General features: G+C 56.2%; 53 protein-coding genes and 5 tRNA genes (1 of these 58 running past the window's edge). 43 read left to right on the top strand and 15 right to left on the bottom strand.

Annotated features, from left to right (window positions below):
* From sdhC to sucD, 8 genes are all read left to right on the top strand, one after another.
* Window positions 1–361: the 3' portion of a succinate dehydrogenase cytochrome b556 subunit gene (sdhC, locus tag AM329_RS10460; RefSeq protein WP_026080740.1), read on the top strand. It extends 44 nt beyond the left edge of the window; the window shows 361 of its 405 coding nt (coding positions 45–405); its start codon lies off the left edge, out of view; its stop codon occupies window positions 359–361.
* Window positions 355–702 (top strand): succinate dehydrogenase membrane anchor subunit, encoded by a 348-nt coding sequence (sdhD, locus tag AM329_RS10455; protein WP_003858621.1) that lies wholly within the window; start codon window positions 355–357, stop codon window positions 700–702. Before sdhC ends, sdhD begins: the two co-directional genes overlap by 7 nt.
* Window positions 702–2468 carry a succinate dehydrogenase flavoprotein subunit gene (gene sdhA / locus AM329_RS10450; protein ID WP_003858619.1) on the top strand — a complete coding sequence of 589 codons (1767 nt, stop codon included), beginning with the start codon at window positions 702–704 and terminating at the stop codon, window positions 2466–2468. Before sdhD ends, sdhA begins: the two co-directional genes overlap by 1 nt.
* A gap of 15 nt (window positions 2469–2483) precedes the next feature.
* Window positions 2484–3200 (top strand): succinate dehydrogenase iron-sulfur subunit SdhB, encoded by a 717-nt coding sequence (gene sdhB / locus AM329_RS10445; protein ID WP_003858617.1) that lies wholly within the window; start codon window positions 2484–2486, stop codon window positions 3198–3200.
* A 223-nt stretch (window positions 3201–3423) separates the two neighbouring features.
* A complete protein-coding gene (gene sucA / locus AM329_RS10440; RefSeq protein WP_003858615.1) occupies window positions 3424–6231 on the top strand; it encodes a 2-oxoglutarate dehydrogenase E1 component in 2808 nt (935 codons plus the stop codon).
* A 14-nt stretch (window positions 6232–6245) separates the two neighbouring features.
* Window positions 6246–7472, top strand: a complete 1227-nt coding sequence (gene odhB, locus AM329_RS10435) for a 2-oxoglutarate dehydrogenase complex dihydrolipoyllysine-residue succinyltransferase (protein ID WP_003858613.1) — start codon at window positions 6246–6248, stop codon at window positions 7470–7472.
* Window positions 7473–7557: 85 nt separating this feature from the next.
* Window positions 7558–8724, top strand: a complete 1167-nt coding sequence (sucC, locus tag AM329_RS10430) for an ADP-forming succinate--CoA ligase subunit beta (RefSeq protein ID WP_039264666.1) — start codon at window positions 7558–7560, stop codon at window positions 8722–8724.
* Window positions 8724–9593: a succinate--CoA ligase subunit alpha gene (gene sucD, locus AM329_RS10425; RefSeq protein WP_003858609.1), complete on the top strand. Its 870-nt coding sequence runs from the start codon at window positions 8724–8726 to the stop codon at window positions 9591–9593. The genes sucC and sucD overlap by 1 nt, the downstream gene beginning before the upstream one ends.
* A gap of 86 nt (window positions 9594–9679) precedes the next feature.
* Here the strand turns inward: sucD and AM329_RS10420 are convergent, their stop codons facing one another.
* Complete coding sequence (locus AM329_RS10420; protein ID WP_032608879.1) at window positions 9680–10396, bottom strand: GntR family transcriptional regulator; 717 nt, start codon at window positions 10394–10396, stop codon at window positions 9680–9682.
* Window positions 10397–10567: 171 nt separating this feature from the next.
* Between AM329_RS10420 and mngA the strand changes: the two genes are divergently transcribed.
* The 20 genes from mngA (at window position 10568) to pnuC (ending at window position 27322) form a co-directional block, all read left to right on the top strand.
* Window positions 10568–12484, top strand: coding sequence for a PTS 2-O-a-mannosyl-D-glycerate transporter subunit IIABC (gene mngA, locus AM329_RS10415; protein ID WP_032608880.1), 1917 nt, complete (start codon window positions 10568–10570; stop codon window positions 12482–12484).
* A 23-nt stretch (window positions 12485–12507) separates the two neighbouring features.
* Window positions 12508–15144: a mannosylglycerate hydrolase gene (mngB, locus tag AM329_RS10410; protein ID WP_032608881.1), complete on the top strand. Its 2637-nt coding sequence runs from the start codon at window positions 12508–12510 to the stop codon at window positions 15142–15144.
* 679 nt (window positions 15145–15823) lie between these two features.
* On the top strand, window positions 15824–17392 hold the full coding sequence (cydA, locus tag AM329_RS10405) for a cytochrome ubiquinol oxidase subunit I (protein ID WP_003858601.1): 1569 nt from the start codon (window positions 15824–15826) through the stop codon (window positions 17390–17392).
* 15 nt (window positions 17393–17407) lie between these two features.
* Window positions 17408–18547: a cytochrome d ubiquinol oxidase subunit II gene (cydB, locus tag AM329_RS10400; protein ID WP_003858599.1), complete on the top strand. Its 1140-nt coding sequence runs from the start codon at window positions 17408–17410 to the stop codon at window positions 18545–18547.
* A 14-nt stretch (window positions 18548–18561) separates the two neighbouring features.
* On the top strand, window positions 18562–18675 hold the full coding sequence (gene cydX, locus AM329_RS10395; RefSeq protein WP_003858598.1) for a cytochrome bd-I oxidase subunit CydX: 114 nt from the start codon (window positions 18562–18564) through the stop codon (window positions 18673–18675).
* On the top strand, window positions 18675–18965 hold the full coding sequence (gene ybgE / locus AM329_RS10390) for a cyd operon protein YbgE (protein WP_003858596.1): 291 nt from the start codon (window positions 18675–18677) through the stop codon (window positions 18963–18965). Before cydX ends, ybgE begins: the two co-directional genes overlap by 1 nt.
* A gap of 148 nt (window positions 18966–19113) precedes the next feature.
* Entirely contained in the window at window positions 19114–19518 is a 405-nt protein-coding gene (gene ybgC / locus AM329_RS10385) for a tol-pal system-associated acyl-CoA thioesterase (RefSeq protein WP_003858593.1), read from the top strand.
* Complete coding sequence (gene tolQ / locus AM329_RS10380; RefSeq protein WP_003858590.1) at window positions 19515–20207, top strand: Tol-Pal system protein TolQ; 693 nt, start codon at window positions 19515–19517, stop codon at window positions 20205–20207. The genes ybgC and tolQ overlap by 4 nt, the downstream gene beginning before the upstream one ends.
* A 3-nt stretch (window positions 20208–20210) precedes the next feature.
* Window positions 20211–20639, top strand: coding sequence for a colicin uptake protein TolR (tolR, locus tag AM329_RS10375; RefSeq protein ID WP_003858589.1), 429 nt, complete (start codon window positions 20211–20213; stop codon window positions 20637–20639).
* A gap of 28 nt (window positions 20640–20667) precedes the next feature.
* Window positions 20668–21915: a cell envelope integrity protein TolA gene (tolA, locus tag AM329_RS10370; RefSeq protein WP_023315652.1), complete on the top strand. Its 1248-nt coding sequence runs from the start codon at window positions 20668–20670 to the stop codon at window positions 21913–21915.
* Between the two features lie 100 nt (window positions 21916–22015).
* Complete coding sequence (tolB, locus tag AM329_RS10365; protein WP_017384962.1) at window positions 22016–23308, top strand: Tol-Pal system beta propeller repeat protein TolB; 1293 nt, start codon at window positions 22016–22018, stop codon at window positions 23306–23308.
* A 34-nt stretch (window positions 23309–23342) separates the two neighbouring features.
* A complete protein-coding gene (pal, locus tag AM329_RS10360) occupies window positions 23343–23864 on the top strand; it encodes a peptidoglycan-associated lipoprotein Pal (RefSeq protein ID WP_003858578.1) in 522 nt (173 codons plus the stop codon).
* 9 nt (window positions 23865–23873) lie between these two features.
* On the top strand, window positions 23874–24662 hold the full coding sequence (gene cpoB / locus AM329_RS10355) for a cell division protein CpoB (protein ID WP_003858574.1): 789 nt from the start codon (window positions 23874–23876) through the stop codon (window positions 24660–24662).
* A gap of 161 nt (window positions 24663–24823) precedes the next feature.
* A tRNA-Lys gene (locus AM329_RS10350) sits at window positions 24824–24899 on the top strand.
* 27 nt (window positions 24900–24926) lie between these two features.
* A tRNA-Val gene (locus AM329_RS10345) sits at window positions 24927–25002 on the top strand.
* 3 nt (window positions 25003–25005) lie between these two features.
* Window positions 25006–25081, top strand: a tRNA-Lys gene (locus AM329_RS10340).
* Window positions 25082–25122: 41 nt separating this feature from the next.
* A tRNA-Lys gene (locus AM329_RS10335) sits at window positions 25123–25198 on the top strand.
* Between the two features lie 31 nt (window positions 25199–25229).
* A tRNA-Lys gene (locus AM329_RS10330) sits at window positions 25230–25305 on the top strand.
* A 231-nt stretch (window positions 25306–25536) separates the two neighbouring features.
* Complete coding sequence (gene nadA, locus AM329_RS10325) at window positions 25537–26580, top strand: quinolinate synthase NadA (RefSeq protein WP_003858573.1); 1044 nt, start codon at window positions 25537–25539, stop codon at window positions 26578–26580.
* 22 nt (window positions 26581–26602) lie between these two features.
* Window positions 26603–27322 carry a nicotinamide riboside transporter PnuC gene (gene pnuC, locus AM329_RS10320; RefSeq protein ID WP_023315654.1) on the top strand — a complete coding sequence of 240 codons (720 nt, stop codon included), beginning with the start codon at window positions 26603–26605 and terminating at the stop codon, window positions 27320–27322.
* On the opposite strand, the gene zitB is transcribed toward pnuC, so the two are convergent.
* Together zitB and AM329_RS10310 are read right to left on the bottom strand one after the other, a co-directional pair.
* Window positions 27319–28257 (bottom strand): CDF family zinc transporter ZitB, encoded by a 939-nt coding sequence (gene zitB, locus AM329_RS10315; RefSeq protein ID WP_032608882.1) that lies wholly within the window; start codon window positions 28255–28257, stop codon window positions 27319–27321. The genes pnuC and zitB overlap by 4 nt on opposite strands.
* A gap of 99 nt (window positions 28258–28356) precedes the next feature.
* Window positions 28357–28716, bottom strand: coding sequence for a protein YbgS (locus AM329_RS10310; protein WP_003858566.1), 360 nt, complete (start codon window positions 28714–28716; stop codon window positions 28357–28359).
* Window positions 28717–29020: 304 nt separating this feature from the next.
* On the opposite strand from AM329_RS10310, the gene aroG reads away from it, so the two are divergent.
* Entirely contained in the window at window positions 29021–30073 is a 1053-nt protein-coding gene (gene aroG, locus AM329_RS10305) for a 3-deoxy-7-phosphoheptulonate synthase AroG (protein WP_003858564.1), read from the top strand.
* Window positions 30074–30134: 61 nt separating this feature from the next.
* Here aroG and gpmA read toward each other — a convergent pair whose 3' ends face one another.
* The 7 genes from gpmA to modE form a co-directional block, all read right to left on the bottom strand.
* Window positions 30135–30887, bottom strand: coding sequence for a 2,3-diphosphoglycerate-dependent phosphoglycerate mutase (gpmA, locus tag AM329_RS10300; RefSeq protein WP_003858562.1), 753 nt, complete (start codon window positions 30885–30887; stop codon window positions 30135–30137).
* A gap of 265 nt (window positions 30888–31152) precedes the next feature.
* On the bottom strand, window positions 31153–32196 hold the full coding sequence (gene galM, locus AM329_RS10295; protein ID WP_022650626.1) for a galactose-1-epimerase: 1044 nt from the start codon (window positions 32194–32196) through the stop codon (window positions 31153–31155).
* Window positions 32190–33338, bottom strand: coding sequence for a galactokinase (gene galK / locus AM329_RS10290; protein ID WP_032608883.1), 1149 nt, complete (start codon window positions 33336–33338; stop codon window positions 32190–32192). The genes galM and galK overlap by 7 nt, the downstream gene beginning before the upstream one ends.
* Before the next feature lie 2 nt (window positions 33339–33340).
* Entirely contained in the window at window positions 33341–34387 is a 1047-nt protein-coding gene (galT, locus tag AM329_RS10285) for a galactose-1-phosphate uridylyltransferase (RefSeq protein ID WP_022650627.1), read from the bottom strand.
* 9 nt (window positions 34388–34396) lie between these two features.
* On the bottom strand, window positions 34397–35413 hold the full coding sequence (gene galE, locus AM329_RS10280) for a UDP-glucose 4-epimerase GalE (RefSeq protein ID WP_003858554.1): 1017 nt from the start codon (window positions 35411–35413) through the stop codon (window positions 34397–34399).
* Window positions 35414–35614: 201 nt separating this feature from the next.
* Complete coding sequence (gene modF, locus AM329_RS10275; protein WP_032608884.1) at window positions 35615–37087, bottom strand: molybdate ABC transporter ATP-binding protein ModF; 1473 nt, start codon at window positions 37085–37087, stop codon at window positions 35615–35617.
* Between the two features lie 67 nt (window positions 37088–37154).
* Window positions 37155–37943, bottom strand: coding sequence for a molybdenum-dependent transcriptional regulator (gene modE, locus AM329_RS10270; RefSeq protein ID WP_032608886.1), 789 nt, complete (start codon window positions 37941–37943; stop codon window positions 37155–37157).
* A 127-nt stretch (window positions 37944–38070) separates the two neighbouring features.
* On the opposite strand from modE, the gene AM329_RS10265 reads away from it, so the two are divergent.
* From AM329_RS10265 to modC, 4 genes are all read left to right on the top strand, one after another.
* Window positions 38071–38223: an AcrZ family multidrug efflux pump-associated protein gene (locus AM329_RS10265; protein WP_003858549.1), complete on the top strand. Its 153-nt coding sequence runs from the start codon at window positions 38071–38073 to the stop codon at window positions 38221–38223.
* Between the two features lie 178 nt (window positions 38224–38401).
* Window positions 38402–39178, top strand: coding sequence for a molybdate ABC transporter substrate-binding protein (gene modA / locus AM329_RS10260; RefSeq protein ID WP_032608887.1), 777 nt, complete (start codon window positions 38402–38404; stop codon window positions 39176–39178).
* Window positions 39175–39867 (top strand): molybdate ABC transporter permease subunit, encoded by a 693-nt coding sequence (modB, locus tag AM329_RS10255; protein ID WP_003858545.1) that lies wholly within the window; start codon window positions 39175–39177, stop codon window positions 39865–39867. Before modA ends, modB begins: the two co-directional genes overlap by 4 nt.
* Window positions 39867–40925, top strand: coding sequence for a molybdenum ABC transporter ATP-binding protein ModC (modC, locus tag AM329_RS10250; RefSeq protein ID WP_023303318.1), 1059 nt, complete (start codon window positions 39867–39869; stop codon window positions 40923–40925). Before modB ends, modC begins: the two co-directional genes overlap by 1 nt.
* Here modC and AM329_RS10245 read toward each other — a convergent pair whose 3' ends face one another.
* Entirely contained in the window at window positions 40926–41744 is an 819-nt protein-coding gene (locus tag AM329_RS10245; protein ID WP_003858539.1) for a pyridoxal phosphatase, read from the bottom strand.
* A 119-nt stretch (window positions 41745–41863) separates the two neighbouring features.
* On the opposite strand from AM329_RS10245, the gene pgl reads away from it, so the two are divergent.
* Window positions 41864–42859: a 6-phosphogluconolactonase gene (gene pgl, locus AM329_RS10240; RefSeq protein ID WP_003858538.1), complete on the top strand. Its 996-nt coding sequence runs from the start codon at window positions 41864–41866 to the stop codon at window positions 42857–42859.
* 102 nt (window positions 42860–42961) lie between these two features.
* On the opposite strand, the gene AM329_RS10235 is transcribed toward pgl, so the two are convergent.
* Window positions 42962–44245, bottom strand: coding sequence for a putative acyl-CoA thioester hydrolase (locus tag AM329_RS10235; protein ID WP_032608888.1), 1284 nt, complete (start codon window positions 44243–44245; stop codon window positions 42962–42964).
* Between the two features lie 223 nt (window positions 44246–44468).
* Here AM329_RS10235 and hutI point away from each other — a divergent pair, with 223 nt between their 5' ends.
* The 5 genes from hutI to hutH all read left to right on the top strand — a co-directional run bounded on the left by hutI (window position 44469) and on the right by hutH (window position 50714).
* Window positions 44469–45692, top strand: coding sequence for an imidazolonepropionase (gene hutI, locus AM329_RS10230; protein WP_032608889.1), 1224 nt, complete (start codon window positions 44469–44471; stop codon window positions 45690–45692).
* Window positions 45689–46627: a formimidoylglutamase gene (hutG, locus tag AM329_RS10225; protein WP_003858535.1), complete on the top strand. Its 939-nt coding sequence runs from the start codon at window positions 45689–45691 to the stop codon at window positions 46625–46627. The genes hutI and hutG overlap by 4 nt, the downstream gene beginning before the upstream one ends.
* 19 nt (window positions 46628–46646) lie before the next feature.
* Window positions 46647–47381, top strand: a complete 735-nt coding sequence (locus tag AM329_RS10220) for a histidine utilization repressor (protein ID WP_003858534.1) — start codon at window positions 46647–46649, stop codon at window positions 47379–47381.
* 127 nt (window positions 47382–47508) lie between these two features.
* Window positions 47509–49197 (top strand): urocanate hydratase, encoded by a 1689-nt coding sequence (hutU, locus tag AM329_RS10215; RefSeq protein WP_003858533.1) that lies wholly within the window; start codon window positions 47509–47511, stop codon window positions 49195–49197.
* A complete protein-coding gene (gene hutH, locus AM329_RS10210; RefSeq protein WP_032608890.1) occupies window positions 49194–50714 on the top strand; it encodes a histidine ammonia-lyase in 1521 nt (506 codons plus the stop codon). Before hutU ends, hutH begins: the two co-directional genes overlap by 4 nt.
* A gap of 66 nt (window positions 50715–50780) precedes the next feature.
* On the opposite strand, the gene AM329_RS10205 is transcribed toward hutH, so the two are convergent.
* Both AM329_RS10205 and bioA read right to left on the bottom strand, forming a co-directional pair.
* Window positions 50781–51257, bottom strand: a complete 477-nt coding sequence (locus AM329_RS10205) for a kinase inhibitor (RefSeq protein WP_003858531.1) — start codon at window positions 51255–51257, stop codon at window positions 50781–50783.
* 47 nt (window positions 51258–51304) lie between these two features.
* Entirely contained in the window at window positions 51305–52612 is a 1308-nt protein-coding gene (gene bioA, locus AM329_RS10200) for an adenosylmethionine--8-amino-7-oxononanoate transaminase (protein ID WP_022650638.1), read from the bottom strand.
* Window positions 52613–52680: 68 nt separating this feature from the next.
* Between bioA and bioB the strand changes: the two genes are divergently transcribed.
* The 4 genes from bioB to bioD are packed head-to-tail and all read left to right on the top strand — an operon-like array spanning window position 52681 to window position 56308.
* Complete coding sequence (bioB, locus tag AM329_RS10195; RefSeq protein WP_003858529.1) at window positions 52681–53721, top strand: biotin synthase BioB; 1041 nt, start codon at window positions 52681–52683, stop codon at window positions 53719–53721.
* Window positions 53718–54875 carry an 8-amino-7-oxononanoate synthase gene (bioF, locus tag AM329_RS10190; protein ID WP_032608892.1) on the top strand — a complete coding sequence of 386 codons (1158 nt, stop codon included), beginning with the start codon at window positions 53718–53720 and terminating at the stop codon, window positions 54873–54875. The genes bioB and bioF overlap by 4 nt, the downstream gene beginning before the upstream one ends.
* Window positions 54859–55614, top strand: a complete 756-nt coding sequence (gene bioC, locus AM329_RS10185) for a malonyl-ACP O-methyltransferase BioC (RefSeq protein WP_032608895.1) — start codon at window positions 54859–54861, stop codon at window positions 55612–55614. The genes bioF and bioC overlap by 17 nt, the downstream gene beginning before the upstream one ends.
* The gene (gene bioD / locus AM329_RS10180) at window positions 55607–56308 is read left to right on the top strand and encodes a dethiobiotin synthase (RefSeq protein ID WP_003858523.1); all 702 of its coding nucleotides are present in this window, start codon (window positions 55607–55609) and stop codon (window positions 56306–56308) included. The genes bioC and bioD overlap by 8 nt, the downstream gene beginning before the upstream one ends.
* On the opposite strand, the gene AM329_RS10175 is transcribed toward bioD, so the two are convergent.
* A complete protein-coding gene (locus AM329_RS10175) occupies window positions 56271–56993 on the bottom strand; it encodes an ABC transporter ATP-binding protein (protein WP_003858522.1) in 723 nt (240 codons plus the stop codon). The two genes, bioD and AM329_RS10175, sit on opposite strands and share 38 nt — an antisense overlap.
* Window positions 56994–57671 lie beyond the last annotated feature (678 nt).

The following is a 57671-nucleotide window of genomic DNA, read 5'->3' as shown; positions in this document are numbered from 1 at the left end:
TGTCAATCTGGATCTCAAAACGATCCGATTCCCTGTAACAGCAATAGCGTCCATTCTGCACCGTGTTTCTGGTGTGATTACGTTTGTGGCGGTCGGTATCTTGCTGTGGTTACTGGGAACCAGCCTCTCATCCCCTGAAGGTTTCCTCCAGGCCTCAGCCATCATGAACAGCTTCTTCGTGAAATTTATCATGTGGGGCATTCTGACCGCGCTGGCCTATCACGTGGTTGGTGGCGTTCGCCATATGCTGATGGACTTTGGCTACCTGGAAGAGACGTTCGAGGCCGGTAAACGTACCGCTAACATTTCATTTGTGATCACTGTCGTGCTTTCACTTCTCGCAGGAGTTCTCGTATGGTAAGCAACGCCTCCGCATTAGGACGCAACGGCGTACATGACTTCATCCTGGTCCGTGCTACCGCCATCGTTCTCACCCTTTACATCATCTATATGATCGGTTTCTTCGCGACCAGCGGGACGCTGACGTGGGAAATCTGGAGTGGTTTCTTCGGATCGGCCTTCACCAAAGTGTTCACCCTGCTGGCCCTGTTCTCCATCCTTATTCATGCCTGGATTGGCATGTGGCAGGTGTTGACCGATTACGTTAAACCGCTGGCGATTCGCCTTCCGCTGCAACTGATTATTGTTGTTGCTCTGCTGGTTTACGTCATTTATGGATTTGTTGTGGTGTGGGGTGTGTAATGAAACTGCCAGTCAGAGAATTTGATGCTGTTGTGATTGGTGCGGGTGGCGCAGGTATGCGCGCCGCACTGCAAATTTCCCAGAGCGGCCAGACCTGTGCGCTGCTCTCTAAAGTATTCCCGACCCGTTCCCACACAGTGTCTGCGCAGGGCGGTATCACCGTTGCGCTGGGTAATTCCCATGAAGATAACTGGGAATGGCACATGTACGATACGGTAAAAGGTTCCGATTACATCGGTGACCAGGATGCCATCGAATATATGTGTAAAACCGGCCCGGAAGCGATTCTGGAGCTGGACCACATGGGTCTGCCGTTCTCCCGTCTGGAAAATGGCACCATCTATCAGCGTCCGTTTGGCGGCCAGTCGAAAAACTTCGGCGGCGAGCAGGCGGCACGTACCGCAGCGGCGGCTGACCGTACCGGCCACGCGCTGCTGCACACGTTATATCAGCAGAACCTGAAAAACCACACCACCATCTTCTCCGAGTGGTATGCGCTGGATCTGGTGAAAAACGCCGATGGCGCCGTGGTGGGTTGTACCGCCCTGTGCATCGAAACTGGTGAAGTGGTCTACTTCAAAGCCCGCGCTACGGTGCTGGCGACCGGCGGTGCAGGCCGTATTTACCAGTCCACCACCAACGCCCACATCAACACCGGTGATGGTGTCGGTATGGCTATCCGCGCGGGCGTGCCGGTCCAGGACATGGAGATGTGGCAGTTCCACCCAACCGGTATCGCTGGGGCGGGCGTACTGGTGACAGAAGGCTGCCGTGGTGAAGGTGGCTACCTGCTGAACAAACATGGCGAGCGCTTCATGGAGCGTTATGCGCCAAACGCGAAAGACCTGGCGGGCCGTGACGTGGTGGCGCGTTCCATCATGATCGAAATTCGTGAAGGCCGCGGCTGTGACGGCCCTTGGGGTCCACACGCGAAGCTGAAACTCGACCATCTGGGTAAAGAAGTGCTGGAATCCCGTCTGCCGGGCATTCTGGAGCTGTCCCGCACCTTCGCGCACGTCGACCCGGTGAAAGAGCCAATTCCGGTTATCCCAACCTGTCACTACATGATGGGCGGTATTCCGACCAAAGTGACCGGTCAGGCGCTGACCGTGAACGAGCAGGGCGAAGACGTGGTCATCCCAGGCCTGTTCGCGGTAGGCGAAATAGCCTGCGTATCCGTGCACGGCGCAAACCGTCTGGGCGGCAACTCCCTGCTGGACCTGGTGGTATTTGGTCGTGCGGTGGGGCTGCATCTCCAGGAATCTATTGCCGAGCAGGGCGCGCTGCGTGATGCGACCGACGACGAAATCGATGCCTCTCTTGAGCGCCTCAACCGCTGGAACGGCAACCGTAACGGCGAAGATCCGGTGGAAATTCGTAAAGCGCTGCAAGAGTGTATGCAGCACAACTTCTCGGTATTCCGGGAAGGTGACGCGATGGCCAAAGGGCTTGAGCAGCTGAAAGCGATTCGCGAGCGTCTGAAGAATGCCCGTCTGGACGATACCTCCAGCGAGTTCAACACCCAGCGCGTTGAGTGCCTTGAGCTGGATAACCTGATGGAAACCGCGTTCGCCACTGCGATGTCGGCAAACTTCCGTACCGAAAGCCGTGGCGCCCATAGCCGCTTCGACTTCCCGGATCGTGATGACGAAAACTGGCTGTGCCATTCCCTGTATCTGCCAGAGTCGGAAACCATGACGCGTCGTAGCGTTAATATGGAACCGAAACTGCGTCCGGCGTTCCCGCCGAAGATTCGTACTTACTAATGCGGAGACAGGATAATGAAACTCGAATTCTCAGTTTATCGTTATAACCCGGATGTAGACGATGCTCCGCGTATGCAGGATTACACCCTCGAAGCGGAAGAAGGTCGCGACATGATGCTGCTGGATGCCTTAATCCAGCTGAAAGAGAAAGATCCTACGCTGTCGTTCCGTCGCTCCTGCCGTGAAGGGGTGTGTGGTTCTGACGGTGTGAACATGAACGGCAAAAATGGCCTGGCCTGCATCACGCCAATTTCAGCGCTAAACCGCCCTGGCCAGAAAATTGTTATCCGTCCTCTGCCTGGCCTGCCGGTCGTGCGTGATTTGGTGGTGGACATGGGGCAATTCTATGCACAATATGAGAAGATTAAGCCTTACTTATTGAATAATGGGCAAAATCCACCCGCTCGCGAGCACTTACAGTCTCCTGAGCAGCGTGAAAAACTCGATGGGTTGTACGAGTGTATTCTCTGTGCATGCTGTTCAACGTCATGCCCGTCGTTCTGGTGGAATCCGGATAAATTTATCGGCCCTGCGGGTCTGCTGGCTGCCTATCGCTTCCTGATCGACAGCCGCGATACCGAAACCGAGAATCGTCTGGAAGGGCTAAGTGACGCTTTCAGCGTATTCCGCTGCCATAGCATCATGAACTGCGTCAGTGTGTGTCCTAAGGGGCTGAACCCAACGCGCGCCATCGGCCATATTAAGTCGATGTTGTTGCAGCGCAGTGCGTAAGTAGTGAGAGGGGAGCGCTGTTCCCCTCACCCTAACCCTCTCCCAAAGGGAGAGGGGACAGATTGCAGAAACCTTTAAAAACTGCCCTGAAGTTTAGACAGTTTCTAAAGGTTCCTTCGCGGGCCAAATGAAAAGAGCTCGCAGGTGAACCCCGGCACGTACACGTGGTGTGCGTGGTAGTTTCTACGGCGAAAGTAAGCATAAAAATGCTTAAGGGATCACGATGCAGAACGGCGCAATGAAAGCCTGGCTGGACTCTTCTTACCTCTCTGGTTCAAACCAGAGCTGGATAGAACAGCTCTATGAAGACTTCTTAACCGATCCTGACTCAGTGGACGCAAACTGGCGTTCCATGTTCCAGCAGTTGCCTGGTACAGGGGTCAAACCGGATCAATTCCATTCAAAAACACGTGATTATTTCCGTCGTCTGGCGAAGGATGCCTCACGTTACTCTTCTGCGATTTCCGACCCTGACACCAATGCGAAGCAGGTAAAAGTCCTGCAACTTATCAACGCTTATCGCTTCCGTGGTCACCAGCATGCGAATCTCGATCCGCTGGGACTGTGGCAGCAGGAACGTGTAGCGGATCTCGATCCGGCTTATCACGATCTGACCGAGGCCGATTTCCAGGAAAGCTTTAACGTAGGTTCTTTTGCCATCGGCAAAGACACGATGAAGCTGGGCGATCTGATTGACGCGCTCAAGCAAACCTACTGCGGCTCCATCGGCGCGGAATATATGCACATTACCTCCACCGAAGAGAAACGCTGGATCCAGCAGCGTATCGAATCCGTGGCAGGCCACGCGAATTTCTCAGCAGAAGAGAAAAAACGTTTCCTCAGCGAACTGACCGCAGCGGAAGGCCTTGAGCGCTATCTGGGCGCGAAATTCCCTGGCGCAAAACGCTTCTCACTGGAGGGCGGCGATGCGTTAGTCCCGATGCTGAAAGAGCTGATTCGTCATGCCGGTAAGAGCGGTACGCGCGAAGTGGTGCTGGGCATGGCGCACCGTGGACGCCTTAACGTGCTGGTTAACGTGCTGGGTAAAAAGCCGCAGGATCTGTTCGACGAATTTGCGGGTAAACATAAAGAGCACCTCGGCACCGGTGACGTGAAGTACCACATGGGCTTCTCGTCAGATATCGAAACCGAGGGCGGTCAGGTTCACCTGGCGCTGGCATTTAACCCGTCGCACCTGGAAATCGTTAGCCCGGTGGTTATCGGTTCCGTGCGTGCGCGTCTGGATCGTCTGGACGAGCCGAGCAGCAATAAAGTGCTGCCAATCACCATTCACGGTGATGCGGCGGTCACAGGGCAGGGCGTGGTTCAGGAAACCCTGAACATGTCGAAAGCGCGTGGTTATGAAGTGGGCGGTACCGTTCGCATCGTAATCAACAACCAGGTGGGCTTCACCACCTCTAACCCGCTGGATGCGCGTTCCACCCCGTACTGCACCGACATCGGTAAAATGGTTCAGGCGCCAATTTTCCACGTTAACGCGGATGACCCTGAAGCCGTTGCTTTCGTTACCCGTCTGGCGCTGGACTTCCGTAACACCTTCAAGCGCGACGTGTTCATTGACCTCTTCTGCTACCGCCGTCACGGCCACAACGAAGCGGATGAGCCAAGTGCAACCCAGCCGCTGATGTACCAGAAAATCAAAAAACATCCGACGCCGCGTAAAATCTATGCTGACAAGCTGGAAAGCGAAAAAGTGGCGACGCTGGAAGATGCGACCGAAATGGTCAATCTTTATCGCGACGCGCTGGACGCGGGTGAATGCGTGGTCAAAGAGCTGCGTCCAATGAACATGCACTCCTTTACCTGGTCGCCGTACCTCAACCACGAGTGGGACGAGAGCTACCCGAACAAGGTTGAGATGAAGCGTTTGCAGGAGCTGGCTAAACGCATCAGCACCGTGCCGGAAGCGATCGAGATGCAGTCCCGCGTGGCCAAGATCTATGGCGATCGCCAGGCAATGGCGGCGGGTGAGAAGCTGTTCGACTGGGGCGGCGCGGAAACGCTGGCCTATGCGACGCTGGTTGACGAAGGTATTCCGGTTCGTCTGTCCGGTGAAGATGCGGGTCGTGGCACCTTCTTCCACCGTCACGCGGTTGTACACAACCAGTCTAACGGTTCAACGTATACTCCGCTTCAGCACGTGCATAACGGTCAGGGCCAGTTCAAGGTCTGGGACTCCGTGCTGTCAGAAGAAGCGGTTCTGGCCTTCGAATACGGCTATGCCACCGCAGAACCCCGCACCCTGACTATCTGGGAAGCGCAGTTCGGTGACTTCGCCAACGGTGCGCAGGTGGTTATCGACCAGTTCATCTCCTCCGGTGAGCAGAAGTGGGGCCGTATGTGCGGTCTGGTGATGCTGCTGCCGCACGGCTATGAAGGACAAGGGCCGGAGCACTCCTCCGCGCGTCTGGAGCGTTATCTGCAACTCTGCGCCGAGCAGAACATGCAGGTTTGCGTGCCGTCGACCCCAGCTCAGGTTTACCACATGCTGCGTCGTCAGGCGCTGCGCGGTATGCGCCGTCCGCTGGTAGTCATGTCGCCAAAATCCCTGCTGCGCCATCCACTGGCGGTCTCCAGCCTGGAAGAGCTGGCAAACGGCACCTTCCTGCCGGCCATCGGTGAAATTGACGAGCTGGATCCGCAGGCCGTTAAGCGTGTCGTAATGTGTTCTGGTAAGGTTTATTACGACCTGCTGGAACAGCGCCGTAAGAACGATCAGAAAGATGTCGCCATCGTGCGTATCGAACAGCTTTATCCGTTCCCGCATCAGGCGATGCAGGAAGTGCTGAAACAGTACGCTCACGTTCATGATTTTGTCTGGTGCCAGGAAGAGCCGCTCAACCAGGGCGCATGGTATTGCAGCCAGCATCATTTCCGTGAAGTGATTCCATTTGGGTCTGCCCTGCGTTATGCAGGTCGCCCGGCCTCCGCCTCTCCGGCGGTAGGGTATATGTCCGTTCACCAGAAGCAGCAACAAGATCTGGTCAATGACGCGCTGAACGTCGATTAATTAAAGGATACATAATGAGTAGCGTAGATATTCTTGTTCCCGACCTGCCTGAGTCCGTAGCAGATGCAACCGTCGCCACCTGGCACAAAAAACCAGGCGACGCGGTAACCCGTGACGAAGTGCTGGTAGAAATCGAAACTGACAAAGTGGTACTGGAAGTACCGGCTTCAGCGGATGGCATTCTGGATGCAGTCCTGGAAGATGAAGGTACGACCGTCACTTCTCGCCAGATCCTGGGTCGCCTGCGTGAAGGTAACAGCGCGGGCAAAGAGTCCAGCGCCAAATCTGAAGAAAAAGCGTCAACCCCGGCCCAGCGCCAGCAGGCGTCTCTGTCCGATCAGACCAACGACGCGCTCAGCCCGGCGATCCGTCGCCTGCTGGCTGAGCACAGCCTCGATCCGGCAGCCATCAAAGGCACCGGCGTGGGTGGCCGTCTGACGCGCGAAGACATCGACAAGCATCTGGCAAAAGCGCCTTCTGAGGCGAAAGCGGAAGCGAAAGCCCCTGCGGCAGCACCAGCGGCACAGCCCGCTCTGGGCGCACGTAGCGAAAAACGCGTGCCAATGACCCGCCTGCGTAAGCGCGTGGCCGAGCGTCTGCTGGAAGCGAAAAATTCCACCGCGATGCTGACTACCTTCAACGAAGTCAACATGAAACCAATCATGGACCTGCGCAAGCAGTACGGTGACGCGTTTGAAAAACGTCACGGTATCCGTCTGGGCTTCATGTCCTTCTACGTGAAAGCGGTAGTTGAAGCGCTGAAACGCTACCCGGAAGTGAACGCGTCTATCGATGGCGATGACGTGGTTTACCACAACTACTTCGATGTCAGCATGGCGGTTTCTACTCCACGCGGCCTGGTGACCCCGGTTCTGCGTGACGTAGATACCCTGGGTATGGCTGACATTGAGAAGAAAATCAAAGAGCTGGCCGTGAAAGGCCGCGACGGCAAGCTGACCGTTGAGGACCTGACCGGCGGTAACTTCACCATTACCAACGGCGGTGTGTTCGGCTCGCTGATGTCTACCCCGATCATCAACCCGCCGCAGAGCGCGATCCTGGGTATGCACGCCATTAAAGATCGTCCAATGGCGGTAGACGGTAAAGTGGAGATCCTGCCGATGATGTACCTGGCGCTCTCTTACGATCACCGCCTGATCGACGGCCGCGAGTCCGTAGGCTTCCTGGTTGCCATTAAAGAGCTGCTGGAAGATCCAACGCGTCTGCTGCTGGACGTCTAGTTTTTGCAGTCTTGCCCGGCGGCGCGTTGCTTGCCGGGCTTACAAAAGCACTACCTAACGATTACCTGAAGGATGGATAGAACACATGAACTTACATGAATATCAGGCCAAACAGCTGTTTGCCCGGTATGGCTTACCGGCTCCGGTGGGTTATGCCTGTACTACCCCGCGTGAAGCAGAAGAAGCCGCGTCTAAAATCGGTGCCGGCCCGTGGGTAGTTAAATGTCAGGTTCACGCTGGTGGCCGTGGTAAAGCGGGCGGTGTGAAGGTTGTTAAGAGCAAAGAAGAGATCCGTGCGTTTGCTGAACATTGGCTCGGCAAGCGTCTGGTAACCTACCAGACAGATGCGAACGGCCAGCCGGTTAACCAGATCCTGGTTGAAGCGGCGACCGACATCGCGAAAGAACTGTACCTCGGCGCAGTCGTAGACCGTAGCTCCCGTCGCGTGGTGTTCATGGCGTCTACCAAAGGCGGTGTGGAAATCGAAAAAGTGGCGGAAGAGACCCCGCACCTGATCCACAAAGTGGCTATCGATCCGCTGGCGGGCCCAATGCCTTACCAGGGTCGTGAGCTGGCGTTCAAACTAGGTCTGGAAGGCAAGCTGGTTCAGCAGTTCACCAAGATCTTCATGGGTCTGGCGACCATCTTCCTGGAGCGCGATCTGGCGCTGATCGAGATCAACCCGCTGGTGATCACCACCCAGGGCGACCTGATCTGCCTCGACGGCAAGCTGGGCGCTGACGGCAACGCGCTGTTCCGCCAGTCCGATCTGCGCGAAATGCGCGACCAGTCTCAGGAAGATCCGCGTGAAGCGCAGGCTGCACAGTGGGAACTGAACTACGTGGCGCTGGATGGTAACATCGGCTGCATGGTTAACGGTGCGGGTCTGGCAATGGGCACCATGGACATCGTTAAGCTGCACGGCGGTGAGCCAGCGAACTTCCTCGACGTGGGCGGTGGCGCAACCAAAGAGCGCGTAACCGAAGCGTTCAAAATCATTCTCTCTGACAGCAACGTGAAAGCGGTTCTGGTGAACATCTTCGGCGGTATCGTACGTTGCGACCTGATCGCCGACGGTATCATCGGCGCGGTAGAAGAAGTGGGCGTTAACGTTCCGGTTGTTGTACGTCTGGAAGGGAACAACGCTGAACTCGGCGCGAAAAAACTGGCTGACAGCGGCCTGAATATTATTGCAGCGAAAAGTCTGACGGATGCAGCTCAGCAGGTTGTTGCCGCAGTGGAGGGGAAATAATGTCCGTTTTAATTAATAAAGATACCAAGGTTATCTGCCAGGGCTTCACCGGTAGCCAGGGGACTTTCCACTCCGAACAGGCAATTGCCTACGGTACGCAGATGGTAGGCGGCGTAACGCCAGGTAAAGGCGGCACCACGCATCTGGGCCTGCCGGTGTTCAACACCGTGCGTGAAGCGGTAGAAGCGACGGGCGCGACCGCGACCGTGATCTACGTTCCGGCGCCGTTCTGCAAAGACTCTATTCTGGAAGCGATCGACGCAGGCATTAAGCTGATCATCACCATCACCGAAGGTATCCCGACGCTGGATATGCTGACCGTGAAGGTGAAGCTGGACGAAGCAGGCGTGCGCATGATCGGCCCGAACTGCCCAGGCGTTATCACCCCGGGCGAATGCAAAATCGGCATCATGCCGGGCCACATTCATCGCCCAGGCAAAGTGGGCATTGTGTCCCGTTCCGGTACCCTGACCTATGAAGCGGTTAAGCAGACCACCGACTACGGTTTCGGCCAGTCCACCTGCGTGGGCATCGGCGGTGACCCGATCCCGGGCTCTAACTTCATCGACATCCTGAAGCTGTTCCAGGAAGATCCACAGACCGAAGCGATCGTGATGATCGGTGAGATCGGTGGTAGCGCGGAAGAAGAAGCGGCTGCTTACATCAAAGATCATGTGACCAAGCCGGTGGTGGGTTACATCGCGGGTGTGACCGCGCCGAAAGGCAAACGTATGGGTCACGCGGGCGCGATTATCGCAGGCGGTAAAGGTACGGCTGATGAGAAATTCGCAGCACTGGAAGCCGCAGGCGTGAAAACCGTTCGCAGCCTGGCGGATATCGGTGAAGCACTGAAATCCATCATTAAGTAAGTCCTCTCTGCTCCCCGTATGGGGCGCGTTGAAGTATAAAAAAATGTCCGTTTCGACATGGTTGGCCGCTGTAAAGCGGCCTTTTTTTATTGTCTGCGTTTAGCCACCATAGTGAATTTATAGTCGTCGGAGTTAAACACGTTGCGACTGTATTCAAATATCCGGCCGTCTTTCAGAAAGCCACGGGAGACTTTTTCCAGAATCGGTTTTGCCGGATCGAGCGCCAGGGCGGCAATCGCCTCGTCCGATGGCATGACTGGCACCAGCTCCTGCTCGCTGCGATCGATAACCATCTTTTTGATCTGCTCAATGTAATGGTATTTCGACTGTTCCATCACTTCCCAGGTGAGGTCGGGGAACATCGCCAGCGGCATCCATGTCTCTTCCAGATTCACCGGCTTTTCCCTGATGAAGCGTACGCGCTTGACGTGCCAGACCTTATCATTTGGATTGAGCGCCAGTTTTGCCGCGAGCCGCTCATCGGCTTTCACCACTTCGAAGACGCTGACGTCGCTGTGCGTATCGACGTTGCGATCCGCCAGCTTTTCGTAAAAGCCGGTGAGCTGGTAAATATCGTAATTCACCCGCTCCTCTTTTACATACGAGCCGCTGCCCTGAATGCTTTCAATGATCTGCTCGTCGGCGAGCAGCTTCAACGCCTGCCGCACGGTGACACGGCTGACGCTAAACGCCTCCTGAAGGCTGGATTCTGTCGGCAGCGCGTCGCCAGGTTTTAACTCACCGGCATTAATTTTCTCGCGGAACGCATCGGCGATCTGCCGGTACATCGGTTTATTGCCCATTGTGTCGCGCCTTTTTAATACGTTTTCAGGGAATTATGCCTTCAGCGGCGGATTTGTAAATAATACAAATAAGATACAAATTTCGGTGTTAGTGAAAATGATCACATAAATGTCTTATTGGCTCTGCCACAATTCTCCCCAGACAAAAACTTTGGATAGGTGAGGATCTTTATGAACCTGACGACTCTGACCGACCCCCGTGCTGTCTGCGAGCAGGCGCAGTTTACCAGCCTTGATGAGGCAATCCGCCAGCTTGCGACGCGGCTGGTAGCGTTGGGCAAAATAGCCGACGCCGATACGTTTCTGGCAGACGTTTTCCATCGGGAATCGCTTGGCCCGACGGCGCTGGGCGAGGGGCTGGCCGTACCTCATGGTAAATCAGCGGCGGTAAAGGAAGCGGCTTTTGCCGTGGCCACACTGTGCGAGCCGCTGGCCTGGGAAGGCGTGGACGGACCGGAGGAGGTCGAGCTGATTTTTCTGCTCGCCATTCCCCCCGCACAAGCGGGGTCAACGCATATTCAGGTCCTGACGGAACTGACGTCTCGCCTGGCGGATGACGATCTCAGGGCGCGCGTGATGACGGCGACCAGCGCGGAAGCGGTGCTTGCAGCGCTGGAAACGGCGCCTGAGGCGCAAGAAACCGCCGTTGCGGAGAATGCCCCGACGATCGTCTGCGTTACCGCCTGTCCGGCCGGGATCGCCCATACCTACATGGCAGCGGAATATCTCGAAAAAGCGGGACGAAAGCTCGGCGTCAATGTGGTGGTCGAAAAGCAGGGGGCAAACGGTATTGAGGGGCGCATCACCGCGCAGCAGTTGCAGGAGGCAAAAGCGTGTATCTTCGCGGCGGAAGTGGCGATTAAAGAGCGCGAGCGTTTTCAGGGGATCCCCGCCATTTCCGTGCCCGTCGCGGAACCCTTGCGCCATGCGGAAGCGCTCATTGAGCGTGCGCTGGCGCTACAGCCTGTATCCGATGCGCGTCCTGCGCACGTCGACACGGACGCGAAAAAGTGCGTTAAAACCGAACTCAAGCAGGCGCTGCTCAGCGGTATCTCCTTTGCGGTGCCGCTGATTGTCGCTGGCGGCACGGTGCTGGCCGTGTCGGTACTGCTGGCGCAAATCCTGGGCTTGCAGCATCTGTTCGATCAGGAAAATTCGTGGCTGTGGATGTACCGCAAACTGGGCGGCGGGATGCTCGGTATTCTGATGGTGCCTGTTCTGGCGGCCTACACCGCTTACTCGCTGGCGGATAAACCTGCGCTAACGCCAGGCTTTGCGGCGGGTCTTGCCGCCAATATGATCGGCTCCGGCTTTCTGGGGGCCATCGTCGGCGGGCTGATTGCGGGCTACCTGATGCGCTGGGTGAAAAACCACATCCGGCTGAGTAGCCGCTACAACGGCTTTCTGACCTTTTATCTTTATCCGGTGATTGGCGTGCTGGGCGCAGGCAGCCTGATGCTGTTTGTGATCGGCGAACCGGTGGCCTGGATCAATAACGCCCTCACCGCCTGGCTTAACGGTCTGTCCGGCGCGAACGCGCTGCTGCTGGGGGCGATCCTGGGCTTTATGTGCTCGTTCGATCTGGGCGGTCCGGTCAACAAAGCCTCTTACGCGTTCTGTCTGGGGGCGATGGCCAATGGCGTATACGGGCCTTATGCGATTTTTGCCTCCGTCAAAATGGTATCGGCCTTTACCGTGACGGCATCAACGATGCTGGCTCCGAACCTGTTCAAACAGTTCGAAATTGAAACCGGCAAGTCCACCTGGCTGCTGGGGCTGGCGGGCATCACCGAAGGAGCAATTCCGATGGCTATCGAGGATCCGTTGCGGGTCATCGGCTCATTTGTTCTGGGGTCAATGGCGACCGGAGCGATTGTCGGGGCGATGGGGATTGGGCTATCCACCCCGGGCGCGGGCATTTTCTCTCTCTTCTTACTGCATGATGCCGGGCTGGGTGGCGTGATGGCCGCTGCCGGCTGGTTTGGCGCCGCGCTGATTGGCGCCGCAATCTCTACGCTCATTTTACTCCTCTGGCGACGCCAGGCCGTGAAGAGCGGCACCTACGTGACTGAAGACATAACATCCTAAACACGCACTGACAGGAAACGAAGATGAAAGCTGTATCTCGCGTTCATATCACGCCACATATGCATTGGGACCGGGAGTGGTACTTCACCACCGAAGCGTCACGTATTCTTCTGGTCAATAATATGGAAGAGATCCTTACCCGTCTTGAGCAGGACGCAGAGTATAAATACTACGTTCTCGACGGCCAGACGGCGGTGCTGGAAGATTATTTTGCCGTGAAACCGGAAAACAGGCCACGCGTGAAGGCGCTGGTGGCGGCCGGGAAGCTGATTATCGGGCCGTGGTATACCCAGACGGACACCACCCTTGTCTCCGGCGAGTCGATTGTCCGAAATCTGATGTACGGCATTCGCGACTGTCTGGCCTTTGGCGAGCCGATGAAAATTGGCTATCTGCCGGACTCCTTCGGCATGTCTTCCCAGCTGCCACACATTTACAACGGTTTTGGCATCACGCGCACCATGTTCTGGCGCGGGTGTTCCGAGCGGCATGGTACCGATAAAACCGAATTTCTCTGGCAAAGTCAGGACGGCAGTGAAGTGACGGCACAGGTGCTACCGCTGGGCTACGCGATTGGTAAGTACTTACCGGAGGATGAGGCCGGGCTGCGCAAACGGCTCGACACGTACTTCGAGGTGCTGGAAAAAGCCTCCGTGACGAAAGAAATTTTGCTGCCTAACGGCCATGATCAGATGCCGCTCCAGCAGAACATCTTTGCGGTGATGGATAAGCTGCGCGAAATCTATCCGCAGCGTCAGTTTGTGATGAGCCGCTTCGAGGAGGTGTTTGACCACATTGACGAGCACCGCGATGAACTGGCGACGCTGAAAGGGGAGTTTATTGACGGTAAATATATGCGGGTGCACCGGACAATAGGCTCCACGCGAATGGACATCAAAATCGCCCACGCCCGGATAGAGCATAAAATCGTCAATGTCCTTGAGCCGCTGGCCACGGTTGCCTGGACGCTGGGCTTTGAGTATCACCACGGCTTGCTGGAAAAAATGTGGAAAGAGATCCTCAAGAATCACGCCCATGACAGTATCGGCTGCTGCTGTAGTGACAAAGTGCATCGTGAGGTGATGTCACGCTTCGAGCTGGCGGAAGACATGGCCGATAACCTGACATGCTTCTATATGCGCAAGATTGTCGACAACATGCCGCAGTGCGAGGAAGACAAACTGGTGATGTTTAACCTCACGCCCTGGCCGCGTGAGGAAGTGATTAACACTACGATACGCCTGCGCGCCAGCCAGTTCCGCCTGCTGGACGATAGGGGGAATGAAATCCCTTACTGCCTGCGCAGCGCGCGTGAAATCGACCCCGGCTTAATAGACCGGCAGATTGTGCATTACGGCAACTACGATCCCTTTATGGAGTTTGATATCCAGCTCAACCAGATCCTGCCATCAATGGGTTACCGCACGCTCTATATCGAGCCGCACGTGGCTGGCAAGCTGCTGGCGCCAGAAACAACGTCGGAGGCATTACTGGAAAATGCTTTCTGGGAAATAACGTTAAACGACGACGGCACCCTGCGTCTGCTCGATAAAGCGTCCGGGCTTATCTATGACCGTGCGCTGGAAATAGAAGAGAGCTCGGATGATGGCGATGAGTACGACTACTCGCCTTCACGGGAAGAGTGGAGACTCACTTCCGCGCAGGGCGAGCATGAGGTTGACGTGATCCACGAGGTCTGGCAGAGCAGGGCGGTGATCCGCCATCGCATGGCGGTGCCGGCGGATCTCGCTGAACGTTCTGCGCGTCAGCAGACGGGAACGCTTGAGGCAGAGCTCACGGTCACGCTCAGCCATAACAGCCGACGTATCGACATTGAGGCGCGTCTCGGAAATCACGCGGATGACCACCGTGTTCGGGTGTTGATCCCGACGCCCTTCACCGCAGACACGGTGTTAGCTGATACCCAGTTCGGTTCGCTGACGCGACCTGTACAGGATGAAGCGATGGCGAACTGGCAGGAGGAGGGCTGGAAGGAAGCGCCGCTGCCGGTGTGGAATCTGCTTAACTACGCGGTGCTCCAGGAACGGCGTAACGGGATGGCGCTGTTTACCGAAGGGTTACGCGAATTTGAAGTGACTGGCGAGCGTCAAAAAACGTTTGCCCTGACGTTGCTTCGCGGCGTGGGGGTACTTGGGAAGGAAGATTTACTGCTGCGCCCCGGCAGACCGTCCGGGATCAAAATGCCGGTGCCTGATTCGCAGATGCGGGGCCAGTTAACCTGTCGCTTTAGCCTGTTCAGTTTTAATGGTACGCCCGTCAGTGCTGGTGTTGCGCAGCAGGCGAAGTCGTGGTTAACGCCAGTGCACTGTTATAACAAAATTCCGTGGGATGCGATTAAGCTTAACCGCGCCTCTTTCACCACCCCCTGTAGCTATAGTCTGCTAACGCTGGCGCCTAACGGATGCGTACTCAGTGCGCTGAAAAAAGCGGAGGATCGTGACGAGATGATTCTTCGTCTGTACAACCCTTCGGAGACCCGCTCCTGTGACGTGGCTTTGTCTGTGAACCGTGAGATCCAGGCCTGCTGCGAAACGAACATGAATGAGGTGTACAAGGCGCAAGGGGAAGAGGGCTCAGCCATTACGGGGTCTTTCCGGCCAGGCCAGTCACGTACCTTCAGCATAAAAATTGAAAGGTAAGCCTCAAAATAAAATAAAGGCCGCATTCCTGCGGCCTTTATTTCATCAAATAGTCACGAAAGGGTGTTAATTTTAAGATTATTAAAAGTGAATAAAATGTAATCGTTTCAGCAGGTAGCAAAGCGAAAGAAAAATACTGTGAAGCAGATAACATTATATGTTTATCTTCCGGCAAAATGCGTTTTTTCACGCGCGTTAATAAAAATCACAACTGTTTATATTATCTTCTGGCTTTTATAACCATCAACGCCTTTAAATGTACATATCATTAACAAGGTTTTTACTATCCGCACTACAAAGAAACATCATTAACAGCTCTGGCTGTTTTTGATTTAAATCAATGTTTAATCCTTGGAAAAAGGCTCTAAAAGGCGTTAAATTGTTCCCGATCAAAATGGCCGAAAAGTGGTAATTTTGCTATAAATTGATCGCCGTCGAAAAACGTAAATCTGTTCGAATAAAAACCTGTTTATTGTAAGGGTTTTGCAGCGTATTATATTTACGGGATCAATTTGGTTTTTTCTTAACGTATTTGTAACCTTTCATCATTGCTTTTTCCTCATGTAGAGAATAAGCAACGAAGAAGGGAAGCAGATAACTTTGTATTGGGGCATGCGTGTGGATCCTTATCTAACGGGGTTCACTCTCGGAGTCTTCATGCGATGAGCAAGGAGTCATAATGTTAGACGTAGTCGAACTGTCGCGCTTACAGTTTGCCTTGACCGCGATGTACCACTTCCTGTTTGTGCCGCTGACGCTCGGTATGGCGTTCCTGCTGGCCATCATGGAAACGGTTTACGTCCTCTCCGGCAAACAGATTTATAAAGATATGACCAAGTTCTGGGGCAAGTTGTTTGGTATCAACTTTGCGCTGGGCGTGGCAACCGGTCTGACCATGGAGTTCCAGTTCGGGACAAACTGGTCTTACTATTCCCACTATGTGGGGGATATTTTCGGTGCGCCGCTGGCCATTGAAGGTCTGATGGCCTTCTTCCTCGAATCCACCTTTGTAGGTCTGTTCTTCTTCGGTTGGGACCGTCTGGGTAAAGTCCAGCATATGGCGGTAACCTGGCTGGTGGCATTAGGCTCCAACTTGTCCGCACTGTGGATCCTGGTGGCGAACGGCTGGATGCAAAACCCAATCGCATCTGATTTCAACTTCGAAACCATGCGTATGGAGATGGTCAGCTTCGCTGAGCTGGTCCTGAACCCGGTTGCCCAGGTTAAATTCGTTCACACCGTGGCGTCTGGCTATGTGTGCGGCGCGATGTTCGTGCTGGGCATCAGCTCCTACTATATGCTGCGCGGCCGTGACTTCGCGTTCGCCAAGCGTTCTTTTGCTATTGCAGCAAGCTTCGGTATGGCCGCGATTCTGTCCGTTATTGTTCTGGGTGATGAATCCGGTTACGAAATGGGCGACGTGCAGAAAACCAAACTCGCCGCAATTGAAGCTGAATGGGAAACCCAGCCGGCACCGGCAGCGTTTACCCTGTTCGGCGTGCCTGACCAGGAAGCGCAGGAAAACCGCTTCGCCATTCAAATTCCTTACGCTCTGGGTATTATCGCCACGCGCTCCGTCGACAAACAGGTGACTGGCCTGAAAGATCTGATGGTGCAGCATGAAGAGCGTATCCGTAACGGGATGAAAGCTTACTCGCTGCTGGAACAGCTGCGCGCCGGCTCTACCGACCAGGCCGTTCGCGATCAATTTAACGACGTGAAGAAAGACCTCGGTTACGGTCTGCTGCTGAAACGCTATACCCCGAACGTCTCTGACGCGACGGAAGCGCAGATTCAGATGGCAACCAAAGACTCTATTCCACGCGTTGCGCCGCTGTACTTCGCGTTTCGCATCATGGTGGGTTGCGGCATTATCATGCTGCTGATCATCGCGGCCTCGTTCTGGTCAGTCATTCGTAACCGTATCGGTGAGAAAAAATGGCTGCTGCGCACCGCGCTTTACGGTATCCCACTGCCATGGATTGCTATCGAGTCCGGCTGGTTTGTTGCGGAATATGGCCGTCAGCCGTGGGCGATCGGTGAGGTGCTGCCAACAGCGGTAGCGAACTCCTCCCTGACCGCAGGCGACCTGATCTTCTCCATGCTGCTCATTTGCGGTCTGTACACCCTGTTCCTGGTGGCTGAACTGTTCCTGATGTTCAAGTTCGCGCGCCTTGGCCCAAGCAGCCTGAAAACCGGTCGCTATCACTACGAGCAGTCTGTTGCGACTACTCAGCCGGCACGCTAAGACAGGAGTCATCAAATGATCGATTATGAAGTATTGCGTTTTATCTGGTGGCTGCTGATCGGTGTTCTGCTGATTGGTTTCGCGGTCACCGATGGTTTCGACATGGGCGTGGGCATGCTCACCCGTTTCCTCGGTCGTAATGACACCGAGCGTCGAATCATGATCAACTCCATCGCCCCGCACTGGGACGGTAACCAGGTGTGGCTGATCACCGCAGGCGGCGCGCTGTTCGCTGCCTGGCCGATGGTCTACGCGGCTGCGTTCTCCGGCTTCTATGTGGCGATGATTCTGGTGCTGGCCTCTTTATTCTTCCGTCCGGTTGGTTTCGACTACCGTTCCAAGATTGAAGACACCCGCTGGCGTAACATGTGGGACTGGGGCATCTTCATCGGTAGCTTCGTTCCACCGCTGGTCATTGGTGTGGCGTTCGGTAACCTGTTGCAGGGCGTACCGTTCCACGTCGACGAATATATGCGTCTGTTCTACACCGGTAACTTCTTCCAGTTGCTGAATCCGTTTGGTCTGCTGGCGGGCGTGGTGAGCGTGGCGATGATCATCACCCAGGGCGCAACCTATCTCCAGATGCGTACCGTAGGTGAACTGCACCTGCGTTCCCGCGCTACCGCTCAGGTGGCGGCGCTGGTGACGCTGGTCTGCTTCGCGCTGGCTGGCGTGTGGGTGGTGTACGGTATTGATGGTTACGTGGTGACCTCCGCGATCAACCATACTGCACCGTCTAACCCGCTGACCAAAGAAGTGGCGCGTCAGGCCGGTGCATGGCTGGTGAACTTCAACAATACTCCTGCGTTGTGGGCTATCCCGGCTCTGGGTGTGCTGCTGCCGCTGCTGACCGTGCTGACGTCTCGTCTGGAGAAAGGCGCTCTGGCGTTCGTATTCTCTTCACTGACGCTGGCATGCATCATCCTGACGGCGGGGATTGCGATGTTCCCGTTCGTGATGCCATCCAGCACCATGATGAATGCCAGCCTGACCATGTGGGATGCAACGTCCAGTCAGTTGACGCTGAACTTAATGACCTATGTTGCTTGCGTGTTCGTACCGATTATCCTGCTCTACACCACCTGGTGTTACTGGAAAATGTTCGGTCGCATCACTAAAGAACATATCGAAAGCAACACCCACTCTATGTACTAAGTAAGGAGCTGAATATGTGGTATTTCGCATGGATTTTAGGGACGCTTCTTGCCTGTGCGTTTGGTGTCATCACTGCCCTGGCGCTTGAGCATGTAGAAGCGACCAAAGCAGGTGAAGAAAAGCACTAATGAATATTATCGCAACCTTATATGCGGTAATGGATAAGCGCCCCTTGAGGGCGCTTTCCCTCATTATGGCATTACTGCTGGCAGGCTGTATCTTCTGGGACCCGTCGCGCTTCGCGGCGAAAACCAGCGAGCTTGAAATCTGGCACGGTTTCCTGATTATGTGGGCTGTGTGCGCAGGCGTGATTCACGGTGTCGGCTTTCGTCCGAAAGCGCTACACTGGCAGGGCATCTTCTGCCCACTGATTGCCGATCTGGTTCTCCTCGCCGGTTTGATTTTCTTCTTCTTCTGAATAAGAAATGTCCGTTAACGTTATGGGCTTACCATGGCCCATAAAAATTTACTCTCCGTTTACTTTCCCCCATTCCAAACCATCATTCCCGCGCGTATAGTAGCGAAGTTTGAAAGCTCCAACTTTTCTTGTATTACCGGGATGTAAAGTGAATACAACGCTGTTTCGATGGCCGGTACGTGTCTATTACGAAGATACCGATGCCGGTGGTGTGGTCTACCACGCCAGCTACGTTGCTTTTTATGAACGGGCACGCACAGAGATGCTGCGCCATCATCACTTTAGTCAACAGGTGCTGTTGGCTGAGCGAGTTGCCTTCGTGGTACGCAAGATGACGCTTGAGTATTTTGCGCCTGCCAGACTCGACGATATGCTCGAAGTTCAAACAGAAATTACATCAATGCGCGGAACTTCACTGGTTTTCACGCAGCGGATAGTCAATGCAGAGAACACGGTACTGAACTCAGCTGAAGTCCTGATTGTCTGTGTTGATCCAACCATAATGAAGCCTCGTGCGCTTCCTAAGTCTATTGTCGCGGAGTTTAAGCAGTGACTGACATGAATATCCTTGATTTGTTCCTGAAGGCAAGCCTTCTGGTTAAACTTATCATGTTGATTTTGATTGGTTTTTCAATCGCATCCTGGGCCATCATCATCCAGAGAACGCGTATCCTTAATGCCGCTGGCCGCGAAGCCGAAGCGTTTGAAGATAAGTTCTGGTCGGGAATTGAGCTTTCTCGTCTGTACCAGGAAAGCCAGGGACGCCGTGATAACCTTTCAGGCTCCGAACAAATTTTCTACAGCGGTTTCAAAGAGTTCGCTCGCTTACATCGCGCTAACAGCCATGCGCCGGAAGCCGTGGTAGAAGGGGCGTCGCGTGCGATGCGCATCTCCATGAACCGCGAACTGGAAAATCTTGAAACGCATATTCCTTTCCTCGGAACCGTTGGCTCCATCAGCCCGTATATCGGCCTGTTTGGTACGGTGTGGGGGATCATGCACGCCTTTATCGCCCTGGGGGCGGTGAAGCAGGCAACGTTGCAGATGGTTGCACCGGGTATCGCAGAAGCACTGATCGCGACCGCAATCGGTCTGTTCGCCGCAATTCCGGCGGTAATGGCGTACAACCGTCTGAACCAGCGCGTGAACAAACTGGAACTGAACTACGACAACTTTATGGAAGAGTTCACCGCGATTCTGCATCGTCAGGCGTTTACCAGCACCGAGAGCAACAAGGGGTAAACCATGGCCAGATCGCGTGGACGAGGTCGTCGCGAGCTCAAGTCCGAAATCAATATCGTTCCGTTACTGGACGTGCTGCTGGTGCTGCTGCTGATCTTTATGGCGACAGCGCCCATCATCACCCAGAGCGTGGAAGTTGATCTGCCGGATGCGACAGAATCACAGGCGGTAAGCACCAATGACGATCCTCCGGTCATCATTGAGGTTTCCGGCGTAGGGCAGTACAGCGTGGTGGTAGAGAAAGATCGTATGGATCAGCTTCCGCCAGAGCAGGTTATTGCTGAAGCGCAACGACGTCTGGAGTCAAATCCGAAGACGGTCTTCTTAATCGGTGGTGCGAAAGACGTACCATATGATGAAATTATCAAAGCGCTGAACTTGCTACATAGCGCGGGCGTTAAGTCAGTTGGCTTAATGACTCAGCCTATTTGATCATCTGCGTAGTTTTTGGGAACCGATAGTGTCAAAGGCAACCGAACAGAACGACAAGCTTAAGCGAGCGATAATCGTCTCCGCAGTGCTGCACGTATTTCTTTTTGCAGCGCTGATCTGGAGTTCGTTCGATGAGCACCTTGATGCATCAGGCGGCGATGGGGGCTCGTCCATCGACGCCGTCATGGTGGATCCCGGTGCGGTAGTGCAGAACTATAATCGCCAGCAACAGCAGCAGGCGAGCGCAAAACGCGCGGAAGAACAGCGTGAAAAACAGGCGCAACAGCAGGCGGAAGAGCTGCGTGAAAAGCAGGCCGCCGAGCAGGAACGTCTGAAGCAGCTTGAGAAAGAGCGTTTGCAGGCGCAGGAAGCCGCTAAAGAGCAGGCGGAGCAGCAGAAACAGGCTGAAGCCGCAGCGAAGAAAGCTCAGGAACAGCAGAAGCAGGCGGAAGAGGCGGCAGCCAAAGCCGCGGCAGACGCGAAGGCGCAGGCAGATGCTCAGGCTAAGTTAGCCGCAGAAGCGGCGAAGAAAGCGGCGGCTGATGCGCAGAAGAAAGCAGAAGCCGAAGCTGCGAAGAAAGCCGCTGCTGATGCGAAGAAGAAAGCAGAAGCCGAAGCGGCGAAAAAAGCGGCCGCTGACGCACAGAAGAAAGCCGAAGCGGAAGCCGCCAAAAAAGCTGCGCAGGAAGCAGAGAAGAAAGCGGCTGCCGATGCTGCGAAAAAAGCGGCCGCCGCCGAGAAAGCTGCGGCAGAAAAAGCCGCCGCTGCGGAAAAAGCCGCTGCTGATAAAAAAGCGGCAGCTGAGAAAGCCGCTGCTGATAAGAAAGCTGCTGCTGAAAAAGCCGCAGCTAAGAAGGCCGCTGCTGCGGAAAAAGCCGCTGCCGCAGGGGTTGACGATCTGCTGGGCGACCTGAGCTCCGGTAAGAATGCACCGAAAACGGGCGGAGGGGCGAAAGGAAGTAACGCAGCACCGGCAGGAAGTGGTAACACTAAGAACAACGGTGCTTCTGGCGCTGAGATCAACGACTATAAGAATCAGATTGCCGCGGCTATTGCCAGCAGACTTAACGATAAATCGCTCTATACCGGGAAAACGTGCCGACTGCATATTAAACTGGCTACGGATGGTATGGTGCTGAGCGTTGAGTCAGAAGGGGGAGATGAAGCGTTATGCCAGGCTGCACTTGTGGCAGTGAATCAGGCAAAACTGCCAAAACCTCCATCACAGGCTGTCTATGAAGTGTTCAAAGACGCTTCGCTGAACTTTAAGCCATAAGCAGAGCTGCTGTTATCGGGTTCTGATAGTTTTGTGTATTTGAGTTTGTTAACCTTCTGCTAAATTATCCAGGACTTATTGTTCGGATAAGGGAGATATGATGAAGCAGGCATTACGATTAGCTTTTGGTTTTTTAGTACTGTTGACGTCAGCAGTGCATGCCACAGTAAGCATCGACATTACCGACTGGAACGACTCAGCGCGTCCAATCGGTGTCGTTCCGTTCCAGTGGGCAGGCCCGGGCGCTGCGCCTGAAGATATTGGCGGCATTGTTGCAGCTGACCTGCGTAACAGCGGTAAATTTAACCCCCTGGATCGTTCTCGTCTGCCGCAGCAGCCGGGTACAGCTCAGGAAGTTCAACCTGCTGCATGGTCTGCACTGGGTATTGATGCCGTGGTTGTCGGACAGGTTACTCCTGCGCCAGACGGCGGCTATAACGTCGCTTATCAGCTGGTGGATACTGGCGGTGCGCCGGGTACCGTTCTGGCTCAAAACACGTATAAGGTGAACAAGCAGTGGCTGCGTTATGCAGGCCACACGGCGAGTGACGAAGTGTTTGAGAAGCTGACCGGTATTAAAGGTGCGTTCCGTACCCGTATCGCGTACGTAGTACAGACCAACGGCGGCCAGTTCCCTTATGAGCTGCGCGTCTCTGACTACGATGGTTACAACCAGTTCACCGTACACCGTTCACCACAGCCGCTGATGTCTCCGGCATGGTCTCCGGATGGCTCTAAGCTGGCGTACGTGACCTTCGAAAGCGGCCGTTCCGCGCTGGTTATCCAGACACTGTCTAACGGTGCTGTGCGTCAGGTTGCGTCATTCCCACGTCACAACGGTGCGCCTGCGTTCTCTCCGGATGGTACCAAACTGGCGTTTGCCCTGTCTAAAACCGGTAGCCTGAACCTGTACGTGATGGATATTGGTTCTGGTCAGATCCGTCAGGTCACGGATGGTCGTAGCAACAACACTGAGCCAACCTGGTTCCCGGACAGCCAGAATCTGGCATTTACGTCTGACCAGGCAGGTCGTCCACAAGTTTATAAAGTGAATATCAACGGCGGAGCAGCGCAGCGTATTACCTGGGAAGGTTCTCAGAACCAGGATGCTGACGTCAGTGCCGATGGTAAAACAATGGTAATGGTCAGTACTGCGGGTGGTCAGCAGCACATTGCCAAACAAGATCTGGTAACGGGGGGCGTACAAGTACTGTCGTCAACGTTCCTGGATGAAACGCCAAGTCTGGCACCTAACGGCACCATGGTAATCTACAGCTCTTCTCAGGGGATGGGATCCGTGCTGAATCTGGTTTCTACAGATGGGCGTTTCAAAGCGCGTCTTCCGGCAACTGATGGACAGGTAAAATCACCTGCCTGGTCGCCGTATCTGTAATAATAATTAATTGATTACTAAAGGAATCTTAGAAATGCAACTGAACAAAGTGCTGAAGGGGCTGATGATCGCTCTGCCTGTTATGGCAATCGCAGCGTGTTCTTCTAACAAGAACGCAAGCAATGACCAGAGCGGCGAAGGCATGATGGGTGCCGGCACCGGTATGGACGCTAACGGCAATGGCAATATGTCTTCTGAAGAGCAAGCGCGTCTTCAGATGCAGCAGTTACAGCAGAACAACATCGTTTACTTCGATCTGGATAAATACGACATTCGTTCTGACTTCGCTGCAATGCTGGATGCGCACGCAAACTTCCTGCGTAGCAACCCGTCTTACAAAGTCACCGTAGAAGGTCATGCGGACGAACGTGGTACTCCGGAGTACAACATCTCCCTGGGTGAACGTCGTGCAAACGCTGTTAAAATGTACCTCCAGGGTAAAGGCGTTTCTGCTGACCAGATCTCCATCGTTTCTTACGGTAAAGAAAAACCAGCAGTACTGGGTCACGACGAAGCGGCTTACTCCAAAAACCGTCGTGCCGTACTCGTTTACTAAGAGAATTGCATGAGCAGTAACTTCAGACATCATCTGATGAGTCTGTCGTTACTGGTTGGAATAGCGGCCCCCTGGGCCGCTTTTGCTCAGGCACCAATCAGTAGTGTCGGCTCAGGCTCGGTAGAAGATCGAGTCACTCAACTCGAGCGTATTTCTAACGCTCACAGCCAGCTTTTAACTCAACTCCAGCAGCAGCTTTCCGATAACCAGAATGATATTGATTCCCTTCGTGGTCAGATCCAGGAGAGTCAGTATCAGCTTAATCAGGTTGTGGAGCGCCAGAAGCAAATTTTGTTGCAGATGGATAGCCTGAACAGCGGCGGAGCAGCAGCACAGCCAGCAGCAGGCGATCAAAGCGGTGCGGCGACGCCTGCACCTGCGGCAGATGCCTCCGCGTCGTCTGGTGCGCCTGTACAGAGCGGTGACGCGAATACGGACTACAACGCGGCCATTGCCCTGGTGCAGGACAAATCGCGCCAGGACGATGCTATCGTTGCGTTTCAGAACTTCGTTAAGAAGTACCCTGATTCCACTTACCAGCCAAATGCGAACTACTGGCTGGGTCAGTTGAATTACAACAAGGGTAAAAAGGATGATGCGGCGTTTTATTTTGCCTCTGTGGTGAAAAATTACCCGAAATCACCGAAAGCGCCTGATGCGATGTATAAAGTCGGCGTGATCATGCAGGACAAAGGCGACACTGCAAAAGCCAAAGCGGTTTATCAGCAGGTGGTTGCGAAATTCCCGGGTACAGACGGCGCCAAACAGGCACAAAAACGTTTGAGTTCGATGGGTTGATTATCGCATGACCAGAAATCGCGTTATTTCTGGTCGTGCAGCATGATTCCTAAGCAGTTAAGTGATCTTCATCGAAATTTTTGTTGCGCAGAATTCTTAAATCAGTAATATATGCCGCCGTTGCCACGGGATATCAAACAACGTGAAAGCAGCGCAAAAGTGGGTCGTTAGCTCAGTTGGTAGAGCAGTTGACTTTTAATCAATTGGTCGCAGGTTCGAATCCTGCACGACCCACCACTTAAAGCAGTTCCGGCAGTACAGAGTGGGTGATTAGCTCAGTTGGTAGAGCATCTCCTTTACACGGAGGGGGTCGGCGGTTCGAGCCCGTCATCACCCACCACTCGGGTCGTTAGCTCAGTTGGTAGAGCAGTTGACTTTTAATCAATTGGTCGCAGGTTCGAATCCTGCACGACCCACCAATTTTATTGGTTCCGAGTGATAATTCAGGCAACACCCGAATGGGTCGTTAGCTCAGTTGGTAGAGCAGTTGACTTTTAATCAATTGGTCGCAGGTTCGAATCCTGCACGACCCACCAGCCTGAATAGATTTGAAGTACATCCCGTAAGGGGTCGTTAGCTCAGTTGGTAGAGCAGTTGACTTTTAATCAATTGGTCGCAGGTTCGAATCCTGCACGACCCACCAATGTAAAAAGGCGCTCTAAAGGCGCCTTTTTGCTATCTGTCGTTCCCCAGTGCTTTGTAGGTCGGGTAAGGCGAAGCCGCCACCCGACAAATGCTGCCGGCACCAATTCCCGATGACATTCCACATAATATTCGCTATCTTGTTTAGTATATAAAACACCATTGCCGTCATTTTTGCTATCTACCGCAAAACAAAGGCAATATTGTTAAGCCAGTAAAACGAGAAGCCATAATGAGTGTGATGTTTGATCCCGAAACCGCAATCTATCCCTTCCCGCCGAAGCCAGCGCCGCTAAGCCGGGATGAGAAGCAGTTCTATCGTGAGAAAATTAAGCGCCTTCTTAAAGAGCGTGATGCGGTGATGGTGGCGCATTACTACACTGACCCGGAAATTCAGCAGCTGGCAGAGGAGACGGGCGGCTGTATCTCAGACTCGCTGGAGATGGCGCGTTTCGGCGCTAAACATCCTGCCTCCACGCTGCTGGTTGCAGGTGTGCGCTTCATGGGCGAAACGGCAAAAATTCTCAGCCCGGAAAAAACCATACTGATGCCGACGCTGAATGCCGAATGCTCCCTTGACCTCGGTTGCCCGATTGATGAGTTCACCGCCTTCTGTGATGCCCACCCTGACCGTACCGTGGTGGTCTATGCCAACACGTCTGCGGCGGTGAAAGCCCGGGCGGACTGGGTAGTGACGTCCAGTATCGCCGTTGAGCTGATTGAACATCTGGACAGCCTGGGGGAGAAAATCATCTGGGCGCCCGATCGTCACCTGGGAAACTACGTACAAAAACAGACCGGTGCGGATGTGCTGTGCTGGCAGGGGGCCTGTATCGTCCACGATGAGTTCAAGACCCAGGCGCTGACCCGGATGAAAGGCTTATACCCGCAGGCCGCGATACTGGTGCACCCGGAATCTCCGCAGTCGATCGTCGACATGGCGGACGCCGTCGGCTCAACCAGCCAGTTAATTAACGCGGCAAAAACGCTGCCACACAAGCAGCTCATCGTGGCGACCGATCGCGGTATCTTCTACAAAATGCAACAGGCCGTGCCGGAAAAAGAGCTGCTTGAAGCGCCAACCGCCGGAGAAGGGGCGAGCTGCCGAAGCTGCGCGCATTGCCCGTGGATGGCGATGAATGGGCTCAAAGCGATTTCGGAGGCGCTTGAGAACGGTGGCGCAGCGCATGAGATCCACGTGGATGCCGCTCTGCGTGAAGGCGCGTTAATTCCACTTAACCGTATGCTGGATTTTGCGGCTACACTACGTACTTAACTTATTACGCCCCGGAGAAAAAATGGATTTTTTTAGCACACAGAACATCCTGGTTCATATCCCGATTGGTGCGGGCGGCTATGACCTGTCGTGGATTGAAGCGGTGGGTACGCTGGCCGGTTTACTCTGTATCTGGCTGGCCAGCCTTGAGAAGATCAGCAACTATGCGTTCGGGCTGATAAACGTCACGCTGTTTGCGATCATCTTCTTCCAGATCCAGCTCTACGCCAGCCTGCTTCTACAGCTGTTCTTCTTCGCGGCCAATATCTATGGCTGGTACGCCTGGTCTCGGCAAAACAGCCAGCAGGAGGCGGAGTTGCAAATCCGCTGGCTGCCGTTGCCTAAAGCCATCGCCTGGTTCGCGGCCTGCGTGGTGGCTATCGGCTTTATGACCGTCTTTATTGATCCGGTATTTGCCTTCCTGACGCGCGTGGCGGTCTCGGTGATGTCGGGACTGGGATTGAACGTGACGATGCCTGAGCTTCAGCCGGATGCCTTCCCGTTCTGGGATTCCTGCATGATGGTGCTGTCGATTGCCGCAATGATCCTGATGACCCGTAAATACGTTGAGAACTGGCTGTTGTGGGTGGTGATTAACGTGATTAGCGTGGTGATTTTTGCCCTTCAGGGCGTTTATGCCATGTCGCTGGAGTATATGCTCCTGACCTTCATTGCTCTCAACGGCAGCCGCATGTGGATTAACAGCGCGCGTGAGCGTGGCTCTCGCGCGCTTTCCCGTTAATGATGATGTGCGTGTGAGTGGCCGGACTGCGCCTCGTTAAGGTGGCAGTCTGGCCCGCTGCAAGGCTGGTACTCCATCTGGATAGTGGAGTGCGCAATCTCATAGTGATGCTCGAGGAAATGCTGAATACGTTCAAGCAGCGCGTCGTGATCGTGGGGTGGAACAACCTGAACGTGCAGCGTCATAAGAGGTTTCTCACCCACCAGCCAGACGTGAACGTGATGGACGTTACGAACCTCAGGAATGGAGCGACTCAGGTTGCGCTTCAGTTCGCCAATATCCAGTGATGTGGGCGCGCCTTCCAGCAGCTCATTGACGCTCTCTTTTAACAGCCGCCAGGCGCTGCGCAATACCAGGCACGATACCAGCACGGAAAGAATCGGGTCGATGGGGGTCCAGCCCGTACCCATAATGATCAGCGCGGCCACAATCGCACCAACAGAACCCAGCAAATCACCGAGCACGTGCAGCGCTGCGGCCCGCACGTTCAGATTTTTTTCGCTGCTGCCGCGATGTAATATCCAGAACGCCAGAATATTGGCAACCAGGCCGGCAATGGCAATCATCATCATCGTTGTGCCAGCTACCGGTTGAGGATGCCGAAAGCGCTGAAAAGCCTCCCAGACGATGAGTATGGTAATCACCACTAAGGCAATCGCATTCACAAAGGCGGCAAGCGTGGTCAGCCTGAGCCAGCCAAAGGTGTGGCGGGCATTGGGAGGTCGACGGGCAAACTGCACGGCCAGCAGCGCGAAGAGCAGCGCCGCGGCATCGGTAAGCATGTGTCCTGCATCGGCCAGCAGCGCCAGCGATCCGGATATTAGTCCGCCTGTGACCTCAATAATCATAAAGGTGGCAGTGACGCCAAAAGCCAGCAAAAGCCGTTTGGCATTTTCATCGCCAGTGGAGTGGGAATGGGAGTGGGAGTGCGCCATGGTATCGTTCCTGATTTATTATTATTTTTAGTGTAGCGTTTTTAAGAGCTTAAATAAAAAAGGAGAGCATTCGCTCTCCCTGTTTTACCTTATGGAAGGTTACTGGGTAGTACCGTCCGTTTTGGTATTGGCATCGCTGCCCACTTTGTCATTCGGGTCCGGGCATTTCCCGTCTTTACAGACTGAGTTTTTATGCACCTCGTCGGTAGTCATACCCTCATGGTTCATCGTGCCTGTGTTCGTCCCGCCAGTATTGGTATTGCCCGTGTTGATATTACTGTTATCAACATTGTTTGGCGCGATATTCTGTTTTGCATCCGGCGCAACCTGGCCTGCTTCGGCAGCGGCATTCGCGTCGCCGTTGCTGCCGGATGAGCCTGCATCAGCAGCCAGTACGCTACCGCTTGCCAGGGTAAGGGTTGCCGTCAGGAAAAGCGTAGTCAGTTTCGTCATTTTCATCATGGTGCTCCTGTTCTTATCGTTACGCTGGATAACATTCTCCAACAGTGCATCTTGTTCAGTGGCGAAAGATTCCGGACTCCTGAATTATGTCAGGATGGAATCGCGTATAAATATTTAAAAACAGTCGTTACAAGTAAAAAGCTTAGGCCAGATCTCATTTTTCGCTATTTTGTTGCGTATTTTAGGCGAATTCTAGGAATTATCTGCGCGAAGTGTAAAAGCCCGTTTACACTTCGTGGCCGACAAGTTAGATTGAAAGGATTGCTTTCATTACTAAAGATATGGCAGAGCCGGAAAGAAGATGAATTATCAGAACGACGATTTACGCATTAAAGAGATCAATGAGTTATTACCTCCCGTAGCGCTCCTTGAAAAATTCCCCGCCACCGAAAATGCCGCCAACACGGTGTCTCATGCCCGCAAGGCGATCCACAAGATCCTGAAAGGTAGCGACGATCGTCTTCTGGTAGTGATCGGGCCATGCTCCATTCACGATCCTGCTGCGGCCAAAGAGTATGCGTCGCGTCTGCTCGCCCTGCGTGAAGAGCTGAAAGGCGAACTGGAAATCGTGATGCGCGTTTATTTCGAAAAACCGCGTACCACCGTGGGCTGGAAAGGGTTAATCAACGATCCGCATATGGACAACAGTTTCCAGATTAACGACGGCCTGCGCATTGCGCGTAAGCTGCTGCTGGAGATCAACGACAGCGGGCTGCCTGCTGCCGGAGAATTCCTCGATATGATCACCCCGCAGTATCTGGCTGACCTGATGAGCTGGGGCGCTATTGGTGCGCGTACGACTGAATCTCAGGTTCACCGCGAGCTGGCGTCTGGCCTGTCATGCCCGGTGGGTTTCAAAAATGGCACTGATGGCACCATCAAGGTCGCCATTGACGCCATTAATGCGGCGGGCGCGCCGCACTGCTTCCTGTCGGTGACCAAGTGGGGCCACTCGGCTATCGTGAATACCAGCGGTAATGGCGATTGCCATATCATACTGCGCGGCGGTAAAGAGCCTAACTATAGCGCTAAACACGTAGCGGAGGTAAAAGCAGGGCTGGAGAAAGCAGGTCTGGCACCGCAGGTGATGATCGATTTCAGCCATGCCAACTCCAGCAAACAGTTCAAAAAGCAGATGGAAGTCGGCGCAGATGTGTGTCAGCAAATCGCCAGCGGTGAACGCGCAGTGATTGGGGTGATGATTGAGAGCCATCTGGTTGAAGGCAACCAGAACCTGGAGGGCAGCGAGCCGCTGGTCTACGGTAAGAGCGTGACGGATGCCTGCATTGGCTGGGACGATACCGATGCGATCCTTCGTCAGCTGGCGGATGCGGTTAAAGCGCGTCGCGGCTAAGTATGTCGCGGGTAATAAAAAAGCGTGGATTTCTCCACGCTTTTTTTATGTCCGGCAAATATTACTTCGCTTTACCCTGGTTCGCCACGGCTGCCGCTTTTGCAGCGATTTCGTCGGCGTTACCCAGGTAGTAATGTTTAACTGGCTTGAAGTTTTCGTCGAACTCGTACACCAGCGGCACGCCGGTAGGGATGTTCAGCTCGAGGATTTCATCTTCACCCATGTTGTCCAGGTATTTCACCAGCGCACGCAGGGAGTTACCGTGAGCAGCGATAATGACGCGCTCGCCGCTTTTCAGGCGTGGCAGAATGGTTTCGTTCCAGTAAGGCACAACGCGGTCGATGGTCAGCGCCAGGCTTTCGGTCTGCGGCAGTTCAGCCTCAGTCAGCTTCGCGTAACGCGGATCGTGGCCCGGGTAGCGCTCGTCATCTTTGCTCAGCTCTGGAGGCGTAACCGCAAAACCACGACGCCACTGCTTAACCTGCTCGTCACCGTATTTTTCTGCGGTTTCCGCTTTGTTCAGACCTTGCAGCGCACCGTAGTGACGCTCGTTCAGTTTCCAGGATTTCTCAACCGGCAGCCAGGCCTGATCCAGCTCGTCCAGAATGTTCCACAGGGTATGGATGGCACGTTTCAGCACAGAGGTGTAAGCAAAGTCAAAGGTGAAGCCTTCTTCTTTCAGCAGTTTACCTGCCGCTTTTGCTTCGCTCACGCCTTTCTCGGACAGATCAACGTCATACCAACCGGTGAAGCGGTTTTCGTTGTTCCACTGGCTTTCGCCGTGGCGCACCAGGACAAGCTTAGTATTAGCCATTTCTTACTCCTCAAGCATTTTGAATGATAACAATTCTCATTATATTGCCGTGACTGTGCCAGCAGCAACGCTTAACCCTAACCATAGCGAAAATAGTTCGAGAGTGTAAGATGCATGTGAATCCAGGGTTATGATTTTGTCTGCGATCGCCGCTATTTTCAGCAAGGCGGAGATAAAAAAGCCCTTGCGGTGAGGGCCAGGCTTTTTTGCCGGATGGCGCTTCGCTTATCAGGCCTACATTTGTAGGCCCGTGCGCCGCCGGACATTAAGCGCGCGGAATGAAATGATACTCGGTGACGCTTACGTACTCTTCACCCGGACGTAGCACGCAGTCCGGCTGCGGCCATTCAGGATGGTTAGGACTGTCTGGCAGGAACTCGCTCTCCAGCGCCAGGCCTTGCCAGGCGCCGTAGGCGTCATGTTCGCGCGCCGTGGTACCCTCCAGATAGTTACCGGAATAGAACTGTAGGGCGGGGGCGGTGGTGTAGACCGTCATCTGTAACTTCTCATCAGCAGACCAGACCTGTGCGGCAGGTTGAGAAAGATCGCCTTTCGCCTGCAACAGGAAAGCATGGTCGTAGCCTTTCACCTTGCGCTGATCGTCATCACTCAGGAAATCCTGGGCGATGGTTTTCGGCTGACGAAAATCAAAGCTATTACCGCTTACCGGTTTCAGCCCCTGATAAGGGATACCCATCTCATCGACCGGCAGATACTCGTCCGACAGGATCTGGAGTTTGTGGCTGCGGACATCGGTCTGATTACCGTCAAGGTTGAAATAGGCGTGGTTAGTCAGGTTGACCGGGCACGGCTTATCGACGGTCGCGCGGTACTCAATGGCGATGCGATTATCTTCGGTCAGGGTGAAGCGCGCCGTTGCGGTGAGATTGCCCGGGAAGCCCTGGTCTCCATCGAGGGAGTCCAGAGAGAACCAGACCTCAGCGTCATTTTGCTGCACAATCTTCCAGCGACGTTTATCAAACCCTTCCGGGCCGCCGTGCAGCTGATTTTCGCCCTGGCTGGCAAGCAGGGAATACGTTACGCCGTCCAGCGTAAACCGGCTTCTGGCGATGCGGTTAGCGTAGCGGCCTATGGATGCGCCCAGAAAAGCGGTCTGCTCGATATACTGCTCCGGCGATGCGCAGCCGAGCAGGGTTTCGCGCACGCTGCCGTCAGGCATCGGTACGCGGGCAGAAAGTAACGTTGCGCCCCAGTCCATCAGCGTAACCACCATCCCGGCGCTGTTGCGCAGGGTTAACAGGCGATACGGCAGACCATCCGGTGCGAGTGTAGGTATTTCGTTTAGCACTGTCCGGCTCCTTGTGATGCTTTACAGACGTAGAAAGTTTCTTTGATGCCCGTTTTGGCTTCGTACTGCTTAGCCACGGCGTCCTGGACGGCAGGGACCAGCTCTTCCGGCACGAGGGCGACGACGCACCCGCCAAATCCGCCGCCGGTCATACGCACGCCGCCTTTGTCGCCAATCGTGGCTTTCACAATTTCAACCAGGGTGTCGATTTGCGGCACGGTGATTTCGAAATCGTCACGCATGGAGGCATGCGATTCGGCCATCAGCTCGCCCATCCGTTTCAGGTCACCTTTCGCCAGCGCGGAGGCGGCTTCTACGGTACGGGCATTTTCGGTCAGTATATGGCGCACGCGCTTCGTGACAACCGGGTCCAGCTCGTGGGCGACCTTGTTAAATTCATCAAGTGAGACATCACGCAGGGCTGGCTGCAGGAAGAAGCGCGCGCCGGTTTCGCACTGTTCGCGACGGGTGTTGTACTCGCTGCCCACCAGGGTGCGTTTGAAGTTGCTGTTGATGATCACCACAGCCGCACCTTTAGGCAGCGGAACCGCTTTGGTCCCGAGGGAGCGACAGTCAATCAGCAAAGCGTGTTCTTTCTTGCCCAGCGCGGAAATCAGCTGATCCATAATGCCGCAGTTGCAGCCCACGAACTGGTTTTCCGCTTCCTGACCGTTCAGGGCGATCTGCGCCCCGTCCAGCGGCAGATGATAAAGCTGCTGGAACACGGTGCCGACCGCCACTTCCAGAGATGCGGAAGAGCTTAATCCCGCCCCCTGCGGCACGTTGCCGCTGATCACCAGATCGGCCCCGCCGAAATTCTTGTTACGCTTTTGCAGGTGCTTCACCACGCCGCGAACATAGTTCGACCACTGCTGGCTGTCGTGGGTCACGATCGGCGCATCGAGGGAAAATTCGTCAATTTCGTTGCCGTAATCCGCGGCGATTACTCGCACATGACGATCGTCGCGTTTCGCACAGCTGATCACCGTCTGGTAGTCGATGGCACACGGCAGGACAAAACCGTCGTTATAGTCGGTGTGCTCGCCGATCAGATTAACGCGGCCTGGCGCCTGGATAACATGGGTGGCAGGGTAGCCAAATTTTTCAGCAAACAGGGATTGTGTTTTATCTTTCAGACTCATTTTTAGACTCCTGATTCGCGGTAATGGACGTCGCTAACGGCACGCAGACGTTCTGCCGCCTGTTCCGCCGTCAGGTCGCGCTGGGTTTCCGCCAGCATTTCATAGCCCACCATGAATTTACGTACCGTTGCTGAGCGCAGCAGCGGCGGGTAGAAGTGTGCATGTAACTGCCAGTGTTGATTCTCTTCGCCGTTAAACGGCGCGCCGTGCCAGCCCATGGAGTAGGGGAAGGAGCACTGGAAGAGGTTGTCGTAGCGGCTGGTCAGTTTTTTCAGCGCCAGCGCCAGGTCGTCACGCTGGGCGTCGCTGAGTTCGGTAATGCGCTGAACATGGGCTTTCGGCAGCAGCAGCGTCTCAAATGGCCACGCCGCCCAGTAAGGGACTACCGCAAGCCAGTGTTCGGTTTCCACCACGGTACGGCTGCCATCCGCCAGCTCACGCTGGGTGTAATCCACCAGCATAGGCGAACCGTTCTGGGTGAAATACGCTTTTTGCAGTCGGTCCTCACGCTCGGCTTCGTTCGGCAGGAAGCTGTTCGCCCAGATCTGACCGTGCGGATGTGGGTTGGAGCAGCCCATCGCCGCGCCTTTATTTTCAAACACCTGCACCCACGGATAGCTCTGGCCCAGCTCCGCGGTTTGCACCTGCCAGGTGCTGACCACCTCTTTCAGGGCATCCACGCTCAGCTCCGGCAACGTTTTGCTGTGATCGGGCGAGAAGCAGATCACGCGGCTGGTGCCGCGGGCGCTTTCGCAGCGCATCAGCGGGTCATGGCTTTCCGGCGCGTCCGGCGTATCGGTCATCAGCGCGGCAAAGTCGTTAGTAAACACGAAGGTGCCTTTGTAGTCCGGGTTTTTATCGCCCGTCACGCGGGTATTGCCCGGGCAGAGGAAACAGTCCGGATCATGCTGCGGCAGCGTCTGTTTGGCAGGCGTCTCTTGCGCCCCCTGCCAGGGGCGCTTGGCGCGATGCGGTGAAACTAAAATCCATTGCCCGCTGAGCGGGTTAAAACGACGATGCGGGTGATCGACGGGATTGAATTGCGTCATGACAAATCCTTAGTCCGGATAGCCCTGCGGATGGCGTGATTGCCAGTGCCAGGTATCCTGTGCCATTTCATCGAGCGTGCGGGTGACACGCCAGTTGAGCTCTTTATCCGCTTTGGTGGCATCGGCCCAGTAAGCCGGGAGGTCGCCATCACGGCGGGGAGCGAAGTGATACTTCACCGGCTTGCCGCAGGCTTTACTGAAAGCATTCACCACATCCAGCACGCTGCTGCCAATCCCGGCGCCGAGGTTGTAAATATGCACGCCCGGTTTGTCCGCCAGTTGCTGCATCGCCGCCACGTGGCCGTCGGCCAGATCCATGACGTGAATGTAATCGCGCACGCCGGTGCCATCTTCGGTGGGATAATCGTTACCAAAAATCGCCAGGGAATCGCGACGCCCTACGGCAACCTGCGCGATATACGGCATCAGGTTGTTAGGAATGCCCTGCGGATCTTCGCCCATATCACCTGAAGGATGCGCGCCGACCGGGTTGAAGTAGCGCAGCAACGCGATGCTCCACTCAGGCTGGGCTTTTTGCAGGTCGGTCAGGATCTGCTCTACCATCAGCTTGCTTTTGCCATACGGGCTTTGCGGCGTACCGGTCGGGAAGCTTTCAACGTAAGGAATTTTTGGCTGATCGCCGTAGACGGTTGCGGAAGAGCTGAAGATAAAGTTTTTAACGTTGGCCGCACGCATGGCGGAGATCAGACGCAGGGTACCGTTGACGTTGTTGTCATAGTACTCAAGCGGTTTTGCCACCGATTCGCCAACCGCTTTCAGGCCCGCGAAGTGGATAACGGTTTCAATCGCGTGATCGTGAAGGATTTCAGTCATCAATGCTTCATTGCGGATATCGCCTTCAACGAAAGTCGGCTGTTTACCCGAAAGGCGTTCAATGACCGGCAGCACGCTGCGCTTACTGTTGCACAGGTTATCAAGAATGACAACATCGTGGCCGCTTTGCAGCAGTTGCACACAGGTATGACTTCCTATGTAACCGCTACCACCTGTTACCAGAACTCGCATATTTCGCTCCATTAGGCTTATGGTATGAATTAACCATAGCATATCAGAGACGCGAAAAGTGTGACATGGGATAAAATAGTGGTATCGTTTACACTGGTTTTCACACGCGCTTTTTCTCAGACTGAGTGCATTGTAGATCAAAGAGATAGAGATGTATTGTTGCAGGTTGTCTGAAAAGCGGAGGGCAGCGCCCTCCGAGCGTTAATCGATTTTGCTCAGCAGGTAGCGGTATTGCTCGCCGTCAGGCACAAATTCCAGCCGATGGGTGATGCAGGACGGGGCATCTTCAGCATGGTGGGACACAAACAGCAGCTGGGTTTCACCTTCGCTAATCAGGACATCCACAAAGCGGCGGATCAGCTGACGGTTGAGCGGATCCAGCCCCTGCAACGGTTCATCCAGAATCAGCAGCGTAGGGTGCTTGACCAGCGCGCGGACGATCAATGCCAGCCGCTGCTGCCCCCACGACAGGCTGTGGAAGGGTGCATCGGCGACCCGGTTATCCATACCCAGAATATCCAGCCACTGCTGCGCCAGCTTGTGCTGCTTGTCGGATACCGCCTGATAAATACCAATGGAGTCGAAGAAGCCAGAGAGGATCACGTTTCGCACCGTGGTGCTCACCCGGTAGTCCAGATGCAGGCTGCTGCTGACATAGCCGATGTGCTTTTTGATATCCCAGATGGTTTCCCCGCTGCCGCGGCGACGGCCGAACAGGGTGAGATCGTTGCTGTATCCCTGCGGGTGATCCCCGGTGATCAGGCTCAGCAGCGTGGATTTACCCGCCCCGTTGGGGCCGACGATCTGCCAGTGCTCACCAGGATTAACCGTCCAGCTGAGGTGATTAAGAATAGGGCGATCGTCGTAAGCAACCACCCCATCGCGCAGCACAATGCGCGGCTGGTCAGGATCCAGCCCGTGGCGCGCCGAAGGCGCATCCGGCTCCGGCAGGGCAATACCGTCCAGTTTCTCGCTGTGGGCCAGCTGTGCAATGAGCGCCTGACGGAGCAGGACGGCCTTCTCGCCGATTTCGGTCAGGCTACAGTCCGCCAGCACGCCTGCATAATGTACGAAATCCGGGATCTCATCAAAGCGGTTAAGAACCAGCACAAGCGTGTATCCCTGCTGGTTAAGCGACGCCAGCAACGCTGCCAGCTGTGCGCGGGACTGCACATCCAGTCCGTCAAACGGTTCATCCAGGATCAAGAGTTCCGGCTCGCTCATCAGCGCCTGGCACAGCAGCGTTTTGCGCGTCTCGCCGGTAGAAAGATATTTGAAACGGCGGTTAAGCAGGGCGGTAATGCCAAATTGCTCCGCCAGCTGCTGACAGCGGGCAGGATCTTTTATCTCATCCTGGATAATTTCCGCCGTCGTGCGGCCGGTATCTTCTTCGCCGGGGCTGAGCAAATCGGTATTGTTACGCTGCCACTCATCGCTGACCAGCTTTTGCAGCTGTTCGAAGGAAAGGCGCGTCAGCCGGGTAAAGGTGCACCGACGTTCACCCTTCAGTTGGGTTATTTCGCCAGCCAAAGCGCGGGCCAGCGCGGATTTTCCGCTGCCATTAGAGCCCACAAACGCCCAGCTTTCTCCGGCGCGAAGGGTTAACTCTGGCAGCGATAAGGTACGGGTATCGCTAAGACGAAACGTGCCTTGCGAAATATGCAATGATGACATGTGTTATCCCATTTTTTGCAGCAACAGATGTCAGGGATACTCAGTGTAAGCAGGGTTGTCAATGCGCTTAGCACAATGTGGCGATAATTACCCTGTCTGCATTGAAATATGCGGTCACCACAGCACCTTCGTCTAATTCGGTCGCGTCGTTCACCGGAACGGTGGCGCAGAGCAACTGTCCATCCGGCAGGGTCATCAGCACTTCACACTGTTCTGTGCCGCGCTCGATGTGGCTGATGCGTCCCCGCAGCTGGTTGTCGGCCTCTGCGGCCTGCTCAGGGTTAAGCGTGATGCTGATCCAGGGGGCTTTGAGTAATACCAGCACCTCCTGACCTTCGTTCAGCCCAAGGCGTTGACCACTTTGCGCGGTGATGGCGGCTTTCAGGCGCGTCGTGCCGTCCGCGAGCAGGATCTCAATATGCTCCTGCACCTGCGAATGATCGCGCCCCGTCACCGTACCAAACCACTGGTTACGGGCGCTGGTCTGCAAAGAGAAACGGGAGATGGCGCCCAGCAGGCTGTCCAGCGGCAGGTTGTCGTCATCGCTCAGCACATCAAATGCTTTTTGCTGGATCTGCGCCAGTAAATCGTAGAGCTGGATCAGACGTTGCCCGTAACGCGTCAACACGGCGCCGCCGCCGCCTTTCCCGCCGGTGGCGCGCTCAACCAGCGTGTGTTCACTCAGGGTGTTCATGTCGTTAATCGCATCCCAGGCACTTTTATAGCTGATGCCGGCGTTTTTTGCTCCCTGGCTAATCGAGCCAGTTTGTTCTATTTGTTTTAACAGGGCGATACGTCGCGGATCGGCGAAAAGCTTCTGCTGAAGTCGTAGGGTGAGGAGAATTTCGGCCTGCATAACAGTGTCCCGGCAAAAAGGCTATTGTGACCCAAATGCCCGGGGGCGGAAAGCGCACCGCACAAAAGGGGATGTTTTTCTTACTTTTCAGGGTAGAATAAGCCGTTCACAAGATCTGGAGAAAACCATGTTAGAGTTGTTGAAAAGTCTGGTATTCGCGGTAATCATGGTGCCAGTAGTGATGGCTATCATCCTCGGTGCCATCTACGGCCTGGGTGAAGTGTTCAACGTCTTTTCGAACATTGGTCATCGTCGTGACCAGCCTAAAAAGCAGCAATGATTTCCTCCAAAACGCCCGGCCAGCCCGGGCGTTTTGCTCTCAAGTTTATTTCTCTCCCGCCGATATCTTTTACAACGTTCCTTGAGTTTACGCATTAATGGGTACGATTTAGCGCTAGGAACGCCTGCGATATATCGTTATATTTATTTGTATATAACGATACGCACAGGAGCTTCAAATGGCACGTTCATGGGTACGCCTTTTCGCAGGGGCAACGCTGACTCTCTCACTCACCGGCCACGCGCTGGCGGATGAAGGAAAAATCACGGTCTTTGCGGCGGCGTCGCTGACTAACGCGATGCAGGATATTGCTGCGGTATACAAAAAAGAGAAAAACGTCGAGGTGGTCTCGTCGTTTGCCTCCTCGTCCACGCTGGCCCGCCAGATTGAAGCGGGGGCGCCCGCGGATCTGTTCATCTCTGCCGATCAGAAATGGATGGATTACGCGGTGGAGAAAAAATCTGTTGATACGGCTACCCGCGAAACGCTGCTGGGAAATAGCCTGGTGGTGGTTGCACCCGCAAACAGCAAGCAGGGCGACATCGCCATCAACAAACAGACGGACTGGACCCGTCTGCTCAACGGTGGTCGTCTGGCGGTGGGCGATCCGGAGCATGTTCCTGCCGGGATTTATGCGAAAGAAGCGCTGCAAAAACTTGGCGCATGGGAAACCTTATCGCCGAAGCTGGCTCCCGCAGAAGATGTGCGTGGCGCGCTGGCGCTGGTGGAGCGTAACGAAGCGCCACTCGGGATCGTTTACGGCTCCGATGCCGTCGCCAGTAAAGGTGTGAAGGTGGTGGGCACCTTCCCGGAAGACTCGCATAAGAAAGTGGAATATCCTGTTGCGATAGTTGATGGACATAAAAATGCGAGCGTGACGGCCTTCGTTGACTACCTGAAGGGGCCTGAATCGTCCGCTATCTTTAAACGTTACGGATTTACGACTCACGAATGATATTGACCGAACCTGAATGGCAGGCCGTGCTGCTGAGCCTGAAAGTCTCTTCCCTGGCGGTTGCGCTGAGTTTGCCCTTTGGGGTGTTCTTTGCCTGGTTACTGGTTCGCGTGAAGTTTCCAGGCAAAGCCCTGCTCGACAGTGTTCTCCATCTTCCGCTTGTCTTACCGCCTGTGGTGGTCGGCTATCTGCTGCTGATCTCCATGGGGCGACGCGGTTTTATCGGCGAATGGCTGTACGACTGGTTCGGACTGACCTTTGCTTTCAGCTGGCGCGGCGCGGTTCTGGCCGCGGCAGTAATGTCCTTCCCGCTGATGGTGCGCGCTATCCGCCTGGCGCTGGAAGGGGTGGATATCCGGTTAGAACAGGCCGCCCGCACGCTGGGCGCAGGCCGCTGGCGGGTATTCCTGACCATTACGCTTCCGCTCACGTTACCGGGCATTATCGTCGGTACGGTGTTAGCCTTCGCCCGTTCGTTGGGTGAGTTTGGCGCGACCATCACCTTTGTGTCCAACATTCCCGGCGAGACGCGGACCATCCCGTCGGCCATGTATACCCTGATTCAGACCCCGGGTGGCGAAGGTGCGGCGGCCCGGCTGTGTATTATTTCGATTGTACTCGCCCTGGTCTCGCTGCTGGTGTCTGAATGGCTGGCGCGCCTCAGCCGTGAACGGATGGGGAAATCGTGATGCTGGAACTCAACTTTACGCAAACCCTGGGCAGTCACACCCTGACGCTGAACGAAACGCTGCCTGCCAGCGGTATCACCGCCATTTTTGGCGTGTCCGGGGCGGGGAAAACGTCGCTGATTAATGCGATTAGCGGCCTGACGCGTCCCCAGTCTGGCCGTATTGTGTTAAATAACCGCGTCTTGAATGACGCGGAGAAGAAGGTCTGCCTGTCACCGGACAAACGCCGTATCGGCTATGTGTTTCAGGATGCGCGCCTGTTTCCGCACTACAGCGTTCGCGGGAACCTGCGTTACGGCATGGCAAAAAGCATGGCCGGACAGTTCGATAAGCTGGTGGCGCTGCTGGGCATCGAACCGCTGCTGGATCGTCTGCCGTCGTCGCTGTCGGGTGGTGAAAAACAGCGTGTGGCGATTGGCCGCGCCCTGTTAACCGCGCCGGAACTGCTGCTGCTGGATGAGCCGCTGGCCTCGCTGGATATTCCGCGCAAGCGCGAGCTGCTGCCGTATCTGCAACGTCTGGCGCGGGAAATCAACGTGCCCATGCTCTACGTCAGCCATTCGCTGGATGAGATTTTACATCTGGCCGACAAAGTGCTGGTGCTGGAAGCGGGCAGGGTGAAGGCATTCGGCAATCTGGAGGAGGTGTGGGGCAGCAGCGTTATGCATCCATGGCTGCCAAAGGAGCAGCAGAGCAGCATTCTGAAGGTGAGCGTGCTGGAGCACCATCCGCACTACGCGATGACCGCGCTGGCGCTGGGCGATCAGCATTTGTGGGTGAATAAAATCGATACGCCGATTCAGTCCACGTTACGGATCCGCATTCAGGCGTCGGATGTCTCATTGGTCCTGCAACCGCCGCTGCAAACCAGTATCCGCAATATTTTGCGCGCAAAAGTGGCGCAGTGTTTTGATGATAACGGCCAGGTGGAAGTGCAGCTGGAAGTGGGCAGCAGAACGCTGTGGGCGCGCATCAGCCCGTGGGCCAGGGATGAGCTGGGTATCAAGCCTGGCCTGTGGCTTTACGCGCAAATCAAGAGCGTTTCCATAACCGCCTGATCACAGCAGGTGGGTATAGATATACTGCGCGATGCTGTCGGTGGTGTTATCACCAATCACCACGTCAGCGCGCGCTTTCACCGCGTCATCGGCATTACCCATCGCCACGCCCGTTCCGGACGCTTCCAGCATGCTGATGTCGTTATAGTTATCGCCGAAGGCAATTACGTCCTGCATTGATCCGCCCTGCGATTCAACGAACTGAGTCAGACGCCTTCCTTTGCTGTTGCCTTTGCGGGCGATATCCACCTGATCGTGCCAGGACCATTCACATTCCAGACCCAGCGTATGCTCGACATGTTTTGCGAAGGTATTCAGTTTGGCGGTGTCTTCATCGGTCAGGGCAAATTTCCAGATTGCTTCGACGTCTTCCGCCGCCTGGCGCAGGGAGGAAACCTGAGTAAACACCGGACGCTGCGCTTCCGGCAGAGACAGGGCCCAGTTGCTGGTGCGGATCACATGGCCGGTAGGGCGTTCATACACCATGGCGTTATCCACATACATCAGGCCGTGAATGGCGTGCTCATCCAGTAAATCAATCAATTGCAGCGCCTGCGTAACGGGAAGCGGATCGGAGGCTAAAACCTTTTTTGCCTGATAATCATACAAATAGGTGCCATTACAACAAATTGCAGGTGTATCTAAGCCCAGTGCCTGATAAAAAGGATGAATGGCTACGTGATGTCGGCCCGTTACGATGAGAAGTTGATACCCCGCTTCCTGGGCTCGCTTGAGGGCCTCAAGAGAAGAGGGGAGCAGGGTTTTCTGAGGGGTAAGCAGTGTTCCGTCTAAATCCAGGGCAATCACTCGCGAGGTCATTTTTTCTTCCGGGTTAATGTTGAATTTAAGGTCTGTCGGGATGGTACACCGAGAGCGGAACCCTGCAAAATCCCGGACTACAATTCAGCATTCACCGTTAAAAATAATCAGGAGTATTCATGAAACAAACCGTTTATACCGCCAGTCCTGAAAGTCAGCAGATCCATGTCTGGCGTTTGAATACAGAAGGTTCGCTTACGCTGGTTCAGGTTGTTGATGTGCCAGGCCAGGTGCAGCCGATGGTCGTCAGCCCGGATAAACGTTTTCTTTATGTCGGCGTACGCCCCGAATTCCGCGTACTGGCATACCGCATCTCCCCGGATGACGGCGCGCTGACCTATACCGCAGAAGCCCCGCTGCCGGGCAGCCCGACCCATATTTCCACTGACCATAAAGGCAACTTTATCTTCAGCGGCTCCTACAATGCAGGCTGCGTGAGCGTCACCCGCCTGGAAGACGGTATTCCCGTTAAAACCGTCGACGTGGTAGAAGGGCTCGAAGGTTGCCACTCCGCCAACATTTCGCCGGATAACCGCACGCTGTGGGTGCCAGCGCTTAAGCAGGACCGCATCTGCCTGTTTACCCTGAGCGATGACGGCCATCTGGTCGCGCAGAGCCCGGCGGAAGTCACCACCGTTGAAGGCGCAGGCCCGCGCCACATGGTCTTCCACCCGAATCAGCAGTATGCCTATGTCGTTAACGAGCTGAACAGCTCGGTAGACGTGTGGGAGCTGAACGATCCTAACGGGCAGATCGAGTGCGTACAGACGCTGGACATGATGCCATCTGATTTCTCTGACACACGCTGGGCGGCAGACATTCACATCACGCCGGATGGCCGTCACCTGTATGCCTGTGACCGTACCTCCAGTCTGATCACCGTCTTCAGCGTCTCCGAAGACGGCAGCGTTCTGGCAGTTGAAGGCTTCCAGCCGACAGAAACCCAGCCGCGCGGCTTTAATGTCGACCACAGCGGCAAATACCTGATTGCGGCGGGGCAGAAATCCCACCACATTGCGCTCTATGAAATCCAGGGCGTGCAGGGTCTACTGGAAGAGAAAGGACGCTATGCGGTCGGACAAGGGCCGATGTGGGTTGTGATTAACGCTCATTGATCCGTAGACGAAAAAAAACCTCGCAAATGCGAGGTTTTTTATGCGCGGTTAATGCATGTGGCAGGCCGGGTAAGGCGCAGCCGCCACCCGGCAGCAGGCATTTTACTGCTTCGGCTCAGCAACCACTTTGCTACCCAGACCGCGGTTGTTGTATTCCCACATGCGGTTGAAGTTAGCGTCGTTCAGGTTACGCTGCACGTTGTCTTTATCATCCACCGTGCCGGTGTTGCCGGAGAAAGGACGTTTCGAGATCGCCGCATCCGCCCACGGTTTCGCCATGTTAAAGCCTTCGTTAATCACGCTGTCGCGGATCACGACCTGGCCGTTAGTGGCGGAGTCCACGTCCAGAGAGCGACCAAGCTGCGCCACGCCATCGCCAGCAGCAGTAAAGCGGCTATTCACGGCCAGGAAGCCATAGAACAGGTTAGACTGCGTGGCCGGTGCAAAGACGTAACCTTCCTGCTGCGTACGTGAATTCACCACGCGGAAGTCGGTGTTATCAAATACCACCGCGCCGCGGCCAGAGACCATATCCACGTCGCCTTCAATGTAGCTGTTGGTGACCAGAGTACGCGTCAGACGGTTGTTCTGAAGGGTATTCTGCACGCCGCTGTTGGTCACGAAGAAGGTGTTCTGGCGGCCCAGGATATTGACGTTGTTAATCTGTACCTTGTCGCCATCGCTACGCAGCGCCACGGCCTGATGATTACCTGCGTCAACGCTGTCGCCCAGGGTGTTCTGAATGGTCAGGTTCTGCAATTGCAGGCCACTGTTCTGTGACCAGAATACCGCCGAACACATCACGCCAATGGTGGCGGCACGCTTGCGCTGGCAGTTATCAAACATATACCACGCCGGTTTACCTGGCATGTATTTACCGGCCGGGTTTACCAGATGGCGCCAGGTGGTGCTGTCGATCTCTGAATCAATCGCCAGGCCAATCTTTACGTCGACCGCTTTTTCGCCCAGGCCGTAAAGTGTAATGCTTCCCGGTGCCGCCGGAACATAAACGGTTCCTTCGTATTCACCCGGCAGGATGGCAATGTACTGACGAGATGCGCTGTGTTTGGTGATTGCGGCATCAACGGCTGCCTGAATAGAGGTGTGTGTAACGCCCTGCGCCCCGGCCGGGCCGACAACGAAGTCTGGCTGTTTCGGCAGGTTAATAGAAGAAGGCGTCCACGGGGCTGCATTGGGATCCATCGCCGAGAAATAGTGCGCACGGGTGAAGTTCTTCGCTTCAGCCGCTGACAGGATCGGACGGGAAGCGGTGCCCGGAGCAACCTGCTCAGAAGGTTGCTGATCCGGTGGTGTTGAACTGCAAGCGGATAAAGTCACGCCAAAGGCGAGTGCCAACGCCAGACGGGAAATCCTGGAAATATTCAAGGTAATGCTCCTGGGTATGCAAGTCTTATCTGGATAGACGAAATAGCCTGCTTTTTTATACTAAGTTGAGCGAAACGGGAAGATAAAAACCGGAAAAGTTGCATTTTTGCCCGCAGGCGACGGGAAAGTCATCACAAATAAATAACATTTTCCCCCAATGCGGTTGACAGCAGGCGGCAGATGAAAATAAATGTCTATACAACCCATGACAAGTGGAAGGCACATGCAGCAGCTTAATCCCGATGATGTTATATGGCGAAATGCGCGACTGGCAACCCTGGCGACAGGCGAGGCGGAACCCTACGGCCTGAGAGAACAACATGCCCTCGTTGTGCGCGGCCAGACGATTCTGGCCATTATTCCTGAATCCGAGATCCCCTCCGGGCATCGTCAGTGTGTCGATCTCGACGGGCGTCTGGTTACTCCCGGCCTGATCGATTGCCACACCCACCTGGTGTTCGGCGGCGATCGTGCAGCGGAATGGGAGCAACGGCTTAACGGCGTGTCATATCAGACCATTAGCGCGCAGGGCGGCGGAATTAACGCCACGGTCACGGCCACCCGCAACAGTTCGCCGGAAACGCTCCTGACGGTGGCGCAGCAGCGACTCCAGCGGCTGATGAATGAAGGCGTAACGACCGTTGAAATCAAATCAGGATACGGTCTGAATGCCGAAGCCGAAGAGAAAATGCTGCTGGTTGCCCGCCAGCTCAGCCTGAATAATCTGGTCGATATCAGCCCGACGCTGCTGGCCGCGCATGCCGTTCCTGCCGAGTACCGACAGGATCCGGATGCCTATCTGGCGCTGGTCTGTGAGCAGATCATGCCCACGCTGTGGCAAAAAGAGTTATTTGAAGCGGTGGACGTGTTTTGTGAAAACGTCGGCTTTACCCCGGCGCAAACCGAGCGCCTGTTCCGGGCCGCCGCCGCGCTCGGGGTCCCGGTAAAAGGGCATGTAGAACAACTGTCGAATCTTGGCGGCGCAGCGCTGGTCAGCCAGTATAAAGGGCTGTCGGCCGATCATATTGAGTATCTCGATGATGCAGGTATTCAGGCGATGGCGCAAAGCGGCACGGTGGCGGTATTGCTCCCCGGCGCGTTCTATTTTCTTCAGGAGCGCCAGCGTCCACCGGTGGCGCAGCTCAGAGAGCAGGGTGTGCCGATGGCGGTGGCTACCGACTACAACCCGGGCACCAGTCCGTTTGCCAGCCTGCATCTGGCAATGAACATGGCCTGCGTCCAGTTTGGCCTCACGCCGGAAGAGGCCTGGGCTGGCGTGACGCGGCATGCGGCGCAGGCGCTAGGACGTGCTGCGACGCACGGGCAGTTAAAGCCCGGTTATGTGGCTGATTTCGTCGTCTGGGAGGCGAATCATCCGGTTGAGATGGTTTACGAGCCGGGGCGGAATCCTTTGCATCAACGCGTGTTTCGGGGGCAGGTAGCATGAAACTGTGGCATCCCGTCTCCCCGCAGGTCTGGCAGGGGCGTGACGACAGCGCCGAGTCCAGCACCGCGAAACGTCTCTTCCAGACCATACAGCAGCGCGAACACTTTTCTCCCGTGCCGTCAGGCATTGCCCTGCTGGGCTTTGAATGTGATGAAGGGGTTAAGCGTAACCAGGGCAGGCCCGGTGCTGCACAGGCGCCCGATGTGTTGCGCGGCGCGCTGGCGAATATGGCGAGCCATCAGGGGCATGCGCGCCTCGTGGATATGGGTTCTGTTTATGTTGAAGGACACGCGCTGGAGGCGGCACAGCAGGCGCTGAGCGAGGCCATAACCGCGTGCCAGCAATCCGGGATGCGTACTCTGGTTTTCGGCGGTGGACATGAAACCGCCTGGGCGCACGGACGCGGCGTGCTGGACGCCTTTCCGAACGATCGCATTGCGGTGATCAACCTGGATGCGCACCTCGATTTACGCAAGGCTGAACGGGCAACGTCCGGCACGCCGTTCCGCCAGCTGGCGCACTACTGCGCGTCTCAGTCTCGGGTGTTTCACTACGCCTGCCTGGGGGTAAGCCGTGCGGCGAATACTCAGGCGCTGTGGGAGGAAGCTGAGCGGTTGAACGTGACGCTGGTTGAAGATCTCGATTTTCGCCGGGATGCGCTATCCGCGCTGGATAGCGTGCTTACGCAGGCAGACCGGGTTTATCTCACCGTTGACCTCGATGTGCTGCCTGCCGCAGAAATGCCCGCCGTGTCCGCCCCTGCGGCGTTGGGGATCCCGGCGCTGGATCTGTTCCCGGTGATTGAGCGTATCTGCCGAAGCGGTAAACTACAGGCGGCGGATCTGGTGGAATTTAATCCGCACTACGATCGGGACGGTCAGGGGGCGAAGCTTGCCGCCCGACTGGCCTGGCAAATTGCTCACTGGTGGGCATAACAACATTCAAGGAGTCATGATGTTTTCACGCTCGCCCCTGCCGCAGCCGAGCCCTCCCGCGCCTTTTTACGAAAAGGTGAAGCAGGCGATCAGCGAAAAAATCGCAGCCGGCGTCTGGCGCCCGCATGACCGCATTCCGTCCGAAGCCGAACTGGTCGCGCAGTTTGGCTTTAGTCGAATGACCATTAACCGGGCGCTGCGGGAGCTGACCGATGAAGGGTTACTGGTGCGCCTGCAAGGGGTCGGGACATTTGTGGCGGAGCCAAAAGGACAGTCGGCGCTGTTTGAAATCCGCAGCATTGCCGATGAAATTGCCGCCCGCAACCATCAGCACCACTGCGAGGTGCTGGTGCTTGAAGAGACGCAGGCCAGCGCCGAACAGGCCATCGAGCTGAACGTTACCGAGGGCACCCGGATTTTCCATTCGGTGATGGTGCACTATGAGAACGACATTCCGGTCCAGATTGAAGATCGCTGCGTCAACGCGGAGCGGATACCGGACTATCTGAATCAGGATTACACCCAAACCACACCGCATGCGTATCTCTCGCTCGTCGCCCCGCTGACGGAAGGGGAGCATATCGTGGAAGCCGTGCGCGCCACGCCGCAGGAATGCGAGCTGTTGCGTATTAAAGAGCACGATCCCTGCCTGCTGATCCGCCGTCGTACCTGGTCGTCCTCGCAAATTGTGTCGCATGCGAAGCTGCTGTTCCCGGGAAATCGCTACCGGTTGCAGGGCCACTTTATGTCATAAGTTTTATAAGCGTGATCGCTAACGCAATATAGCAAAATTGTATCTTTTTTGTTAAATCCGACCTTGTGTGTGCTTGTCTATACAAGTATATCTAAATGCATCATCTGTCCCTTATGAGGAACACACAATGTCGTCAGATAAATACCGCAAGCAGGATGTCCGCGCCGCGCGCGGCACCACGCTCACCGCAAAAAGCTGGCTCACCGAAGCACCGCTGCGCATGTTGATGAACAACCTTGATCCTGAGGTAGCAGAAAATCCCCACGAGCTGGTGGTCTACGGCGGCATTGGCCGCGCCGCACGCAACTGGGCGTGCTATGACGCGATTGTCGAGTCTTTGACGAATCTCGAAAACGACGAAACGCTGCTGGTGCAATCCGGCAAACCGGTTGGCGTATTCAAAACCCATAAAAATGCGCCCCGCGTGCTGATTGCCAACTCCAACCTGGTGCCGCACTGGGCGACGTGGGAACACTTCAACGAGCTGGACGCAAAAGGGCTGGCCATGTACGGCCAGATGACCGCCGGTAGCTGGATCTACATCGGCAGCCAGGGGATTGTGCAGGGCACCTATGAAACCTTCGTGGAAGCGGGCCGTCAGCACTATAACGGCTCACTGAAAGGCCGCTGGGTGCTCACCGCCGGACTGGGCGGCATGGGCGGCGCGCAGCCGCTGGCCGCGACGCTGGCGGGCGCGTGCTCCCTGAACATTGAGTGCCAGCAGAGCCGCATCGATTTCCGTCTGCGTACCCGCTATGTCGATGAACAGGCCGACAACCTCGATGACGCGCTGGCGCGCATCAAAAAGTACACCGCTGAAGGCAAAGCCGTGTCGGTTGCCCTGTGCGGCAACGCGGCGGATATTCTGCCGGAACTGGTGGCGCGCGGCGTGCGTCCGGATCTGGTCACCGACCAGACCAGCGCTCACGATCCGCTCCACGGCTATCTGCCAAAAGGCTGGACGTGGGAAGACTACCAGCAAAAAGCGGAAACCGATCCTGAGGGCACGGTACTGGCGGCTAAACGCGCCATGGCGGAACACGTCTCCGCGATGCTGGCCTTCAGTAAGATGGGTATTCCGACCTTTGATTACGGGAATAACATCCGCCAGATGGCGAAAGAAATGGGGGTGAATAACGCCTTTGACTTCCCCGGCTTCGTGCCCGCCTATATCCGTCCTCTGTTCTGCCGCGGCATTGGGCCGTTCCGCTGGGTTGCCCTGTCCGGCGATCCGGAGGATATCTACAAAACCGATGCCAGAGTGAAAGAGATTGTCGCCGATGACGAACACCTGCATCGCTGGCTGGATATGGCGCGCGAGCGCATTAACTTCCAGGGCCTGCCGGCGCGTATCTGCTGGGTCGGGCTGGAGTGGCGGCAAAAACTCGGCCTCGCCTTTAACGAAATGGTGCGCAGCGGCGAAGTCTCCGCGCCGATCGTCATTGGCCGCGACCACCTGGACTCCGGCTCTGTCGCCAGTCCGAACCGTGAAACCGAAGCCATGCGCGACGGCTCGGATGCGGTCTCCGACTGGCCGCTGCTGAATGCCCTGCTGAACACCGCCAGCGGCGCGACCTGGGTGTCGCTGCACCACGGCGGCGGCGTCGGGATGGGCTTCTCCCAGCACTCCGGGATGGTCATCGTCTGTGACGGAACTGATGAAGCGGCCGCGCGTATCGCTCGCGTGCTGCACAACGACCCGGCAACCGGCGTGATGCGTCACGCGGATGCGGGTTACGAGATTGCCATTGATTGTGCCAAAGAGCAGGGCCTGAACCTGCCGATGATCCCCGCCACACAAGGAAAGCCTGCATGAACGCGTTAACACTTACTCCCGGCTCGCTGACGCTCAAACAGCTGCGTCACGTCTGGCGTCAGCCGGTGACACTCTCCCTTGATGAAAGCGCCCACCGTGCCATTAACGACAGCGTGGCCTGCGTGGAGGCGATTGTGGCGGAGGGGCGCACCGCCTACGGCATCAATACCGGGTTTGGCCTGCTGGCGCAGACCCGCATCGCCACGCACGATCTGGAGAATTTACAGCGTTCGCTGGTGCTGTCGCACGCGGCGGGGGTTGGCCAGCCGCTGGACGATGAGATCGTCCGCCTGATGATGGTGTTGAAAATCAACAGCCTGGCGCGTGGGTTTTCCGGCATTCGTCTGAGCGTGATCCAGGCGCTGATGGCGCTGGTCAATGCGGAAGTTTATCCGTGGATCCCGGCGAAGGGCTCCGTCGGCGCCTCCGGCGATCTGGCGCCGCTGGCGCATATGTCACTGCTCCTGCTGGGTGAAGGCCAGGCGCGCTGGCAGGGCGAGTGGCTGTCTGCGAAAGAGGCGCTGAAAAAAGCCGGTTTAACGCCGATTACCCTCGCGGCAAAAGAGGGGCTGGCGCTGCTCAACGGCACGCAGGCCTCGACCGCTTTCGCGCTGCGCGGCCTGTTTGAAGCGGAAGATCTGTTCGCCTCCGCGGTGGTGTGCGGTGCGCTGACCACCGAGGCGGTGCTCGGCTCGCGTCGTCCGTTCGACGCGCGTATTCACGAGGTGCGCGGCCAGCGCGGTCAGATTGATGCCGCTGCCATGTACCGCCACGTACTTACTGATACCAGCGACATTGCCGATTCGCATCACAACTGCGAGAAGGTGCAGGATCCGTATTCCCTGCGCTGCCAGCCGCAGGTGATGGGCGCATGCCTGACGCAGCTGCGCCAGGCGGCAGAAGTGCTGCTGGTGGAGGCCAATGCGGTGTCCGATAACCCGCTGGTGTTTGCCCAGGAAAACGAGGTGGTTTCTGGCGGCAACTTCCACGCCGAGCCGGTGGCGATGGCGGCAGATAATATCGCGCTGGCGATTGCCGAAATCGGGGCGCTGTCTGAGCGTCGAATCGCGCTGATGATGGATAAGCACATGTCCCAGCTGCCACCATTCCTGGTGCGTAACGGCGGCGTGAACTCGGGCTTTATGATCGCCCAGGTCACCGCCGCGGCACTGGCAAGCGAGAACAAGGCGCTGTCGCACCCGCACAGCGTGGACAGCCTGCCAACCTCAGCCAACCAGGAAGATCACGTGTCGATGGCCCCGGCTGCCGGGCGTCGTCTGTGGGAGATGGCCTCTAACACCCGCGGCGTGCTGGCGGTGGAGTGGCTGGCGGCGTGTCAGGGTATTGATTTGCGCGAAGGGCTAACATCCAGCCCGCTGCTGGAGCAGGCGCGTCATACGCTGCGCGAGCACGTTACGCACTACGATGACGACCGCTTCTTTGCGCCGGATATTGATAAGGCGATGCAGCTTCTGGAAGAAGGGCGGCTGGTGGGGTTATTGCCTTCCGTGCTGTGATTTTTACCCTCACCCTAACCCTCTCCCTGTGGGAGAGGGCCGGGGTGAGGGCATCAGCCCGCACGATTACGAATACATCGCCGTAATCGACGCGCTACCCAGCGAATGGAAATGCACGTTAAAGCCTACCATCGCGCCGCTCGCCCCTTCGTCGACCTCAATCTTGTCAACATCCAGCGCGTGCACGGTGAAGATATAGCGGTGCGTTTCCCCTTTTGGCGGCGCCGCGCCGCCGTAGCCCGCTTTGCCAAAGTCAGTGCGCGTCTGAATCGCACCGTCAGGCAGAGCAACCAGATCGGAACCGGAGCCCTGCGGTAATACGCGCGTGTCGGCGGGCAGGTTTGCCACGATCCAGTGCCACCAGCCCGACCCGGTTGGCGCATCCGGATCGTAGCAGGTCACAACAAAACTTTTGGTTCCCGCTGGCACATCGTCCCACGCCAGATGGGGAGAGATATTATCCCCCTGATAACCCATCCCGTTAAACACGTGACGTTCCGGCAGCTTTTCGCCGTCGCGCAAATCTTTACTGATGATTTTCATCCGATTTTCCTCGTTACTCACTCATTCAGAAAGTGTAACGCATGGGGTTAAATCGCGAAATGCGCTGAAGTGTTAACGGCTTCAACCACTGCCCCGGTCAGCTTGCGGAGCTGATCCGCAGAAATGCTGTACGGCGGCATGAGGTAAATCAGCTTACCGAAAGGTCGCACCCACACGCCCTGGTCAACGAAGAAGCGCTGCAACGCGGCCATGTTCACCGGATGCTTTGTCTCGATTACCCCGATGGCGCCCAGTACGCGGACGTCCGCGACGTATTCCGCCTCCGCCGCCGCGCTTAACTGCTGCTTCAGCTGCGCCTCAATCGCCGCCACCTGCGTCTGCCACGCGCCGCTCTCCAGAATGGCGAGGCTTTCGCTTGCCACGGCGCAGGCCAGCGGGTTGCCCATAAACGTCGGGCCGTGCATAAAGCAGCCCGCGTCACCGTCGCTGATGGTGTCGGCAACCTGGCGCGTGGTAAGCGTGGCGGAGAGCGTCATGGTGCCGCCGGTGAGCGCTTTCCCCAGGCACAGAATATCCGGCGCGATCCCCGCATGCTCGCAGGCAAACAGCTTCCCGGTACGGCCAAAGCCGGTGGCGATCTCATCGGCAATCAGCAAAATTCCTTCGCGGTCGCACATCTTCCGAATGCGCTTCAGCCACTCGGGGTGATAGATCCGCATTCCGCCCGCGCCCTGCACAATCGGTTCGAGAATAACGGCGGCAATCTCGTGGCGATGGGCCGCCATCAGCCGCGCGAAGCCCACCATGTCCATCTCGTCCCATTCGCCGTCGAAGCGGCTCTGCGGGGCTGGCGCAAACAGGTTTTCCGGCAGGTAGCCTTTCCACAGGCTGTGCATGGAGTTGTCCGGATCGCACACCGACATCGCCCCGAAGGTGTCGCCGTGATAGCCGTTGCGGAAGGTGAGGAACCGCTGGCGCGTTTCGCCCTTCGCATGCCAGTACTGCAACGCCATTTTCATCGCCACTTCCACGGCCACCGAGCCGGAGTCGGCCAGGAAAACACACTCCAGCGATTCAGGCGTCATCGCTACCAGGCGACGGCATAAATCCACCGCGGGCTGATGTGTGATCCCGCCAAACATCACGTGTGACATCTGGTCAATCTGCGCTTTCATCGCCGCGTTCAGACGCGGGTGGTTGTAGCCATGGATCGCCGCCCACCAGGAGGACATCCCGTCAACAAGCCGCTCGCCGCTGGCGAGATGCAGCTCGCAGCCGTGGGCAGAGGCTACCGGATAGACGGGAAGGGGGCGGGTCGTGGAGGTGTAAGGGTGCCAGATATGCTGCTTGTCGAAGGCGAGATCGTCCTGGGTCATAATCGACTTGTAAACCATTTTGAAAAGTTTTAGGTTTACAAGTATAAACCGAACCGACAATTAACAAAACCCTTTGGAGAAGCCCGATGGCTCACCACGCACGCTGGACGATGTCGCAAGTCACTGAATTATTCAATAAACCTTTCCTGGAGCTGATGTTTGAGGCGCAACAGGTGCACCGCCAGCACTTCGATCCGCGTCATGTTCAGGTCAGCACGCTGCTGTCGATCAAAACCGGGGCTTGCCCGGAAGACTGCAAATATTGCCCGCAAAGCGCGCGCTATAAAACCGGTCTCGAATCCGAGCGCCTGATGGAAGTGGAGCAGGTGCTCGACTCCGCGCGCAAGGCCAAAAACGCTGGCTCGACCCGCTTCTGCATGGGCGCGGCGTGGAAAAATCCGCATGACCGCGACATGCCCTATCTGGAGCAGATGGTGAAGGGGGTGAAGGAGATGGGGCTTGAAGCCTGCATGACCCTGGGTACGCTGAACGAGGAGCAGGCGCAGCGTCTCTCGGCGGCGGGGCTGGATTACTACAACCACAACCTTGATACCTCGCCGGAGTTCTACGGCAACATCATCACCACGCGTACCTATCAGGAGCGTCTGGACACGCTGGATAAAGTGCGTGATGCGGGGATCAAGGTCTGTTCCGGCGGGATCGTGGGACTGGGCGAGACGGTAAAAGATCGTGCCGGCCTGCTGTTACAGCTGGCAAACCTGCCGACCCCGCCGGAAAGCGTGCCCATCAACATGCTGGTGAAGGTAAAAGGCACGCCGCTGGCGGATAACGAGGACGTGGATGCCTTCGATTTCATCCGCACCATCGCGGTGGCGCGCATCATGATGCCGACCTCTTACGTTCGCCTCTCTGCCGGTCGTGAGCAGATGAGCGAGCAGACCCAGGCGATGTGCTTCATGGCCGGGGCCAACTCCATCTTCTACGGCTGCAAACTGCTGACCACGCCAAACCCGGAAGAGGACAAAGATGTCCAGCTGTTCCGCAAGCTGGGGCTGAACCCACACCAGACCGGGGTACAGGTGGGGGATAACGAGCAACAGCAGCAGCTGGAGCAGCAGATTTTTAACGCCGACACCGACCAGTTCTACAACGCGGCAGCCGTATGACCTGGCAGGCACGTATCAGGACCGCGCTCGACGAGCGGCGGGCGGCGGATGCGTTTCGGGTGCGCAGGGTAGTGGAAAACGGTGCAGGCCGTTTTCTCACCCGGGAAGGAGAGCGGTTCTGTAATTTCTCCAGCAACGATTATCTGGGACTGAGCCAGCACCCGCAGATCGTTCGCGCCTGGCAGCAGGGCGCGGATCGTTACGGCGTGGGCAGCGGCGGCTCCGGGCACGTCAGCGGCTACACCACGGCGCATCAGGCGCTGGAGGAAGAGCTGGCCGACTGGCTGGGCTACCCGCGGGCGCTGCTGTTTATCTCCGGTTTTGCCGCGAATCAGGCGGTGATTGCCGCCCTGATGGGCAAAGATGACCGCATCGTCGCGGACCGCCTGAGCCACGCGTCTCTGCTTGAAGCGGCCAGTCTCAGCCCGGCGCAGCTGCGGCGTTTTGCCCATAACAATGCCTCTCAGCTGAACGTTCTGCTGGGTAAACCCTGTTCTGGGCTTCAGCTGGCGGTGACGGAAGGGGTATTCAGCATGGACGGCGACAGCGCGCCCCTTGCCACCTTGCATGACGTCGCAAAACAGCAGAACGCCTGGCTGCTGGTCGACGATGCCCACGGCATTGGCGTGACCGGCGAGGAGGGGCGCGGAAGCGCGCACCAGCAACGCGTCAGGCCGGAACTGCTGGTGGTCACCTTCGGCAAAGGCTTCGGCGTCAGCGGCGCCGCGGTGTTGTGCAGCGAGCCGGTGGCCGATTACCTGGTGCAGTTCGCCCGTCACCTGATCTACAGCACCAGCATGCCCCCGGCGCAGGCCGTGGCGCTCTCTGCGTCGCTTGCGGTGATCCGCGGCGAAGACGGCGCTGAACGCCGGGCGCGCCTGGCCGACCATATTCAGCGTTTTCGCCGGGGGATAAGCGAGCTGTCTTACCGGCTTACCGACTCGCACAGCGCCATTCAGCCCGTAATTGTGGGTGAAAACCATCGGGCGCTGATGCTGGCACAGGCGCTACGAGAACGCGGGCAGTGGGTCACGGCGATCCGCCCACCCACCGTGCCACCAGGCACCGCGCGCTTGCGTCTGACGCTCACGGCAGCGCATGAGCCGCAGGATATCGATACGCTTCTGGAGGCACTGTATGTCTCTCGTCAATAAACAGGCCGTTGCCGCCGCGTTTGGCCGGGCAGCGCAAAGCTATTCACAGCACGATGAGCTGCAACGCCTGAGCGCCCGCGGGCTGCTGGCCGCGCTCGGTGACGGGCGTTTTGCGCAGGTGCTCGACGCAGGCTGCGGGCCAGGCGGCAATAGCCGTTACTGGCGCGCAACAGGTAGCCACGTCACGGCGCTGGATTTATCCGCGCAGATGCTGGATGAAGCCCGCCAGCAGCAGTCAGCAGACCGTTATCTGGTGGCCGATATCGAGGCCATCCCGCTGGAGGATGCGCTGTTTGACCTCGTCTGGAGCCATCTGGCGGTGCAGTGGTGCGCCAGCCTGCCGCAGGCCCTACGCGAGTTATACCGCGTGGCGCGGCCCGGCGGAGCGGTGGCCTTTACCACCCTGCTGGAAAGTTCGTTGCCGGAGCTGAATCAGGCGTGGAGGGCAGTGGATGCACAGCCTCATGCCAACCGGTTTCTCTCGCACGAACAGGTCACTCAGGCGCTGGCAGGCTGGCGCTATCGCAGCGTGGTCCAGACCGTCACCCTCGAATTTAGCGATGCGTTAAGCGCCATGCGATCGCTTAAGGGCATAGGCGCGACGCACCTGCACGCCGGACGGGAGAAGAAACCCCTTACCCGCGGACAACTCCAGCGTCTCGAGCTGGCCTGGCCGCAGGAGCGGGGCCGGTTCCCGCTCTCTTATCATCTTTTTCATGGGATTATTGAACGTGACTGAACGTTATTTTGTTACCGGCACGGACACTGAAGTCGGTAAAACGGTTGCCAGCGCCGCGCTGTTGCAGGCGGCGCGTCTGCTGGGGAAAACAACTGCCGGGTATAAGCCCGTAGCCTCCGGCAGCGAGATGACGCCGGAAGGCTTACGCAATACCGATGCGCTGGCGCTACAGCGTAATAGCAGCCTTGCGCTGGCCTATTCTGCGGTGAACCCCTATACCTTTGCTGAACCCACCTCGCCGCACATCGTCAGCGCCGATGAAGATCGTCCGATTGATTTTTCGGTGCTCTCTTCCGGGTTACGCGACCTGGAAACGCAGGCCGACTGGGTGCTGGTGGAGGGGGCTGGCGGCTGGTTTACCCCGCTGTCCGACGAGCAGACATTTGCTGACTGGGTGCAGGCCGAGCAGCTTCCTGTCATTCTGGTGGTCGGCGTGAAGCTTGGCTGTATCAATCACGCCATGCTGACCGCTCAGGCCGTGCAGCAGGCCGGGTTGCGTCTGGCAGGGTGGATTGCCAATGACGTGGTTGCGCCGGGTAAACGTCATGCTGAGTATCTGGCGACGCTGAAGCGGGGGCTGCCTGCGCCGTTTCTCGGCGAGATCCCGTGGCTTGCCGACGGCGCAGAGCAGGCGGAAACCGGACGCTATCTTGACCTTAGCGCCTTATGTCCCGCGCCATCCAGTGCGCAATAAGGTCGTCATCCAGCTCGTTAACGTGGCCCTGTGCCACGTTACGCCCGCGATAGAGCATGCAGAAACGATCCGCTACCCGGCGGATAAACGACAGCTGTTGCTCAGCTAACAGCACCGTCATTCCCAGCTCCCGATTCAGCCGCACCAGCAGCTGCCCCAGCCTGCGCGCGAAACCGTGCCCTGCGCCATGCATGGGCTCATCCAGAATCAACACGCGCGGGCGATTAACCAGCGCACTGGCGAGGGCCAGCTGATACTGGTCGTCAGGGGACAGCGAAGAGGCACGGCTCTGTCGCAGCGGATAGAGCTCCGGAAACAGGGCATACACGTCACTTTTTGATGTCGGGTCAGGTTTCCCTGTCGCCCGCATAGCGATATGCAGATTTTCATCGACGGTCAGCTGGGAAAATATCCGCCGATCCTGCGGGACGTAGCCTATCGTCGGCGGCGCCGTGAATGCTGACGCAGGGCTGAGCAAATTACGCGGCGGCGCGCCAGCCTCATGCCAGATGATGGTGCCGCTCTCAACGGGCACCTTTCCGGTAATGCAGTTCATGAGCGTGGATTTACCCATGCCAGGCAGGCCAACAATGCCCGTACAGATGCCTTGCGGGAAATCGATATTCACGTTCCATAGCGTATGTTGGCTTCCGTAAAACTGATTTACAGCACGCAGACTCAACATCTTTCTCTCCTTAAAAATGTGTGGGGGTGATGCACAGAGTGATGTCTGCAAAACGCCTGCCAGGAACTTCATAATGATTAAAAAAAGGCCATTTTTAGGAATAACTCACTATCAAAAGCAGTACGTTTATACGAAATGCACATTCCCGGTGCCGCGTATGTCGAATCGTGGTGCAGGAGAAATGACAGAATTGTGATTAAGATCTCGCCAGTTGCTTATGAAAAAATGAACGTTTTCCAGGCAAAAAAGAGTGATAAAAATTTTTTACTGCCGCTTCGTGGGAAAAACCGGGAATTTGCTGAAGTGCATGCTGTACGGGCTGGAGGCAGTTATCCACTATTCCTGTGGATAACCTTGTGCATTAGAGTTAGAAAACACGCGATAAGCGAGAGAATACGCGGGTTACGACCAAATTGATGGGAAACGCGGCTTAATAAATTAGTCTTTATTTTTTAACGAATTAGATAAAAGCAATTCCCTCAACGCCAGCGACACCTGTTGCCATAAAACTTTCATAACCGCCCTTGACAAATGTTAAAAAAGTAATAGTTCTGGGGATAACCCCCTGAGGCTGGTGTTTTATTTTGTCACAGTCGAAATTTGGCTCGCGAACGCTCTAATCCTCTCTGCGCTACGCTAAATATCCTGACACGCTACTGGTTTTTCATCCAGTGTTTT

Source organism: Enterobacter cloacae complex sp. AR_0002, from assembly GCF_001922365.1.
Classification (GTDB): domain Bacteria; phylum Pseudomonadota; class Gammaproteobacteria; order Enterobacterales; family Enterobacteriaceae; genus Enterobacter; species Enterobacter hormaechei_C.
The sequence above is the reverse complement of the archived record's forward strand: the minus strand, read 5'-3'. Positions and strand labels throughout refer to the sequence as shown.

Excerpts from the sequence above, each read along its gene's own strand:
- sdhD (WP_003858621.1), top strand. The coding sequence starts at position 355 with ATGGTAAGCAACGCCTCCGCATTAGGACGCAACGGCGTACATGACTTC.
- sdhA (WP_003858619.1), top strand. The coding sequence starts at position 702 with ATGAAACTGCCAGTCAGAGAATTTGATGCTGTTGTGATTGGTGCGGGT.
- sdhB (WP_003858617.1), top strand. The coding sequence starts at position 2,484 with ATGAAACTCGAATTCTCAGTTTATCGTTATAACCCGGATGTAGACGAT.
- sucA (WP_003858615.1), top strand. The coding sequence starts at position 3,424 with ATGCAGAACGGCGCAATGAAAGCCTGGCTGGACTCTTCTTACCTCTCT.
- odhB (WP_003858613.1), top strand. The coding sequence starts at position 6,246 with ATGAGTAGCGTAGATATTCTTGTTCCCGACCTGCCTGAGTCCGTAGCA.
- sucC (WP_039264666.1), top strand. The coding sequence starts at position 7,558 with ATGAACTTACATGAATATCAGGCCAAACAGCTGTTTGCCCGGTATGGC.
- sucD (WP_003858609.1), top strand. The coding sequence starts at position 8,724 with ATGTCCGTTTTAATTAATAAAGATACCAAGGTTATCTGCCAGGGCTTC.
- AM329_RS10420 (WP_032608879.1), bottom strand. The coding sequence starts at position 10,396 with ATGGGCAATAAACCGATGTACCGGCAGATCGCCGATGCGTTCCGCGAG.
- mngA (WP_032608880.1), top strand. The coding sequence starts at position 10,568 with ATGAACCTGACGACTCTGACCGACCCCCGTGCTGTCTGCGAGCAGGCG.
- mngB (WP_032608881.1), top strand. The coding sequence starts at position 12,508 with ATGAAAGCTGTATCTCGCGTTCATATCACGCCACATATGCATTGGGAC.
- cydA (WP_003858601.1), top strand. The coding sequence starts at position 15,824 with ATGTTAGACGTAGTCGAACTGTCGCGCTTACAGTTTGCCTTGACCGCG.
- cydB (WP_003858599.1), top strand. The coding sequence starts at position 17,408 with ATGATCGATTATGAAGTATTGCGTTTTATCTGGTGGCTGCTGATCGGT.
- cydX (WP_003858598.1), top strand. The coding sequence starts at position 18,562 with ATGTGGTATTTCGCATGGATTTTAGGGACGCTTCTTGCCTGTGCGTTT.
- ybgE (WP_003858596.1), top strand. The coding sequence starts at position 18,675 with ATGAATATTATCGCAACCTTATATGCGGTAATGGATAAGCGCCCCTTG.
- tolR (WP_003858589.1), top strand. The coding sequence starts at position 20,211 with ATGGCCAGATCGCGTGGACGAGGTCGTCGCGAGCTCAAGTCCGAAATC.
- tolB (WP_017384962.1), top strand. The coding sequence starts at position 22,016 with ATGAAGCAGGCATTACGATTAGCTTTTGGTTTTTTAGTACTGTTGACG.
- pal (WP_003858578.1), top strand. The coding sequence starts at position 23,343 with ATGCAACTGAACAAAGTGCTGAAGGGGCTGATGATCGCTCTGCCTGTT.
- cpoB (WP_003858574.1), top strand. The coding sequence starts at position 23,874 with ATGAGCAGTAACTTCAGACATCATCTGATGAGTCTGTCGTTACTGGTT.
- nadA (WP_003858573.1), top strand. The coding sequence starts at position 25,537 with ATGAGTGTGATGTTTGATCCCGAAACCGCAATCTATCCCTTCCCGCCG.
- pnuC (WP_023315654.1), top strand. The coding sequence starts at position 26,603 with ATGGATTTTTTTAGCACACAGAACATCCTGGTTCATATCCCGATTGGT.
- zitB (WP_032608882.1), bottom strand. The coding sequence starts at position 28,257 with ATGGCGCACTCCCACTCCCATTCCCACTCCACTGGCGATGAAAATGCC.
- AM329_RS10310 (WP_003858566.1), bottom strand. The coding sequence starts at position 28,716 with ATGAAAATGACGAAACTGACTACGCTTTTCCTGACGGCAACCCTTACC.
- aroG (WP_003858564.1), top strand. The coding sequence starts at position 29,021 with ATGAATTATCAGAACGACGATTTACGCATTAAAGAGATCAATGAGTTA.
- gpmA (WP_003858562.1), bottom strand. The coding sequence starts at position 30,887 with ATGGCTAATACTAAGCTTGTCCTGGTGCGCCACGGCGAAAGCCAGTGG.
- galK (WP_032608883.1), bottom strand. The coding sequence starts at position 33,338 with ATGAGTCTGAAAGATAAAACACAATCCCTGTTTGCTGAAAAATTTGGC.
- galT (WP_022650627.1), bottom strand. The coding sequence starts at position 34,387 with ATGACGCAATTCAATCCCGTCGATCACCCGCATCGTCGTTTTAACCCG.
- galE (WP_003858554.1), bottom strand. The coding sequence starts at position 35,413 with ATGCGAGTTCTGGTAACAGGTGGTAGCGGTTACATAGGAAGTCATACC.
- modF (WP_032608884.1), bottom strand. The coding sequence starts at position 37,087 with ATGTCATCATTGCATATTTCGCAAGGCACGTTTCGTCTTAGCGATACC.
- modE (WP_032608886.1), bottom strand. The coding sequence starts at position 37,943 with ATGCAGGCCGAAATTCTCCTCACCCTACGACTTCAGCAGAAGCTTTTC.
- AM329_RS10265 (WP_003858549.1), top strand. The coding sequence starts at position 38,071 with ATGTTAGAGTTGTTGAAAAGTCTGGTATTCGCGGTAATCATGGTGCCA.
- modA (WP_032608887.1), top strand. The coding sequence starts at position 38,402 with ATGGCACGTTCATGGGTACGCCTTTTCGCAGGGGCAACGCTGACTCTC.
- modB (WP_003858545.1), top strand. The coding sequence starts at position 39,175 with ATGATATTGACCGAACCTGAATGGCAGGCCGTGCTGCTGAGCCTGAAA.
- modC (WP_023303318.1), top strand. The coding sequence starts at position 39,867 with ATGCTGGAACTCAACTTTACGCAAACCCTGGGCAGTCACACCCTGACG.
- AM329_RS10245 (WP_003858539.1), bottom strand. The coding sequence starts at position 41,744 with ATGACCTCGCGAGTGATTGCCCTGGATTTAGACGGAACACTGCTTACC.
- pgl (WP_003858538.1), top strand. The coding sequence starts at position 41,864 with ATGAAACAAACCGTTTATACCGCCAGTCCTGAAAGTCAGCAGATCCAT.
- hutI (WP_032608889.1), top strand. The coding sequence starts at position 44,469 with ATGCAGCAGCTTAATCCCGATGATGTTATATGGCGAAATGCGCGACTG.
- hutG (WP_003858535.1), top strand. The coding sequence starts at position 45,689 with ATGAAACTGTGGCATCCCGTCTCCCCGCAGGTCTGGCAGGGGCGTGAC.
- AM329_RS10220 (WP_003858534.1), top strand. The coding sequence starts at position 46,647 with ATGTTTTCACGCTCGCCCCTGCCGCAGCCGAGCCCTCCCGCGCCTTTT.
- hutU (WP_003858533.1), top strand. The coding sequence starts at position 47,509 with ATGTCGTCAGATAAATACCGCAAGCAGGATGTCCGCGCCGCGCGCGGC.
- hutH (WP_032608890.1), top strand. The coding sequence starts at position 49,194 with ATGAACGCGTTAACACTTACTCCCGGCTCGCTGACGCTCAAACAGCTG.
- AM329_RS10205 (WP_003858531.1), bottom strand. The coding sequence starts at position 51,257 with ATGAAAATCATCAGTAAAGATTTGCGCGACGGCGAAAAGCTGCCGGAA.
- bioA (WP_022650638.1), bottom strand. The coding sequence starts at position 52,612 with ATGGTTTACAAGTCGATTATGACCCAGGACGATCTCGCCTTCGACAAG.
- bioB (WP_003858529.1), top strand. The coding sequence starts at position 52,681 with ATGGCTCACCACGCACGCTGGACGATGTCGCAAGTCACTGAATTATTC.
- bioF (WP_032608892.1), top strand. The coding sequence starts at position 53,718 with ATGACCTGGCAGGCACGTATCAGGACCGCGCTCGACGAGCGGCGGGCG.
- bioC (WP_032608895.1), top strand. The coding sequence starts at position 54,859 with ATGTCTCTCGTCAATAAACAGGCCGTTGCCGCCGCGTTTGGCCGGGCA.
- AM329_RS10175 (WP_003858522.1), bottom strand. The coding sequence starts at position 56,993 with ATGTTGAGTCTGCGTGCTGTAAATCAGTTTTACGGAAGCCAACATACG.